At 35.2% G+C, this 57,671-nt stretch carries 53 protein-coding genes and 1 riboswitch (1 of these 54 running past the window's edge); of the genes, 51 read left to right on the top strand and 2 right to left on the bottom strand.

The window, feature by feature from the left end:
- The 5 genes from ACECE_RS0210760 to ACECE_RS0210745 form a co-directional block, all read left to right on the top strand.
- Positions 1-1,865 carry the 3' portion of a stalk domain-containing protein gene (locus ACECE_RS0210760; protein ID WP_010681222.1) on the top strand. 613 nt of this gene lie to the left of the window's left edge, so only the last 1,865 of its 2,478 coding nucleotides appear in the window; its start codon lies beyond the left edge, outside the window; its stop codon occupies positions 1,863-1,865.
- Positions 1,866-2,213: 348 nt separating this feature from the next.
- Positions 2,214-3,284, top strand: coding sequence for a DUF4178 domain-containing protein (locus ACECE_RS0210755; protein ID WP_010681221.1), 1,071 nt, complete (start codon positions 2,214-2,216; stop codon positions 3,282-3,284).
- A 17-nt stretch (positions 3,285-3,301) separates the two neighbouring features.
- Complete coding sequence (locus ACECE_RS29295) at positions 3,302-3,499, top strand: DUF350 domain-containing protein (protein ID WP_010681220.1); 198 nt, start codon at positions 3,302-3,304, stop codon at positions 3,497-3,499.
- A gap of 13 nt (positions 3,500-3,512) precedes the next feature.
- Positions 3,513-3,716 carry a DUF350 domain-containing protein gene (locus ACECE_RS29290; protein ID WP_010681219.1) on the top strand — a complete coding sequence of 68 codons (204 nt, stop codon included), beginning with the start codon at positions 3,513-3,515 and terminating at the stop codon, positions 3,714-3,716.
- Position 3,717: 1 nt separating this feature from the next.
- Positions 3,718-5,241 (top strand): polyamine aminopropyltransferase, encoded by a 1,524-nt coding sequence (locus ACECE_RS0210745; protein WP_010681218.1) that lies wholly within the window; start codon positions 3,718-3,720, stop codon positions 5,239-5,241.
- A gap of 25 nt (positions 5,242-5,266) precedes the next feature.
- Here ACECE_RS0210745 and ACECE_RS0210740 read toward each other — a convergent pair whose 3' ends face one another.
- Positions 5,267-5,947 (bottom strand): hypothetical protein, encoded by a 681-nt coding sequence (locus tag ACECE_RS0210740; RefSeq protein ID WP_010681217.1) that lies wholly within the window; start codon positions 5,945-5,947, stop codon positions 5,267-5,269.
- A 294-nt stretch (positions 5,948-6,241) separates the two neighbouring features.
- Between ACECE_RS0210740 and ACECE_RS29285 the strand changes: the two genes are divergently transcribed.
- Positions 6,242-7,405 carry a copper amine oxidase domain-containing protein gene (locus ACECE_RS29285; protein WP_010681216.1) on the top strand — a complete coding sequence of 388 codons (1,164 nt, stop codon included), beginning with the start codon at positions 6,242-6,244 and terminating at the stop codon, positions 7,403-7,405.
- A 143-nt stretch (positions 7,406-7,548) separates the two neighbouring features.
- On the opposite strand, the gene ACECE_RS0210730 is transcribed toward ACECE_RS29285, so the two are convergent.
- Entirely contained in the window at positions 7,549-8,580 is a 1,032-nt protein-coding gene (locus tag ACECE_RS0210730) for an AI-2E family transporter (RefSeq protein ID WP_456049001.1), read from the bottom strand.
- Positions 8,581-8,882: 302 nt separating this feature from the next.
- On the opposite strand from ACECE_RS0210730, the gene pheA reads away from it, so the two are divergent.
- From pheA to ACECE_RS0210505, 45 genes are all read left to right on the top strand, one after another.
- The gene (pheA, locus tag ACECE_RS0210725; RefSeq protein WP_010681214.1) at positions 8,883-9,716 is read left to right on the top strand and encodes a prephenate dehydratase; all 834 of its coding nucleotides are present in this window, start codon (positions 8,883-8,885) and stop codon (positions 9,714-9,716) included.
- A gap of 131 nt (positions 9,717-9,847) precedes the next feature.
- Positions 9,848-10,186: a MazG-like family protein gene (locus ACECE_RS0210720; RefSeq protein WP_010681213.1), complete on the top strand. Its 339-nt coding sequence runs from the start codon at positions 9,848-9,850 to the stop codon at positions 10,184-10,186.
- A 97-nt stretch (positions 10,187-10,283) separates the two neighbouring features.
- Positions 10,284-12,293 (top strand): DHH family phosphoesterase, encoded by a 2,010-nt coding sequence (locus ACECE_RS0210715; protein WP_010681212.1) that lies wholly within the window; start codon positions 10,284-10,286, stop codon positions 12,291-12,293.
- Between the two features lie 50 nt (positions 12,294-12,343).
- Positions 12,344-12,790, top strand: a complete 447-nt coding sequence (gene rplI, locus ACECE_RS0210710; RefSeq protein ID WP_010681211.1) for a 50S ribosomal protein L9 — start codon at positions 12,344-12,346, stop codon at positions 12,788-12,790.
- Positions 12,791-12,804: 14 nt separating this feature from the next.
- Positions 12,805-14,148, top strand: coding sequence for a replicative DNA helicase (gene dnaB, locus ACECE_RS0210705; protein WP_010681210.1), 1,344 nt, complete (start codon positions 12,805-12,807; stop codon positions 14,146-14,148).
- A 53-nt stretch (positions 14,149-14,201) separates the two neighbouring features.
- Positions 14,202-15,599, top strand: coding sequence for a tRNA lysidine(34) synthetase TilS (gene tilS / locus ACECE_RS0210700; protein WP_010681209.1), 1,398 nt, complete (start codon positions 14,202-14,204; stop codon positions 15,597-15,599).
- A gap of 38 nt (positions 15,600-15,637) precedes the next feature.
- Positions 15,638-16,189: a hypoxanthine phosphoribosyltransferase gene (gene hpt, locus ACECE_RS0210695; protein WP_010681208.1), complete on the top strand. Its 552-nt coding sequence runs from the start codon at positions 15,638-15,640 to the stop codon at positions 16,187-16,189.
- A gap of 144 nt (positions 16,190-16,333) precedes the next feature.
- The gene (gene ftsH / locus ACECE_RS0210690; RefSeq protein WP_010681207.1) at positions 16,334-18,148 is read left to right on the top strand and encodes an ATP-dependent zinc metalloprotease FtsH; all 1,815 of its coding nucleotides are present in this window, start codon (positions 16,334-16,336) and stop codon (positions 18,146-18,148) included.
- A 200-nt stretch (positions 18,149-18,348) separates the two neighbouring features.
- On the top strand, positions 18,349-18,750 hold the full coding sequence (locus tag ACECE_RS0210685) for a thioesterase family protein (protein ID WP_010681206.1): 402 nt from the start codon (positions 18,349-18,351) through the stop codon (positions 18,748-18,750).
- Between the two features lie 110 nt (positions 18,751-18,860).
- A complete protein-coding gene (locus ACECE_RS0210680) occupies positions 18,861-19,049 on the top strand; it encodes a hypothetical protein (RefSeq protein WP_010681205.1) in 189 nt (62 codons plus the stop codon).
- A gap of 77 nt (positions 19,050-19,126) precedes the next feature.
- Positions 19,127-19,231, top strand: a riboswitch (SAM riboswitch).
- A 120-nt stretch (positions 19,232-19,351) separates the two neighbouring features.
- The gene (gene metK / locus ACECE_RS0210675; protein ID WP_010681204.1) at positions 19,352-20,545 is read left to right on the top strand and encodes a methionine adenosyltransferase; all 1,194 of its coding nucleotides are present in this window, start codon (positions 19,352-19,354) and stop codon (positions 20,543-20,545) included.
- 257 nt (positions 20,546-20,802) lie between these two features.
- Positions 20,803-21,201 carry a hypothetical protein gene (locus ACECE_RS0210670; protein ID WP_010681203.1) on the top strand — a complete coding sequence of 133 codons (399 nt, stop codon included), beginning with the start codon at positions 20,803-20,805 and terminating at the stop codon, positions 21,199-21,201.
- Positions 21,202-21,310: 109 nt separating this feature from the next.
- Positions 21,311-23,521, top strand: coding sequence for an SF1B family DNA helicase RecD2 (gene recD2, locus ACECE_RS0210665; RefSeq protein WP_010681202.1), 2,211 nt, complete (start codon positions 21,311-21,313; stop codon positions 23,519-23,521).
- Between the two features lie 353 nt (positions 23,522-23,874).
- On the top strand, positions 23,875-24,423 hold the full coding sequence (locus ACECE_RS0210660) for a ComF family protein (protein WP_235715933.1): 549 nt from the start codon (positions 23,875-23,877) through the stop codon (positions 24,421-24,423).
- A 23-nt stretch (positions 24,424-24,446) separates the two neighbouring features.
- Positions 24,447-24,872: a MerR family transcriptional regulator gene (locus ACECE_RS0210655; protein ID WP_010681200.1), complete on the top strand. Its 426-nt coding sequence runs from the start codon at positions 24,447-24,449 to the stop codon at positions 24,870-24,872.
- Positions 24,873-25,167: 295 nt separating this feature from the next.
- Positions 25,168-25,455 carry a flagellar biosynthesis anti-sigma factor FlgM gene (gene flgM / locus ACECE_RS0210650; RefSeq protein ID WP_010681199.1) on the top strand — a complete coding sequence of 96 codons (288 nt, stop codon included), beginning with the start codon at positions 25,168-25,170 and terminating at the stop codon, positions 25,453-25,455.
- Between the two features lie 80 nt (positions 25,456-25,535).
- The gene (locus tag ACECE_RS0210645; RefSeq protein WP_010681198.1) at positions 25,536-26,036 is read left to right on the top strand and encodes a flagellar protein FlgN; all 501 of its coding nucleotides are present in this window, start codon (positions 25,536-25,538) and stop codon (positions 26,034-26,036) included.
- Positions 26,037-26,085: 49 nt separating this feature from the next.
- Entirely contained in the window at positions 26,086-28,155 is a 2,070-nt protein-coding gene (flgK, locus tag ACECE_RS0210640; RefSeq protein WP_010681197.1) for a flagellar hook-associated protein FlgK, read from the top strand.
- A gap of 6 nt (positions 28,156-28,161) precedes the next feature.
- A complete protein-coding gene (gene flgK, locus ACECE_RS0210635) occupies positions 28,162-29,769 on the top strand; it encodes a flagellar hook-associated protein FlgK (protein WP_010681196.1) in 1,608 nt (535 codons plus the stop codon).
- Between the two features lie 141 nt (positions 29,770-29,910).
- Positions 29,911-30,819: a flagellar hook-associated protein FlgL gene (gene flgL, locus ACECE_RS0210630; protein ID WP_010681195.1), complete on the top strand. Its 909-nt coding sequence runs from the start codon at positions 29,911-29,913 to the stop codon at positions 30,817-30,819.
- 31 nt (positions 30,820-30,850) lie between these two features.
- The gene (locus ACECE_RS0210625; protein WP_010681194.1) at positions 30,851-31,429 is read left to right on the top strand and encodes a DUF6470 family protein; all 579 of its coding nucleotides are present in this window, start codon (positions 30,851-30,853) and stop codon (positions 31,427-31,429) included.
- A 26-nt stretch (positions 31,430-31,455) separates the two neighbouring features.
- Complete coding sequence (gene fliW / locus ACECE_RS0210620) at positions 31,456-31,935, top strand: flagellar assembly protein FliW (RefSeq protein WP_010681193.1); 480 nt, start codon at positions 31,456-31,458, stop codon at positions 31,933-31,935.
- Positions 31,907-32,122, top strand: a complete 216-nt coding sequence (gene csrA / locus ACECE_RS0210615; protein ID WP_010681192.1) for a carbon storage regulator CsrA — start codon at positions 31,907-31,909, stop codon at positions 32,120-32,122. The genes fliW and csrA overlap by 29 nt, the downstream gene beginning before the upstream one ends.
- 315 nt (positions 32,123-32,437) lie before the next feature.
- Positions 32,438-33,256: a flagellin N-terminal helical domain-containing protein gene (locus ACECE_RS0210610; protein ID WP_010681191.1), complete on the top strand. Its 819-nt coding sequence runs from the start codon at positions 32,438-32,440 to the stop codon at positions 33,254-33,256.
- Positions 33,257-33,334: 78 nt separating this feature from the next.
- The gene (locus tag ACECE_RS0210605; RefSeq protein ID WP_010681190.1) at positions 33,335-34,150 is read left to right on the top strand and encodes a flagellin N-terminal helical domain-containing protein; all 816 of its coding nucleotides are present in this window, start codon (positions 33,335-33,337) and stop codon (positions 34,148-34,150) included.
- An 80-nt stretch (positions 34,151-34,230) separates the two neighbouring features.
- Positions 34,231-35,046, top strand: coding sequence for a flagellin N-terminal helical domain-containing protein (locus ACECE_RS0210600; protein ID WP_010681189.1), 816 nt, complete (start codon positions 34,231-34,233; stop codon positions 35,044-35,046).
- Positions 35,047-35,264: 218 nt separating this feature from the next.
- Positions 35,265-37,157 (top strand): motility associated factor glycosyltransferase family protein, encoded by a 1,893-nt coding sequence (locus ACECE_RS0210595; RefSeq protein ID WP_010681188.1) that lies wholly within the window; start codon positions 35,265-35,267, stop codon positions 37,155-37,157.
- Positions 37,147-37,512: a hypothetical protein gene (locus ACECE_RS0210590; RefSeq protein ID WP_010681187.1), complete on the top strand. Its 366-nt coding sequence runs from the start codon at positions 37,147-37,149 to the stop codon at positions 37,510-37,512. Before ACECE_RS0210595 ends, ACECE_RS0210590 begins: the two co-directional genes overlap by 11 nt.
- Positions 37,493-38,434, top strand: a complete 942-nt coding sequence (locus ACECE_RS0210585) for a radical SAM protein (protein WP_010681186.1) — start codon at positions 37,493-37,495, stop codon at positions 38,432-38,434. The genes ACECE_RS0210590 and ACECE_RS0210585 overlap by 20 nt, the downstream gene beginning before the upstream one ends.
- Before the next feature lie 135 nt (positions 38,435-38,569).
- Positions 38,570-39,280: an acylneuraminate cytidylyltransferase family protein gene (locus ACECE_RS0210580; protein ID WP_026073792.1), complete on the top strand. Its 711-nt coding sequence runs from the start codon at positions 38,570-38,572 to the stop codon at positions 39,278-39,280.
- A 114-nt stretch (positions 39,281-39,394) separates the two neighbouring features.
- Positions 39,395-40,471 carry a nucleotidyltransferase family protein gene (locus ACECE_RS0210575; RefSeq protein ID WP_010681184.1) on the top strand — a complete coding sequence of 359 codons (1,077 nt, stop codon included), beginning with the start codon at positions 39,395-39,397 and terminating at the stop codon, positions 40,469-40,471.
- The gene (locus ACECE_RS0210570) at positions 40,461-41,453 is read left to right on the top strand and encodes an NAD-dependent 4,6-dehydratase LegB (RefSeq protein WP_010681183.1); all 993 of its coding nucleotides are present in this window, start codon (positions 40,461-40,463) and stop codon (positions 41,451-41,453) included. The genes ACECE_RS0210575 and ACECE_RS0210570 overlap by 11 nt, the downstream gene beginning before the upstream one ends.
- A gap of 36 nt (positions 41,454-41,489) precedes the next feature.
- Positions 41,490-42,587 carry an aminotransferase class I/II-fold pyridoxal phosphate-dependent enzyme gene (locus ACECE_RS0210565; RefSeq protein ID WP_010681182.1) on the top strand — a complete coding sequence of 366 codons (1,098 nt, stop codon included), beginning with the start codon at positions 41,490-41,492 and terminating at the stop codon, positions 42,585-42,587.
- Positions 42,588-42,589: 2 nt separating this feature from the next.
- Entirely contained in the window at positions 42,590-44,152 is a 1,563-nt protein-coding gene (locus tag ACECE_RS0210560) for a PfkB family carbohydrate kinase (RefSeq protein WP_010681181.1), read from the top strand.
- Positions 44,153-44,165: 13 nt separating this feature from the next.
- On the top strand, positions 44,166-45,230 hold the full coding sequence (locus tag ACECE_RS0210555) for a radical SAM protein (protein WP_010681180.1): 1,065 nt from the start codon (positions 44,166-44,168) through the stop codon (positions 45,228-45,230).
- Between the two features lie 12 nt (positions 45,231-45,242).
- Positions 45,243-46,316: a radical SAM protein gene (locus tag ACECE_RS0210550; protein ID WP_010681179.1), complete on the top strand. Its 1,074-nt coding sequence runs from the start codon at positions 45,243-45,245 to the stop codon at positions 46,314-46,316.
- An 11-nt stretch (positions 46,317-46,327) separates the two neighbouring features.
- The gene (locus ACECE_RS0210545; RefSeq protein WP_235715932.1) at positions 46,328-47,173 is read left to right on the top strand and encodes a transketolase; all 846 of its coding nucleotides are present in this window, start codon (positions 46,328-46,330) and stop codon (positions 47,171-47,173) included.
- Positions 47,170-48,108: a transketolase family protein gene (locus ACECE_RS0210540; protein WP_010681177.1), complete on the top strand. Its 939-nt coding sequence runs from the start codon at positions 47,170-47,172 to the stop codon at positions 48,106-48,108. Before ACECE_RS0210545 ends, ACECE_RS0210540 begins: the two co-directional genes overlap by 4 nt.
- 25 nt (positions 48,109-48,133) lie before the next feature.
- A complete protein-coding gene (locus ACECE_RS0210535; protein ID WP_010681176.1) occupies positions 48,134-48,796 on the top strand; it encodes a class I SAM-dependent methyltransferase in 663 nt (220 codons plus the stop codon).
- Between the two features lie 13 nt (positions 48,797-48,809).
- Entirely contained in the window at positions 48,810-49,664 is an 855-nt protein-coding gene (locus tag ACECE_RS0210530; RefSeq protein ID WP_010681175.1) for an NAD-dependent epimerase/dehydratase family protein, read from the top strand.
- 183 nt (positions 49,665-49,847) lie between these two features.
- Positions 49,848-51,071, top strand: a complete 1,224-nt coding sequence (locus ACECE_RS0210525; protein WP_010681174.1) for a class I SAM-dependent methyltransferase — start codon at positions 49,848-49,850, stop codon at positions 51,069-51,071.
- A gap of 61 nt (positions 51,072-51,132) precedes the next feature.
- On the top strand, positions 51,133-53,328 hold the full coding sequence (locus ACECE_RS0210520) for a glycosyltransferase family protein (protein ID WP_010681173.1): 2,196 nt from the start codon (positions 51,133-51,135) through the stop codon (positions 53,326-53,328).
- Positions 53,329-53,343: 15 nt separating this feature from the next.
- A complete protein-coding gene (locus ACECE_RS0210515; protein ID WP_010681172.1) occupies positions 53,344-54,195 on the top strand; it encodes an SDR family oxidoreductase in 852 nt (283 codons plus the stop codon).
- A gap of 11 nt (positions 54,196-54,206) precedes the next feature.
- Positions 54,207-55,286: a radical SAM/SPASM domain-containing protein gene (locus tag ACECE_RS0210510; protein ID WP_010681171.1), complete on the top strand. Its 1,080-nt coding sequence runs from the start codon at positions 54,207-54,209 to the stop codon at positions 55,284-55,286.
- Positions 55,287-55,344: 58 nt separating this feature from the next.
- On the top strand, positions 55,345-57,456 hold the full coding sequence (locus ACECE_RS0210505) for a glycosyltransferase family protein (protein ID WP_010681170.1): 2,112 nt from the start codon (positions 55,345-55,347) through the stop codon (positions 57,454-57,456).
- Positions 57,457-57,671: the final 215 nt, after the last annotated feature.

The following is a 57,671-nucleotide window of genomic DNA, read 5'->3' as shown; positions in this document are numbered from 1 at the left end:
TAAAGGAAGATGGAACTGTCTGGGCATGGGGTGATTATGGGGACAGAAATATCCCTATCCCTGAAAGAGTGCCAAATTTGGATGACGTTATTGATGTATCTGCAGGAAGCAAATATACGTTGGCATTAAAAAGTGATGGAATAGTATGGTGCTGGGGTGAAATCAACTCCGGGTCGGGCGATAAAAGGTATATCAATACACCAGTTAAAATGGAAAAGTTAACTGGTGTTAAGAAGATTTCAGCTGCTTATGATGGGCATTGCCTGGCAATGAAGAGTGATGGAACGGTATGGACATGGGGAATTGATTTATCTTTGGAAATAGGGCCGGAACCAGTTCTTGTGGATGGTTTATCCAATATAGTGGATATTGCTGCAGAAAGCTATTATTCTTTCGCCCTTGATAAGGACGGAGCAGTTTGGACCTGGGGAGAAAATAAAAGTGAATTGCCGGAAAAAGTAAAAGGTATTAGTGGTGTTATAGATGTTTCTGCAGGTCAAAGTCATGTCCTTGCTTTAAAAAATGATGGGACTGTTTGGGTATGGAAATATGATGATCAGGCTCTGGTTTATAGTGGGCAGCAAGAAGGAGCAGACTTATCCGTGCCTATTCAGGTTAAAGAGCTGAGTGGGATTGTTGCAATTTCAGCCCGTGGAGGAGGTCACTCAATAGCTTTAAAAGATGATGGTAGTGTCTATATATGGGGATCCAATTGGTATAAAGATGAATCAAATTATCTGACACCTGTTATGATTTCTGAGTTGAGCGGTGTCAGGGAGATAGCCTCTGGAAATGGACATTTGCTGGCACTCAAAAATGATGGTTCACTTTGGGCATTTGGGGGTAATGGAAATGGTCAGATCGGTGATGGTTCTTTTATCACTAGAAAAAAGCCCGCAATAACTTTATTTAATAGAAATCCTTTAAAAACAGAAGTGTTGGATGTTTCTGCAGAAAACAAGTTAGCATATGAGTTTGATAGTCAAACAGAAGAAGTATTAGATGGTCTGGCTGAAAAGATCATGTCTGAATATGGATACGACCATTATGAAAAGTTTGTCCAGCGTGACAAGATGGAAGTTGTTATTGTTGATAATGCGAAGGAATTCATTAATTCAATTCAACCAAATTGTGAGATAATTTTAAAGACCGGAGAAGTCTACAATTTAGCAGAGGCTGTAAATGAAGTTGCAAATAGTAAATATGTACATGTTGATGGCTCTGAGTTAATTATAAAAGGTATTGAGAATCTAATAATAAGATCAGAATCAGCTGATCCGGTAAAGTTGGAGAATAAGGGTTTTGCAAACATATTAAATTTCGAAGATTCAATGAATATAATAATTGATGGAATATATGCAGTACATGAACTTAAAAGTGGTAGTCTTTCATCTGATGTATTATCATTTTCAAATTGCCAAAAGGTCTGTGTAAATAACTCGATTTTATCTGGGGGTAGTAATGGAGCAGCACTTTCAAAAGTTAATGGTTTTGTCTTTGATAATTCAGTAATTCGAGATTGTAAAGGCGGAATTATGAATATACTGGATTCAAGCAATATAATATTTAACAATTCCAAATTCAAAAATACTGTAGTTTCTTCTGACCTTATTAATATTATGAGTAGTAAGAATGTGTTATTTACGTCCTGTGAGATAAGTAATAACGTGGTTGTTCATAGTGGGGAGGATTCTAAGTACCAATTATTCAATGGGTACTTTGTTGAACCCATACTTCTTGTCAGAGATACGGTTATACAAAATAATGAAGCAGATTATATGCGGGTTTATGAAGATGACATTTATTTTAAGAATACAGCTTTTGATAATAATAGTTTTGCAAAAGGTGTGTATGAATTTGATTAAGAACAGCAAGTTAAAGACCAATTTTTAGATAAAGTATTTGGGGAATAGCTTTCTTTAAAGGTTATTTATACTAAAGGTGAAAATAGGTAAACAAACTGCCTTTCTTTATGCGTTGACCGGATTACACATATATGGCTGGCAAAGGCTGGTAATGGCTTGTTATTGTATTAATGATGAAAATATAGTACAATTATAAAAGCATATCCTTATTATTTTATAAAGGCTTAATATAAAGGTGTTCAGATTATTTTCTGTTAAGCAAAATCAATATTTTGAAATATTAATGAAATCTAAAATTATGGTTTGCAGTTTGATTTTGTGTCTTCAAGGAAGGAATGGTTGAAGAAAATGAAAGATTATTTAAAAATGGGGCAAGTAGTTGTTGTCAAAGGAATTGAGTACAGTGTTTATGGGATGATTAAATTTAAAGAGGATATGTGGGAATGGCAGGAATATAAAATTGTTGATAACCAAAATAATGTTAAATGGCTTAATATTGAAGAAGATGGAGGACGATTGATTTACTCTATCTACGAAGAGAATTACGCAATAAGTAACTTGAGTGCAAGCCATGTTAATGTATATGGTGAAGAATATACTTCGTACGATCAAGGAATAGCTTATGTATGTGATTATTGGGGTAAAGTTGATGTTGACAGAAATGAAAGGTGCAATTATAGAGAATTTATAAATAGAGCTAACACAAAAATAGTTGCTATTGAAGATTGGAATGGCGAAATAGAAAAAAGTTTAGGTGTTTTATTGCAAGAAAAAGATATCTTGATAACAGATAACTTTAATAAAGCTGCTGGCCTTAATTTGAATTCTTCGCTATTTTCGTCATCATCACCTTCTTCAGGCTTACCAATGAAGAAAATAGTGACTATTATGGTATCGGTAATTATAGTTATTCTATTTGGAACAATTGTATCCACGGGATCCATTGGAGGTGCTCCAATAGATAAGTTTTTGAAGAACAGTTCCAAATTTGAATATGTTACCTCTACAACCAACAGTGATAAAAAAATAGCACGTGTATATAAAACTACATTAACTGTTGATGAAGCTGTCAAAGCAATAATAGATGGAGTGCCGAACGGTATAACCAAGGTTGCAGATGTAGCTGATACTACCGATGATGATAAAAACGACGCTGGAATAGGATTGTTTTCAAAAAAAGAATATGCTTTTGTGTATACCGCAGAAGAAAATGTGACGTATGTTCAGGTTTCGAATAAAGATTATGTGAATTCTTCTTCGAGAGCTTATCATTCAAGGCATTCACACTTATCACATTATTATAGAACATATACTTCAAACTCTACAAGTACCACATATTCGAACTATTTATCATCTGCAAGGCAATCTAGTGTCAGGTCTAGATCATCTTCAGGTGGAGGAACCAGTTCAGGAAAATAAAAAAAGGAGGCAGCAAGATGGGATATGAAATTTTAGAAACACTTATTTATGGATTGTTTGGGATCATTTGCATGTTTGCGGCTACATTTTTAATTGATTTAGTAGTTCCGTATGATTTCCCAAAGGAAATTAAAGAAAAAAACCCGGCAGCAGGATTTATGCTGGCAGGTATATACATTTCGGTTGCAATAATTATAAGAACAGTAATAATGTAAAGGAGAAAACAATATGCAGGATATTATGATTAAGATATTTGAAATATTGGTATATGTGGCTATAGGGGTATTATTCTGTATAGGAGGATACTTTATTTTAGCCAAGAATAAACATTATAATTTGAATGAAGAAATTGACAACCATAACAAGGCAGCAGGAATTATGGTAGCCGGATATTTTATTGCAATAGCAATTATAATGAGCGGAGTATTATAAAATGCAAGATACAAATGAAAAAAAATTTGATGGCAGACTATTATTAGTTGCGACCCTATTGATATCTATCTGCTCAATCATATATGAACTTATGATAAGCAGCATAAGTACTTATCTAAATGGAGACAGCATAAAGCAATTTTCTGTTACAATTGGCTTGTATATGAGTGCTATGGGAATAGGCTCATATATTTCGAAATTTGTAAAAGAAAACTTGTTTAACAAATTTATTTTTATAGAGTTGTCAACAGGGTTATTAGGTGGATTCTCCACCTTTATCCTTTTTATGTCGAATATCTATACTAAAATTTACTATTTGGTTATGTACTTAATAATAATAGCAATAGGAATTTTGGTTGGACTTGAGATACCTTTACTTACGCGTATAATTGAAGAAAATAACAGTAACATAAGAATAAATCTTGCCAATATTTTTACCTTTGACTATATTGGTGGATTGCTAGGCTCTCTTGCTTTTCCATTGATTTTGTTTCCTCAATTAGGTTTTATCACAACATCCTTTCTTGTTGGCTGCATAAATATATTTGTATCTTTCTTAATTTTATACAAATATAGGATGTTTATAAAATCTTATAAAAAGATACGGATTATTATAATAGTGGCTTTTTTGATAATAACGGGGTTTTTATTGAATGGAGGCATTATTGCAACTAAGATTGAAGATGGGCTATACAGGGATGATATAATCTACTCAAAGCAAACTATGTATCAAAAAATTGTTATGACTAAACACAAAGATGATTTGAGATTGTTTTTAGATGGAAATATACAATTTAGTTCAGTTGATGAATATAGGTATCATGAGGCCCTAGTCCATATCCCCTTTATGTTTGCAAAAAACCACCAAAGAATTTTGATATTAGGTGGAGGCGATGGGCTAGCGGCAAGGGAGATGTTAAAGTATAAAGATGTCAAAGAAATTGTTTTAGTAGATATTGATGCAGAAATGACCGAATTGTGCAAAAACAATAAACAAATAGCAGGACTAAATGAAGCATCTTTATCTGACAAGAAAGTTACAATTTTAAATGAAGATGCTTATTTATATGTGTCTAAGAATGAAAACAAGTTTGATGTTATAGTTATTGATTTGCCGGACCCGAATACTGAAGTTTTAAATAAATTATATACCAACGTTTTTTATAATTATGTTAAGGCCAATTTGAATAAAGATGGAGTTGCTGTTGTACAATCTACAAGTCCGTATTATGCAAAAAAGTCTTTTTGGTGTATTAATAAAACCTTGTCAACTCAATTTAAAAACGTAATTCCATATCATATACAGGTGCCGGCATTTGGAGAATGGGGATTTAACCTTGTATATGATGGAGAGGTTAGCACTGGAAATTTGGAAATACAAACGAAATATCTTACAGATGAAAACATAAAGAGCCTGTTTGTTTTTGGAAAAGATGAAAAGGTTGATTTAGATACTATAAAGATAAATGATATGTTTAAACCGGCATTAATTGAATATTATAACAATGACGTTGAGAATTGGTAATGACCGTCTAGTGATAGTCGTCTGATTATTTTGCTTTATATTCCTCAAAAATTGCTTTATTGTCATTTAGGTCAAAATAACCTTTTTTATTGTCACCATAACTAAATGTCACTATATTATACTTACTACAAATAGATTCAAATGTTACTTTACCTCTACCAGCATACCTCAATTTATCATACTTAACACTAAATGAATCTTTGCAATATACTTTGTTAATTATTATGCCTGTTGTACTATCTAATTCACAACCGGCTAGCAATATATTATATTCAGTACCTGCAACAGTGGTAAAATCCATATCGCGTATAAGGTCTTCGCCGAACACTGTTGCCATTTTGCTTTCTTCAGGGTTTGTAGTAATTTTTATACTGTCAGCTGGTCGAGCATCATTCCCTTGTTTTATATTGGCCTTGTTATAATTTGGCGCAGAATTTCTGTTTTTTTCTAAATCAGCTACTTGCTTTTCACACTTTTCATGTTGTTCTTTCAACTTTTTACTAAATTCAGTTTCTAATTCAACTTTTTTCTCTATATTATCAGGTACTTCTTTGCCTTTACTTATGTATTCTTGCCTTACTGCTATTAACTCATCCAATTCTGGGTTTATAGATTTTTCATCAGCATGTGAAACTATATATGTTTCAGAGAAGGCAACAAGCGAAGCTAATGCAATCGAACTAATGATCCATATTCTTTTATTCATAATAATTTACCATTCCTCCGTAATTTCTTTGATTGTCAAAGTACTTTCTTTATATAGCTTCTTTGCTAATTGTAACATTTATCCAGTGTTAGTCAAGAAGAAAAAATATGAAAACTCTTGCATAAGGAAATTTTCATTTCTTATATCAAGTTGATGCTAAATAAATGTACTCAGATATTGGAAATTAGACCATTTTATATTATAATGCATTCAACCGATATTATAATGCATGAACTTTTTTAAAAAGATTTACGTCTAAAAAAATAAAAGCTTTGAAGTGAAAGGAGAATGTCTATGAAAGAGCGTAAGAAGATTATGATTTTTACCTTAATTGCAGCTATTGCGGCATGCCCGTTATGTGCTTTTGCAGTAGGAGAAAACAGCACATCAACACCTGCGGCAAAGGAATCCAACCAGCTAAACATTACGGGTGTTGTAACCTATAAAAGACTTGAAACAGGTTATTATGAGGTGAATGGCTATAGGCTTGAGGGAGGGTATGATTTCAGTAAATATGAAGGCAAGAGGGTAGTTGTAAACGGAGAACTCAGCAATTCCATGAGCATTTTTATGAATAAGGCAATTAAAGTTTCTTCAATAACCGAGGTGAATGCTGATGGTTTGCCGGCAGGGGAGGAACAATTGGTCTTAGAGGGCACAATTTTGTTAAACACCTTAGAAGGTGGTTTTTACGAATTGAAAGGATTCAGGCTTACAGGAGAATATAATTTCAGCGAGTATGCAGGTAAAGTTGTAATTATATCCGGAGTAGAGGATACCAGTCCGAGTGCTTATATGACCAAAGCCATAAAGGTAAGCAGTATAAAACTGAGTGACGAGGATAAGTACTATACAGAAATTGAAACAGAGCTTGAAGAGACTATAAACCAACTGGAAAATGTTAAAGCTAATATGCCGGACTATATTAAGCAGTATGGTGAAGGTTCAACTAAAGTAAATCAATATATGGAAGATATAAGAGCCCTTAAGGATAATGCTGTGGGAATTTTAGAAGAGCTTGTAAGGGTGGATGGCAAGAGTGTAGACATTGCTAAGTATGAAAAACTCGGTAAAGTGCTTGGCAGTAGTGAAGAACAAGTTATTAGCTTATATATCAATGGTATTAAGACAGGGTTTGAGCAGGGTGAACATCCCTTTATTGAAAGCGGAAGAACTCTTGTGGCATTCAGAGCTATTGCAGAAGGCTTAGGAGCAGAAGTGTCATGGGATGAGGATACTAAAAAGGTTACTGTCAAAAAAGATGGTATAGTTATAGAATTGACAATCGGAAACACAACAGCGTATGTTAACGGAAGTCCTTTAAAACTCGATGTACCTGCAAAGATAGTAAATGGAAGGACGGTAGTACCACTCAGATTTATCGGTGAATCTCTTAATACAAGCGTGGATTGGGTATCGGAAGGTCAAATCGTTGTAATTGGAGAAAAGCTGAAGTGAGCAAATTAGTTATTATCTGAGAAATAATAATCGCAGGCAGCATGAAGACGAATTTCAATGTTGCCTGCCGTTTTTTTGTCATTAAATAATTTGCCAGAGAAATTAAAGTGAATTGGCAAATGTGTATAAATAATAAAAAGTGGTTAGGTCAAATCAGTAGGTTTTAATTTACTATGATTTAATTTTTCTACCTTATATATTCTGTAGACATTTTTAATGGTAACTGATAAAGCTGCATATACAGGTACTACTATCAGTAGCCCGACAAAACCATATAAAGCAGATCCTATCATAAGAAGAAGGATTACAGTGACAGGATGTACGTTAAGCTTTTGTCTCATGATCTGTGGCGCTATAAAATTTCCGTCAATTTGTTGTACTATTGTCTCGAGAAGGAAAACTTTAACGGCCATTAGTGGATTCATAGTCAGACCAACGAATATAGCAGGGATAATACCAATGTATGGCCCAAAGAAGGGAATAATAGCTGTAATTACTACAAAAATCGATAAAATCAAAGGGTATTTTATGCCGATTATTAAATAACCAATGAACATAAGTATTCCATCGGCCATAGCAACAGTCATCTGCCCTACAAGGTAGGAAGAAAGAGCTTTGTCGATGTCATACAATATTTTTTCCACATTTGCAACATGCTTTTTTGGAAGATGCTCAATAAGGTTTTTACTAAATTCTTCATCGTCTTTTAGAAAGTAAAAGAGTATGAATGGAATCATTAGAATTATGGTGCTTATATTTGTAACTGTTGACAGAATGCCCATAAAGAAGTTTTTTGAATTGTTCATAAGGCTGTCAAGTATTTCCATGCCTTTTTGTTCGAGTTTATCTATGGGTAAATACTCAAAGATTTTATTATTCATAAAAGCATCTCTTGAAAAGTATGAAATGTCAAAATTGGTATATAGTTCGGACATAAGATCATCAAACTGTTCAACCACAATTACGCCAATATTTGTACCTATTGCTATAATGAGAATAATTGCAACTATAAAAGTAATTACTATTGAAGCGGTTTTTGGAATTCGGAATTTTTGAAATAATCTTACTAGAGGTCTTAGAATATAATAAAGTATAAGTGAGGCAAGGATTGGTGCAAATATTGCTGCTACCAGTTTCCTGAACGGTAAAAGAAAAAAGTCTATTTTCCCAAACATAAATATTATTAGTAAAGTAAGTAAAGTACCTACTCCATATTTGAAAAATTTATGATTGAACCACATTTTTCATTACCTCCGATTACGATAAAATATTAAAAGCATCAAGATAAATAATAACATATTTTGACCAAATCACAATATGTATATATGAATGCTGAAAATATAAATTCGGCCATGAGAAAATCTGAAGTAATTTTCAATTGTTCCTTATAATCAATGTTGAGATGACATATTTAAAACTTTACTAAATAGTGTTATTATATAAATAATGTTTGCGATACTGAAAAAAGGGGATTTATATGTTGAAAATCGGATTTTTAGGACCTAAAGGTACTTTTTCACAGGAAGCTTTGCTTGAATATAAAAAAGGAAATAATGATTTTATTGAGTGTGCCTATAATACTTTTGCTGAAATAATTTATGCAGTAAATAGAGATGAAATTGATGAGGGAATAGTGCCAATTGAGAATTCATTGGAAGGTGCAGTAAGTGCAACATTAGATACTCTTGCAACCGATGTTGATCTTAAAATAAAAGCTGAGATTGCCATCGAAGTGAAGCAAAATCTTTTGATCAGGAAAGGTACAGAGCTCGATGGAATTAAACACATTCTTTCGCACCCGCAGCCAATCGGCCAGTGTAGAAATTACCTGGAATCTAATTTTCCTAATGCTGAAATAAGATTTATATATAGTACTGCAGAGGCTGCAAGGGAAGTTGCTGAGGCTAATTTTAATATGGCAGCTATAGGCTCGAGTACCGCAGCAAAAGTATATGGTCTAGATATCATAGCTGAAGGCATTCAAGACAGTAAGAATAACTTTACCAGGTTTGTGGTAGTATCAAAAGAAGCTGCTCAAAAAGCTGCAAAGAACAAGACTTCGATAGTGTTTTCCACAGAAGACAGGCCGGGAAGCCTCTATAGAGTATTGGATATTTTCAGTCTGTGGGATATAAATATGACCAGGATTGAGTCAAGACCTGCAAAGAATAAACTTGGAAAATATATATTTTTTATAGATTTGAAAGGCCATATTGAGGATGATGATATAAGAGATGCTTTGACCATGGTTCAAAGAAAAGCTTCATTTTATAAGTTCCTGGGTTCTTATCCTGAATTTGATAGGGAATAGATGAAAAATTACTCATGTATCATAAATTTAACTTAATGTTTTTTTGGGAAATTACACACTTGAAAAATTATTAATGTTATAATATATGGCACATGTTGTTTGTAATTATTAAATTCTAGTGGAGTGGTTTTATGGCTTTGTTCGACAAGGAAATTGACATAACCAGGAATATCAAAATAATTGAATGGCTTAAAAGTGAACTTCTAACGGATATTGCAAATTTGTTCAAGGTTTTGGTAAACGGGGTTAAGGAAGAAGTGCATGAATCTGTTTCCGATACTTTGTCAAATATAATATTGATATGCTATTTGTTAGGCAGGCGTTTAGGTATAAGCTATAACTCAATTGAATTAAAAATTGAGAATAAAGTTAAACTTGGCCTGATTGAAAACCATGATGTAGAAAAACATTATGGAGATTTGTCTGAACTGTCAAGACATTTAAATAGTTCAAGGATAAAGAAACAATAGAGAAAAGCGTATCAAAATCTGTTTTAAATGTTTATTGATGCAAGGATCATTTATTTTGTATTTTTAAATAGTGATACCTTTAACAGGAGATATATTTATGGACAGTAAAAAGCATACAGGGATTTTTATTCCAAAGGCGGGCTTTTATCTTTGGTCAATATTTATTCTATTGGCAGTAATTGCTTATTTGGATTACAAAATTGCGCTGCCTGGCTTTGTAATATTCATTTTTTTAGTGTATTATAATTACAGATCCAATTATATAAGGCACAAAGAGATTACCAAATACATTGAAAACTTAACATTAAATATTGATACAGCTACAAAGGATACCTTGCTGAATTTTCCAATGCCCCTTGTAGTAATAGAGGTAGATGGAACTATAATATGGTACAATTCATCTTCTAAAGAGATTTTTGGTGGAGTGGATCTGCTTGAGAAAACAATACACTCTTTTGTTAAGGAATTGGACGCTGATAATATTGGGAACGAGCAGATGAATTTCTCAAAAGAAATTGTTGTGAACGATAGGAATTACAATGTTTTGGGTAACTTTGTAAAAGTTGATAGCAAAATTGATGAGGATGGTTTTATACTACTTCTATATTTTATTGATAATACTGAGCTTGTGAAAATGAAAAAACAGTATTATGATGAAAAGGTAACTATAGGACTTATTGTTGTAGACAACTACGACGACCTGATGCAGAGCACGGAAGACTCAAAGCGTCCTCAAATGCTGGCAGAGATTGATGCAAAGATAAATCAGTGGGTCAGCAATACCGGCAGTATTATTAAGAAATTTGAAAGAGACAGATACCTGTTTGTTTTTGAATATAGGTATATGAAGGAATTTGAAGAAAAGAGATTTGAGATTTTAGACAATGTGAAAGAAATAAATCTTGGAAATAAAATTCCGGTAACCCTTAGTATGGGGATTGGATTGAATGGAGAGTCTTTTTGGGAGAATTTCAAGTATGCTAGCGCTTCGATAGATATTGCATTGGGAAGAGGCGGCGATCAGGTAGTTATAAAGGATAGTAAGGATTTCATCTTTTATGGCGGCAAGTCCAGGGAGCTTGAAAAGAGGACAAGAGTAAAAGCAAGGGTTATTGCATATGCGTTAAGAGAGCTCATTGATCAGGCTTCAAATGTAATGATAATGGGACACTACAATTGTGATATTGACTGTTTGGGTGCTGCAGTAGGAATTTACAGGGTGGCTAAGAATCGTAATAAGGAAGTTTATATTGTACTCAACAGCTCGAACCCAACAATTGATAAGTTTGTTTCCAAAGTGGAGAAAAGCAACGAATATGAGAATATATTTATTGCGACCAATGATGCCTTAGATAAGATAGGAAAAAAGACTTTATTGATTATTGTGGATACCCACAGACCTAAATATACAGAGGCTCCTGAATTGATCAGATATACGGACCAGATTGTCGTAATCGATCATCACAGAAGAGGCGCTGATTATTTGCAGGAGGCAGTTCTTACCTACCACGAAACATATGCATCCTCGACTTGTGAGCTTGTTACCGAGATTTTGCAATATGTAGAGGAAAAGGTAAAATTGAAACCGATAGAGTCTGAAGCCTTGTATGCAGGAATTGTGGTTGATACCAAAAACTTTACCTTTAAGACCGGAGTGAGAACTTTTGAGGCTGCAGCGTTTTTAAGAAGGCAAGGAGTTGATACTGTAGCGGTTAAGCAGTTGTTTCAGAATGATATCGATACGTATATCAATATTTCCAACACTGTTAAGGATGCAGAGATCTTAATGGATAATATTGCAGTTTCTGTTTGTTCTCCAATTATAAGGAATTCCGCTTTGATTGCTGCACAGGCGGCAGACCAACTTGTGAGCCTGGCAGGTGTGAATGCAGCTTTTGTTATGAGCTCAATAAATGGCAGCATTTCTATAAGCGGTAGATCCCTAGGAGATGTAAATGTTCAGATGATATTGGAAAAGCTGGGCGGAGGGGGACATATGACAGTAGCAGGAGCGCAGCTTCAAGGAGTGTCAATTGAGGAAGCAAAGGAAAAGTTGAAGAATGCCATTTTGGAGTATATGGAGAATATTAAAAAAGAGGAAACTTAAGGTTTGTTAGAGTATTATAGATTAATCAATTGTTTAAGGAGAGATATAAAATGAAACTAATATTAAAAGCTGATGTTAAGGGATTGGGCAAAAAGGAAAGCATGGTAGAGGTAAGTGATGGTTATGCAAGAAATTTTCTGCTTCCAAAGGGGCTTGCGGTAGAGGCAAGTTCAGCAAATATAAATGTTATGAATACTAAAAAAGAAGCCGAAAAGAATAAAAAGGCCAAAGAGTTGCAGCAGGCAAAGGATTTGGCGGAGAAATTAAAATCTATAACTGTTGTATTTAAAACAAAGGCAGGAGAAAGCGGAAAGCTGTTTGGATCTATTACAACAAAAGATGTTGCGGACAAGCTCTTAAAGGACCACAAACTTGACATAGACAAGAAGAAAATCAACATGAGTGATGCGTTAAAGGCGTTAGGTACATATGAAGCGGAAGTAAAGCTTTATCCTGGGGTGTCAGGAAAGCTGTCAATAAAGGTTGAACAGGAGTAAGAAGAGGTAAAGATATGGATATAGGTTCATTAGGTAGAATACCACCTCAAAATCTAGAGGCAGAGCAGTCTGTCCTTGGTTCAATACTTCTTGATAAGGAAGTACTTACAAATGTAACTGAAATAATTAAAAGCCAGGATTTCTACAGGGAAGACCATAAGGAAATATTCGAAGCGATCATAGATCTTTACGAAAAAGCAGAACCTATAGACCTAATTACTGTAGCGGAAAGACTCAAAATAAGGGGTACTTTGGATAGTGTTGGGGGACTTGAATATCTTACCAACCTTGCAAATGTTGTCCCCACTACTGCAAACGCCAAACACTATGCTAAGATAGTTGAGGAAAAGGCGATTTTGAGGAACCTGATCAAGGTGTCATCCAGTATAGTTAACATGGGCTATGAGGCTTCGGAAGAGGTCTCTTATGTATTGGATAAGGCTGAAAAAGGCATTTTTGATCTTCTGCAAAACAGGAATACTCAAGGATTTGTTCCTATAAAGGATGTTTTAGTAGATACCTTTAACAGACTTGAAGAATTGTATAACAGTAAGGGTAATATTACCGGTATTCCTACTGGATTTGCAGATCTGGACTATAAAACAGCGGGCCTTCATAATTCAGACCTGATTCTGATTGCGGCAAGACCTGCTATGGGTAAGACAGCCTTTGTGCTGAATATTGCCCAGTATGCAGCAATACATTCAAGAGTTCCTGTAGCCATATTCAGTCTGGAAATGTCAAGGGAACAGCTGGTTAATAGAATGTTGGCCTCAGAGGCCATGGTTGACAGCCAGAGGATGAGGACCGGTAAACTTGAAGACAGTGACTGGCAAAAGGTTGCAAGAGCTTTAGGACCGTTGTCTGAGGCGCCAATCTATATAGATGATACGCCTGGGACAAGTATAATGGAGATCAGAGCCAAGTGCAGAAGGCTTAAAATTGAAAAGGACCTTGGGCTTGTGGTTATAGATTATCTTCAGCTTATGCAGGGTAAGAGTGGAGGCAAATCCGATAATCGTCAACAGGAGATATCAGAGATTTCCAGATCTCTTAAAATTCTGGCAAAGGAAATAAATGTACCTGTAATTACATTATCACAGCTTAGCCGTGCTCCTGAACAGAGGCAGGATCACAGACCGATACTGAGTGACCTTAGAGAGTCTGGAGCAATTGAGCAAGATGCCGATATAGTTATGTTTCTTTACAGGGATGATTATTATAATCCTGATACAGATAAAAAGAATGTAGCAGAAGCTATTATTGCTAAACATAGAGCCGGTTCTACAGGTACTGTTGAGCTTGCATGGCTCGGGCAATATACCAAGTTTGCTAATTTGGAGAAATTCAGGGAATAATATTATATAAGTGTTACTACTTATAATATTGTTTCATATATAGGTATATAATTATGATAACGAGGATTTTAGATACAATTAAAAAGAATGGCATAATTAAAAAAGGAGACAGGGTAGTAGTTGGAGTATCCGGAGGCCCTGACTCGGTTTGCTTGCTCCATGTCCTTTGGAGGCTCAGAAAAGATTTTGATTTATATATTGTGGCAGTTCATATAAACCATATGTTAAGGGGCAGCGAATCTTGCAGAGATGAGAATTATGTAAAAAGCCTTTGCAGTGAATTGGAAATTGAATTGCAGTCTATATGTGTTGATATAAAGAAGGTTTCCAAAGAAAAGAACATGTCTTTAGAGGAGGCCGGAAGAGAAGAAAGATACAGGCATTTCGAAATAGTTGCAGACAGTGTAGGGGCAAGCAGAATCGCTGTTGCTCATAACAAAAATGACCAGGCTGAAACTGTTTTAATGAATATAATCAGAGGATCAGGGCTTGATGGGCTAAAAGGAATGGATTATATCAGAGGAAGGATTATAAGGCCGCTTCTAGACATTGAAAGAAATGAAATAGAGGCTTATTGCAGAGAAAACAGTTTAAACCCAATAACTGACAGTTCAAATTTGGAGGATATCTATTCAAGAAACAAGATTAGATTAAATGTTATCCCATATATTGACACGCTTTTTGGCTGTAACTTTGTAAAGAGCGTTGACAGGTTGAACAGGCTTGTAAAGGATGATATCGACTTTATTGACGGTAAAATAAAAAAATCGTATTACGCTGCAGTTCTAAGAAAAGAAAATGAAGAAGTTGAACTTCTATTGGGTAAAATAAAAAAGATGCATATTGCGGTAAAAAGAAGAATTATTAGAAAGGCAATTAATGAAGTAAAAGGCAATGTTAAGGGAATTGAAAGCTTACATATAGAAAGAGTTTTAAATATGATAGATAATGGAAGGGTTGGCTCGAGGCTGGATCTTCCAGGAATAAAGGTAGGAAAATCATATGAGAGCATAAAGTTTTACAAGGATGAGAAACCCGCCGATAAATTTGATTTTGTTGCCAGTTTATGCATACCTGGGATTACTAAAAGCAGAGATAATAGGCATTTGATAGAGGCTTCCGTTATAAATGATTACAATACCGTTGACAATAAAGGAATAAAAGGCAGTTCTCTAATACAATATTTTGATTACGATAAACTAAGTGAGGAAATAAGTGTAAGAAAGAGAAAAGAGGGAGATTGCTTTAAACCTATAAATTCCAATGGTACAAAAAAATTAAAGGAATATTTTATTGATAATAAAATACCAAGAGAAATGAGAGATACTATTCCTTTAATTGCCATGGAAAGTGAAATTATCTGGGTCATTGGTTACAAAATAAGTGATAAATTTAAAGTAACTGAAAATACTAAAAGAGTATTAAAGTTAATTTATAAAGCCAACTTTTAAAGTGCAGGAAATAAAATTTTACTATTGGGAGGAACCTTATGTATGGGGATATTCAAGAAATTTTGGTCACCAAAGAATCATTGCAGGAAAAAGTAAAAGAACTTGGCAAAAGGATATCTGGTGATTATGAGGGGAAAGAACTTGTATTAATTGGGGTGCTAAAGGGAGGAGTTGTTTTTTTTGCTGACCTCATAAGGTATATAACCATTCCAATTGAAATGGATTTTATATCGGTATCAAGTTATGGCAGTTCAACAAAATCTTCAGGTGTTGTAAGAATAATTAAGGATATAGATATAGATATAAGCCATAAACATGTACTTATAGTAGAGGATCTTGTGGACACAGGTCTTACGCTGAGATACCTGAAAGATTTATTTGAAGACAGGGGACCTGAGGATGTAAAGGTATGCACCGCTTTAGATAAGCCATCAAGGCGTAAAGTAGAAGTGCCGCTAGCATATAACGGCATAACTATTCCTGATAAGTTTGTAGTAGGATATGGTCTCGATTTTGACGGGAAATACAGAAATTTGCCGGATGTGTGTGTACTAAAACCCAGTGTCTATGCTAGTGACGATGATAAATAAGTAAAATTTTATTGTTAATTTTAAAGGTTTATTGTGTTTTAACTTTTGTTATGTTAATATAATGTAAATATATATAATGGCAGATATACACTGCTATTTATAGATATTAGCTTGTATAGTTTGGCGAAATAAGGAGGGAGCTATTTGAAGTATTTCAAAAATATAAGCATATATATAGTATTGTTTGTAATAATTCTGATATTTGTTGCTGTTGCTACAAATAACGGAGGCCCGACGGTAGAAAAGTATTCTTTTCTCTTAGATCAAATTCAAATAGGTAATGTTAAGGAAATAAAACTAGAAGGAAGCACGGCCAATGTGACGCTTAGTAAAGGCGAACAAGGTAAGGATAAGTATATTGTATATATACCTGATGTATCGTCATTTATGGACGAAGTTAGGGAACCAATTAAAGCAAAAGCAATTAAGGATTTTGAGGTTATAATACCACCAACTGCTCCATGGTGGGTTGCAATAATTCCGACTTTAGGGATAATAATTATATTTGTCCTCTTTTGGGTATTTTTCCTTCAGCAGTCACAGGGTGGCGGCGGTGGAAACAGGGTAATGTCCTTTGGTAAAAGTAGAGCTAAGATGACAATTGATGACAAAAAGAAAATAACCTTTAATGATGTAGCTGGAGCGGATGAAGAAAAGGAAGAACTTAAGGAAATTGTTGAGTTCTTAAAACAGCCTAAGAAATTTGTTGAATTGGGAGCAAGAATTCCTAAAGGGGTTCTGCTTGTGGGACCTCCGGGTACAGGTAAAACTTTACTTGCAAAGGCAGTATCAGGGGAAGCAGGCGTACCTTTCTTTACAATTAGCGGATCAGACTTCGTTGAAATGTTTGTTGGAGTTGGTGCTTCAAGGGTAAGAGACCTTTTTGATCAGGCTAAAAAGAATTCACCATGTATCGTATTCATAGATGAAATCGATGCTGTTGGAAGACATAGAGGAGCAGGTCTTGGAGGCGGGCATGATGAGCGTGAACAGACTTTAAATCAGCTTCTTGTTGAAATGGATGGATTTGGTGTAAATGAAGGTGTAATAATCCTTGCAGCTACAAATAGACCTGATATATTGGATCCGGCGCTTTTAAGGCCCGGAAGATTTGATAGAAGAGTTGTTGTTGGTTTGCCTGATATAAAGGGTAGAGAAGAGATATTGAAGGTACATGCCAGAGGTAAGCCTTTAGCAGAAGATGTAAAGCTTGATGATCTTGCTAAAAGTACACCAGGTTTTACTGGCGCGGATCTTGAAAACCTCTTGAATGAAGCAGCTTTGCTTGCAGCAAGAAATAACAGGACAAATATAACTATGGCAGAGATAAAAGAGGCAGTATTTAAAGTTGTTATGGGACCTGAAAAGAAAAGCAGGGTAATGAGTGAAACTGAGAAAAAACTCACTGCGTACCATGAAGCCGGTCATGCTGTGGCGGTCAAGTTAGTGTCAACTACAGACAAGGTAGATAGGATATCTATTATACCAGCTGGAATGGCAGGTGGATACACCGCATATAAGCCTGAAGAGGATAAGTCATACAGTACAAAGGCTAATTTGCTTGAAAGAATTGTAATAGCATTAGGCGGAAGGGCTGCAGAAGAAATTGTTCTTGGAGAAATCAGTACTGGTGCATATGGAGACCTCAAAACAGCAAACGGTGTTGCAAGAGGTATGATTACAAAATACGGTATGAGTGAAAAACTGGGTAACCTTATATTTGGGAATGAGAATGAAGAAGTGTTTATAGGCAGAGATTTTGCTCAGGCAAGAAATTACAGCGAGGAAATAGCAGCTGAAATTGATAGGGAAGTTAAGAGCATAATTGATAGTTGCTATGAAAAGACATTGAATATGCTAAAAGACAATATCAGTAAGCTTCATGCAGTAGCAAATGCCTTGATCGAGAAGGAAAAACTTGAAGGTCAGGAATTTGAAGAACTTTTTGCAGGTGCATAAGTCGATATAAAAAAACATAAAACTATTAGGAGATAGTATAATAACTATACTATCTCTTTTTAAATGGGAAATACTCTAAAACGGGGTAAGGTTAATGCGCTTTGAGATTATTATTCTTAAAATAACTCTTTATTGCAGAATTCTTTTTTGTTATAATTATAAAGTTGTATGTGAATAATTATATGAGGTATAAAAAAGGTATGGAAAATATAAATTTGCAAGTAGGTCTTTCGGCGTCAATTGAGATGGAAGTTTTTAATAAGAGCTCTGCCGTGGAAATGGGCAGCGGAGACCTTGACGTGTATGCAACACCTGCTATGATAAGCCTTATGGAGCGTTCTGCGCTATCTGCGGTATCTCTGCACTTGCCGAAGGGTTATACTACTGTTGGCACAGCTGTTAATATAAAGCACATGGCTGCAACCCCTATTGGAATGAAAGTCAGGGCAGTAGCAGAACTTGTGGGTGTAGAAGGAAGAAAACTAACATTTAAGATAGAGGCTTTTGATGCTGTTGAAAAAATTGGAGAAGGTCAGCATGAAAGGTATATTGTTGAATCAAGTAAATTTAGAGGCAAGGTTTATAGTAAATTGAATTCATAGAAGTGCAAAGAAATATTACTACAAATTGCTTATTTTAGTCATTCCTAAGTTTTCTTAAGATATAAATATAAAGCTGTATTTGTGAAATAAAAAGGAGAGTATTAAGTTTGATGGGGAAGTATTCAGGATATAAAGATGTTAATGATAGAGAAATTTATACAGGTATGCTGTGTGAAGATACTGTAAGCTTTAGCACAGTTGTTATTAAAGAAATTGAAGGACGTTTCTTTGCGGTAACAAATGGTTTTAAGCCGGAACCTTTAGAAGAAATATCCGGGGGTTTGCGAATTATAAAATAATTTGAAAAAATTTTGTATTTTATTGACAAAACAGAATGTATATGATAAATTATACAATAACAAAATAATTAGTAATTGCCTTATCAAGAGAGGTGGAGGGAAGGGCCCTATGAAACCCGGCAACCGGCTTAAATGTATCGGTGCCAATTCCTACAGGATTTTTATGTCCTGACAGATGAGGAGAGTAAAAAATACCCTCTTCTTATCGAACGAGGTTTTTTTATTTTGGAGAAATGTTCACTTTCAATAAAATAAAAAAACGGACTTTGTATATAATAATATTTATTAAGGAGGACTTTTAAATGGCAAAAAAATTATTTACTTCAGAATCAGTTACTGAAGGACATCCAGATAAAATTTGTGATCAGATTTCTGATGCTGTTTTAGATGCGATATACTCAGAAGATCCTATGGCAAGAGTTGCATGTGAAACATCAGTTACTACCGGACTTGTTCTGGTAGCAGGTGAGATAACTACTCAATGTTATATTGACATACCTAAAATTGTTAGAAGTACTATCAGAGAGATTGGATATAATAGAGCAAAATATGGCTTTGACTCAGAAACTTGTGCAGTTTTAACTTCAATTGATGAACAGTCTCCTGATATAGCTATGGGTGTTGACAAAGCACTTGAAGCTAAACAGGGTGAAATGACAGATGCCCAGATAGAGGCAATTGGAGCAGGAGATCAGGGTATGATGTTTGGGTATGCGTGTGATGAGACTGAGGAATTAATGCCTATGCCTATTTCACTTGCACACAGACTTACAAAGAAGCTGACTGAAGTTAGGAAAAACGGAACTTTGGAATACTTAAGACCTGACGGAAAATCACAGGTTACTGTAGAATACGATGGGGACAAGCCTGTTAGAATTGAAACAGTAGTTATTTCTACCCAGCACGGACCTGAGGTTGATCATGAAACTATAGAAAAAGATATAATTGAACATGTTATCAAGCCTGTTATTCCTGCAAACCTACTTGACAGTAAGACCAAATATTTTATCAACCCTACAGGCAGATTTGTTGTTGGAGGGCCTCAGGGAGATTCAGGGCTTACAGGTAGGAAAATAATTGTTGATACTTATGGAGGATACGCAAGACACGGCGGTGGAGCCTTCTCCGGTAAGGATCCAACAAAGGTTGACCGTTCAGCAGCTTATGCAGCAAGATATGTAGCTAAGAATGTTGTTGCAGCAGGACTTGCAAATAAATGTGAGGTACAGCTTGCCTATGCAATAGGTGTTGCAAGGCCGGTATCAGTGAGAGTTGATACTTTTGGAACAGGTGCAATATCTGAAGAAAAGATCGAGAAGCTTGTAGAAAAGCATTTTGATCTAAGACCTGCAGGAATTATCAAGAGCCTTAATTTAAGAAGGCCAATATACAAGCAGACAGCAGCTTATGGACATTTTGGAAGAACAGATCTTGATCTGCCATGGGAAAAGACTGATAAGGCAGAAATTTTGAAAAGAGAAGCAAAAGAAATATAATTTAATTTAAGAAACAGGGAAGCAGCTTAGCTGCTTCCTTTTTTGGTGTTAAATGATAATATTTCTGATATAAAATGTAATAAGGCTTTCAAGTAGTTTATGTCTTAAATAAAAAGTTGCTAGGTACAATAAAACATTTTTTGGCTATCAAATTATCAATCTACTCATATATATTAATAGAGTGAATTGCCTCAAATTAGTAATAACAGTAACAGTATAGTAGAGCATTTCATAGACTGAAATTAGGGGTGATTGATATGCCAAGAGCAATTTTTGAGATTGTTATGTGTATATTTGCAGCTTATGGCTTCGTTATGTTGGTGCATGGGTTAATGATGTCGATAAAACACAAAATGAAATATAAAAATTCTATGGTAAAACTGGTTTTGATAGTAAAAAATCAGGGGGATGTAATTGAAGGGGTATTGAGGAATATCCTTCCGCGTGACTTTATACGAAAACTAATGCCAGGAGGTAGACTTATTGTACTTGACATGGGATCAAAGGATGATACTATGGATATCTTAAGGAAATTAGAAAAAGATTATGAATGTCTTCAGGTTCTTAAGAAATCTGAGAAAGAAACTCTTTTTAAATATTTTGAGGAGACTGAAGAGCGGGAAACAGGAGTCGATCACCTGGGAAGAAAGGTGTAAAATTTGGCATACATAATATATAATTCCTTATTCTTTTCTAAATTAAATATATAAGATATACTTATGTAATAAAATACTTAATCAATCTACAAAGAATAAGGTGTGTATTGTGATCACTTTTGAAGGAATTATTGAAGATATAATATTTACAAATGAAATAAACGGCTATACTGTATGTGAGCTTAAAGGTGATGATGAAAGCATAACTGCAGTCGGGTTTATGCCCTTTGTAAATGTAGGAGAGATGCTTAAGGTGTCGGGTAATTGGGTAACACATCCTGACTACGGCGAACAACTTAAGGTTGAGCTCTACAAGAAGGTGCTTCCTAAAACGGTTGAAGCAATGGAAAGATATCTTGCCTCAGGGCTTATAAAAGGTGTAGGTCCGGCAAGTGCAAAAAAGATTGTTAAAAAGTTTGGGGAAGATACTATTAACATCATAGAGTTCCATCCTGAAAAATTATCGGAAATAAAGGGCATAAATCACGAGAAGGCTTTGAGAATTGGACAAGCTTTTTATGAACAGAAAGAACTTCGTAATGTAGTTATGTTTTTTCAGGAATATGGGATTAGCCCGACCTATTGTGCAAAAATATACCAGCTTTTTGGTGAGGGTACAATTAATGAGATAAGAAATAACCCTTACAAGCTTACAGATGAAAAGATTGGTATTAATTTTAAAACTTCCGATAGGATTGCCAGGGGACTGGGAATAGACCCTAAATCAAAGTTCCGAATTTGCAGTGGAATTAAATACGTTTTATCCCATATTGCAATGGATGGACATACATTTGTTGAAGATGCCAGATTGAAGGAGCACACATCGCAGCTATTGGACGTTGAAATAGACAACATTAATGATGCTTTAATCAGCTTATTGATGGATAAATCCATATATATAGAAAGAGATAATGCCTCCAGCAGAGTTTATTTAAACTCTCTGTATAATTCAGAAGTAGGTGCTGCAAGAAAACTTGCAGAGCTTTCAAGTATGAAGTTTAAAGGTGATATAAGAGATTTTGACGAGAAGATATTGGAAGTACAAAAGAGAGAGGGGATTGTGCTTGCACAAAACCAGAAAGACGCTGTAAAAGAGGCATTGGTTAGTGGTGTGCTGATTATTACGGGAGGGCCGGGAACAGGAAAGACAACTATAATTAAAAGTATCATAAACCTGTTGACGAGTGAGGGGTATGAAGTTTTGCTGGCAGCACCTACCGGAAGAGCAGCAAAGAGAATGACTGAGGCTACAGGTTTTGAAGCAAAGACTATTCACAGGCTTTTGGAGATTGGTTATACCAGTAAGGAAGATGACCTTGTATTTGCTAAGAACGAGGCTAATCCAATAGATGGAGACGTTGTCATTATTGACGAGATGTCAATGGTAGACATACTGCTGATGAATCACCTTCTTAAGGCTATTGAGCCTGGTACTAGACTAATACTGGTGGGTGATGTGGATCAACTTCCTTCAGTTGGGCCAGGGAAGGTCCTGCAGGACTTAATAAAAAGTGAAATGATTAAAACTGTGAAACTCAAGGAAATATTTAGGCAGGCTGAACAAAGCCTTATAATTGTCAATGCGCATAAAATAAATAATGGTGAAAAGCCTGTTCTAAACTATAAAGAAAAGGATTTTTTCTTTGTGACAAGAAATTCTGCAGAGGATATTGTAAAAACTATTGTTGACCTTTGTGTCAGGAGAATACCGATCACTTATGGCTTTGAACCTATGAGAGAGATACAGGTGCTGACCCCTGTAAGGAAAGGGGTGGTAGGGGTGGGAAATCTAAATACTGAGCTGCAGGCAGTACTCAATCCGAAGGACAAGAACAAGAAGGAAAAGCTTTTTAGGGATTTTCTATTCCGTGAAGGTGACAGAGTAATGCAAATAAAGAATAATTACAACTTGCGGTGGAAGAAGCAGGATGCTGAAGGCTCAGAAGGTACTGGTGTTTTCAATGGGGATACCGGAATAATTCTGGAAATAGATGATGAGGAACAAAAAATAGTAGTATCATTCGATGATGATAAGACAGCAGATTATGATTTCAGTATATTAGATGAGTTGGAACCTGCTTTTGCAGTGACTATACACAAAAGCCAAGGTTCAGAATTTCCTGTTGTAATAGTTCCAATTTTTCCTGGACCTCAGGTGCTTATGACAAGAAACCTCCTATATACAGCAGTTACCAGGGCAAGGAATCTTGTAATACTAGTAGGCAACAAAGATTACCTGGATGTAATGATAAATAACGAAAGAGAAACAAATAGAAATTCGGGATTGGCAGACAAGCTAAGAAAGTGCTTTATGTTGTAATTAAATATAATTTGTCTTTGGATTGTTAGAAATAGTGGACTTTTGACCTGTTTTAAATTTGACATTATTTATCCAAAGATGTATAATTAAAGATGCATTAATTTGGTTATTTTACATTTCCTTTAGTTATGTTGAGGCATACACAACATAATTCATTTAAGATAGGCTTCAAGGTCTAATTTTTCAAAAAGGTTTTATACAAAATTTTTTATTGTACTCTCCAGGGGTGAAGTTTAGTGTTTGAGCGGATTCTTAATCTGATATTTCCTCCTAAATGCATATTTTGCAATAGGATATTGAGTAGTGGCGCTAAAATGTACATCTGTGAGAATTGTTGTCCCAAGATTCCTTACATGAAAAATGGCAATTTAAAGATTGTTAATTCAAGTAACTATTTTGACGATATTATATGTATATGTGAATATTCAGGCGTTATAAAAGAAGCTCTGATAAGGTATAAGTTCTTTAATAAGCCTTCTTACCACAGGACTTTTGCGCAGATGTTGTATAACAAAATAAGCGAAATGGCAGAATGGGAAAAAGTTGATATAATAATAAGTGTACCACTTCACTGTAAGAAGGAGCATAAAAGGGGATATAATCAGTCACATCTAATATCAAAACAGTTAGGTAAATTACTCGGGATTGAAGTAAGCAAAAGCTTACTTGTCAGGACAAAAAATACTGACAGCCAGAGTCTTCTAAACCGATCCGAAAGATTGCAAAATGTAAAAGATGCTTTTCGAGTAACTAATGTGAACGCAGTAGATGGCAAATCTATACTTATATTAGATGATATTCTGACAACTGGAACAACGTTGAATGAGTGCTGTAAGGTTTTGAAAAATGCCGGAGCCAGTAAAATTACAGCAGCTGTTGTAGCTACAGGAAGAAAGTTTTAATATTAAGGCCAGGAGGTATTTTTATGCCGGATGTAAGAAATTGTAAAAGGTGCAATAAAATATTCAATTATATTGGTGGCGCTCCAATATGTCAGGATTGCAAGCAGCTGGATGAGGTAAACTTTAAAAAGGTAAAGGAGTACCTGTACGATCATCCGAGATCGTCACTGTTTGATGTGTCAAAAGAGCTGGAGATTAGCGTCCAGCAAATAAAAGTGTATCTTAAGGAAGGACGTTTGGAGATAGTTGGTAGTGAAGGTAATATGATTTTAGAGTGCGAGAGATGTGGTAAGTCCATAACTACAGGACGGTTTTGTAATGAGTGCTCAAAAGAGGTTACCAATGATATAAAATCAACAGCAGATCAAATGAATAAATCTATGCCCAAGACTGAAGAAGTGGCATCAAAAAGGACAAATGGGATGAGATACCTTAACAAAAATGACTAGTAGTGGGCTGCTGTATTACATTTTGGGAAATATATTTAATTGTGTTGCATAAAGTCTAAACAACGTTATAAGATATCTATGACGCAACGTCATAGATATTTTTATTGGGGAATTTGAGAAAAAAATATCCTATTTTCAAATATGGTAAATATATCTAAGATTTTATTTAAAAAAATGTTAATTAATTTTTAGGGATGACGATATTATTAATGAGAGTAAGAATTGGAAAAACTAATGATAAAGTTAATACTGCAAGTGTTAATATATAAAAATTTTTTGAAAGTGAGTGGTAGGTATGAAGATTTGGGGGGAAATCCCAAAAGTCTCTGGGGTTTACAACAAACAAAAGAGCGCAGGAAAAGTTGACAAAACAAGTAATGTAGCCTCGAAAAAAGATATTGTCTCAATATCAAATGTAGCTAAAGATTACCAAACGGTAATGAAAGCACTAAAGGACACACCAGACATAAGAAATGATAAAGTAGACAGCTTGAAAGACAAATACGAAGCAGGCCAGTACGAGGTTAAAGAAACAGACATAGCTGATAAGATTCTGAAGTCTGTTACGGAAAAGAAGGTTTAGGCGTTGATTATTTGCGGGTTGACATGGTTTTATCCCATGTTTTCCCGCAAAAAATTTATTAGAGCCGGGGTGGAAATTTTATGAACAGCCAGAAAATAAATGAGTTGATGGATATACTTGACTATGAAGCTGGAATTTATGAGGATCTTTTGAAGATATCCCAAAATAAAACTGATGTTATTATAAAGGGCAAGGTAAATGAACTTGACAATATTACGAAACTTGAGCAATCACTTATTCTAAATATGGGTAAACTCGAGGCTTCGAGGGAAAAACTTGTAAATGATCTATCTGCTGAGGTAAACGTAAATCCCTCGAAAATAACAATTACAGAACTGCTTAAACATCTAGATGCTAATCAGGCTCGCAGGCTTGAATCCTATAAAACCAACCTGCTAAACACGATAAAGGAAATTAAGGAGAACAATGAGTTAAACTCAAAGCTTATTAAAAATTCAATCGAATATATAAATTTTTCAATAAATATTATATCAAGTGCACCAGCAGCAGATAACAATTATGGCAATACAGGGATGTCTAATGAAGCTAAGAAAAGAAGTTATTTTGACGTAAAACTATAAATTTGACACGTGCGCAGTATTCTAGTTTTCCTTATCTGGAGGCGGTAATATGTCAGTAGGCTTTGCCAGTTTTGAAATAGCAAGATCGGGGATGACTGTAAACGAACGTGCTCTGAGTGTAACAGGGCACAATATTGCCAATGTCAATACAGCGGGTTATGTGAGACAGCAGGCAATTATATCTTCAGGACCTATGCAGAATGAAAATACATACCAGCTTGGTCTGGGTGCTGACATTGAACAAATAAGGCAAATAAGGCACCAATTTCTGGACAGTATTTACAGGAGGGAAAGTACAACTTTAGGTTATTGGAAAACAAGGGATAAGACCTTTCAGGATATACAATCCATTCTTGGTGATCCCATGGATTCAGGACTTCAAGAAGTTATGAACCAATTTTGGGATTCGTGGCAGGAACTGTCAAAAGAGCCTGATAGCTTGACTGTAAGAGCACTGGTAGCCCAAAGAGGAGAGGCTCTTGTAGAACAGGTAAACCATGTAGGGTCTCAGCTGGATAAGCTGCAGGAGGATCTTAACTCTGAATTTAGTGTCAGGATAGATGAAGTAAATAGTATTACCGGCCAAATAGCAAAATTAAACCTTGAGATATTAAAAGTTGAAATATCTGAGGATACAGCAAATGATTACCGGGATCAGAGAAATTCCCTTGTAGACAGGTTATCTGAGCTCGCAAATGTTGATGTTACTGAGATGCAGGACGGACAGCTTGATATAACACTTGGAGGATACTTTCTGGTCTCAAAAGGAGTTCAGACAAATCTGGTTGCGGAAGAAAATGAGAACTCGGGCTTATTTTTTGTACCAAAGCTCGCTGGAAAGGATATTGAGGTGCCTATAAGAAGCGGAATATTAAAGGGCTTAATGGAGTCAAGAGGCCAAGTTTTTGGTGCTGTTGGAAGTGAAGAAAACGGTTGTCCCAATACTAAGGCGGATATAAGCTTTGTAGTGGATGTATCGGATTCAAGTGCAACAAACCTTACGAATGTTCAGAGTTCAATCGCTCAATACATAGAGGATTTAAAGAGAAGAGGTATAGACTATAATCTTCGCCTAATAACCTATGGAAGCAATGTAAATTCCAATGTAAACTATGGCGGTAATACCACAGCATTCCAAGCAGCTGTGGCATCATTAACATCTACAGCTGATACTGGAAATAATTTTGGAGATGTTGTAGCAGAGTTGGATGGGATAACTGATTTCAGATCAGGAGCTAACAAATATGCTGTTGTTTTCTCGGGGGAAAGCATTGATGGAGATTCCGGAGCAGGGTCAGTTATAACAACATCAAGTGCCGATGCCTATGCAACTACATTGAAGAATAAGGGCATAACAACATCTGTCGTTACAGACACAAGTTATTATTCAACTGGTGCAGCAGGGGAGACAATAGGCTGGAACGTAATTTCTGATGGTACTTTGGGAAAACTGTATGATATAAATTCGGCAGACTATGAAGAACTGATGACAAATATAAACGATAATATAAATAGTGACGTTAATGAGGGTATAAGTGTTGTAAAGGATTCATTGAATATCATGCCGGATTTAAGAAAAAGAATGAATGCACTTATTAACATTTTGGCAAGGGAAGTAAATTATCTGCATTCAAGTGGTAAAACTCTTGGGAATCCACCAACCAATGGGGAGGACTTCTTTGTAGCAATTAATTCGGCTTATCCTATAGGTATGGGAAATATTAAGCTAAATGATAATCTTTCGAGCTTAAACAATATAGTTGCTTCTGAAAGTGGAGCAAGCGGAGATAATACTATTGCGCTTGCAATTGCAAATATAAGAGGGACTGACTGCTTGCAGGATTTAAAAGGTATATTGAGTACTGATGACTATTACCAGTCTATAATTCTTAGTGTTGGAAACGGCGGATCTGAGGCAGAGGGCATAACTGAGAGTCAGCAGAAACTGGTGGATTCAGCTAACTCCCAAAGGCAGTCTATAATGGGTGTATCTATGGATGAAGAAATGTCAAATATGATGAAGTATAAGTTTGCATATAGTGCCTCATCAAGGGCTATTAGTATAGTGGATGAAATGCTGGATACAATAATTTCGAGAATGGGATTAGCGGGTAGGTGATAAACTGTGAGAGAGAGCTTTTTTGGATTTAATGTTGCAGTTAGAGGACTTTATACAGCCCAGAGAAATCTTGACGTTATAAATAACAATATTAATAACGTAAATACTCCAGGGTATTCCAGGCAGCAAGCAGTGCAGACTGCGGCAAAACCTATGGCGATATATGACGGAACAGGTATGGTTGGAACAGGTTCTGATGTTAAAGCTATTGAGAGGGTTAGAGATGAATACCTTGACTTTAAGTACTGGAGTGAAAATGTATCCTACGGAGAGTGGAATGCAAAAGAGGCTATGTTAGCCGATATGGAGGTTACGTTTAATGAGCCTTCAGACAGCGGGTTTAATACGATATTGGATGAATTTTTTAGTTCACTTCAGGAACTTGCCAAGGATCCATCTAGTGAGGCAGTTAGAACCCTTGTAAGTGAACGTGGGGTTACTGTAGCCAAGTATTTTAATAGTTTGGCAACACATTTTGAAGAATTGCAAATAGATGTAAACGATAGAATTGAAACAGCAGTAACTGAAATTAACTCCATTGGTACCCAGATTCAGCAGTTGAACAGGCAGATATACAGTGCCGAGCTGGATGGAAATACTGCTAATGATCTAAGGGATCAAAGGACTGTACTTGTAGATAAGCTTTCAAAACTAGTAAATATCGAAGCAAATGAAGTGGTAGCAGGAAAACTTCCGAGCGGCAAGGACGATAAAAGACTTGTAATAACGATAAGCGGAAAAGCGTTTATTGACCACTTTGACCTCAGTAAATTGGCTGTTAAGCAAAGAGGTACAAAATTAAACCCTGAAGAGGATGTTCCGAACCTTTACGATGTTGGCTGGGAAGATGGAAACAACCTCGCAATAAGGGGCGGAGAACTAAAAGGGTATATAGACATAAGAGATGGAAATGACGGAGATAACGGAAGCCCGATGTATAGTGGAATACCTACTTATATAAAAAAGTTGAATGAATTTGTACAAACCTTTGCAATGGCATTTAATGAAGGATATATTGACAACGACACTAGTGGAACAATAGAAGCGGGAGAAGATGGGTTAGGACATGCAGACGGATATGGTCTTGGCTCTGCATCATCCCTGGGTACAAGGTTCTTTACCATGCTTGGAGAAGGTAAAAATGCTCTAAGCAGTACCGATTTTATTAATGGAAAGACAACAATTTCAGGTGTAGTAGACAGGTACAAAAATATAACCGCTAAAAACTTTGCGGTTAGCAGGGATATATTAGAGGATTCCAATAAAATAGCTACTTCTGATAATCTTGACGAAGAAGGCAATATAGTAAACATAAATAAACTTATAGAAATGAGAACTAATTCGCATATGTTTTCAGAAGGAGCTCCTGAGGATTTCATGAAATCTATAGTAACTACATTGGGAATAGACTCACAGCAGGCTATAAGAATTGCCTCAAATCAGGAAGCTATTGTTGAACAGATTGAAAACCGTAGATCGTCTGACTCCGGAGTATCTATTGATGAAGAAATGTCCAATCTCGTTAAACAACAGCAAGCATATAGCGCAGCTGCACAAATGGTTAATACAATGGCAGAAATATACGATATACTTATTAACAGGGTAGGAATGTAGTAAGGAATAGCTGAAATATTACTTCGGATTTTTCACGTGGCCTATTTGGGTCAAATAAGGCCTGAAGTGAAATTATAGCCGAAGTTATATTGTCAGCATTCCTAAGGAATAGGCTTACTGTACAATGTATGGAGGGGTAATATGAGGATCACCAACAATATGCTAGTAAATAACATGATTAACAATATAGGAAGCAATCTGACTAGAATGGACAAGTATCAGGAGAAGCTGGCAACGGGTAAGAAGATAACAGTACCATCTGATGATCCAGTTGTAGCAGCAAGAGCGTTAAAGCTTCGTACTGATGTATCACAGATAAAACAACACAAAACGAACGTGAATGATGCTATGTCCTGGTTGGAAATAACTGAATCGGCGCTTACAAATGTAGGTGATATACTTCAAAGGGCGAGAGAATTGGCTGTACAGGGTAGCAGTAGTTCTGCAACTAAAGATGATACCCAGAAAATAGAGCAGGAAGTAGCACAGCTTAGAAATCAGCTAATCCAGGTAGGAAACTCAACTTATGCAGGAAGGTATGTGTTTTCAGGCTTTAAAACAGATACCAAACTAATAAATGATGATGGAACTTTTGCGATTGATGTTGACAATACTGAGTCCATAATCTATGAGATTGGTGTCAGTGACAATATAAATATAAATGTAACGGGTGGCGACCTTTTTAATGCCGGAGGAGTTGCAACTACAGGTTCAACAGGTCAGTTGGTTCAGACTTTTGATAAATATATTTCATCGCTTAACTCAGGAAATCATGAGTTGATAGGTAATTCAATAACAGACCTTGATAATAATATTAATAACCTGCTCAGGATTAGAGCGGGTGTTGGTGCTAGATATAACAGGCTTGAACTGACCAGTAACAGGCTGGATAATGATGAGATTAACTTTACAAAGCTTATGAGTGAAAATGAGGATGTAGACCAAGCTGAAAACATTATGCTTCTAAAAAGTGAAGAAAATGTATACAAAGCATCATTGTCAGGAGGCGCCAAAATTATACAAACTTCGCTGGTTGACTTCCTAAAGTAAGTAAAAAATAGGTTTTGGGTAGGTGACCAAAATGGCCCTTATTATAACTCAAACTTATGCTAAAATTGGTGTGGACAGAAGCCAGTCCAACCTCCAAATTGAAGCTCGAAATGCACGGTTGGAGCTTAGGCAAAAACAGGCAAAAGTAAATATGGATATAGAAATGCCGCAGGTTGAAATTGACCAATATGAGTCTTTTGCAAGTGCTGGGTTGAAGAATGACAGAGATATTATAAAAGAAGCAGCACAAAAAGGCAACCAGAAGGCTCTTGCATACATAGGCAAACTAGTGTCCGATGGAAATGCTCTTGCTTCTATTGAAAATGGGGCTAATATGATTGCAGAGCTTTCGAAAAGGGACTTTTATACAATTCATGAATACAATATTGACTTTATCCCTAAAGTTGGACCGAAAATTACTGTTAAGGGGGATGTTAATTTTGATCCTGAAAAGAATTCAGAAGGTGTTAATAATGGTGTAGATGGTACTTATACACCCCCAGAAATTAATATTAACTATTCTCCCAGCCAGGTAAAAGTATTTTTATCCCAATATGCATCAATTAAATTCGACTATAATAATGAGAATAAAATCAACACTTATGTATAAATTGTAAATATAATGGAGGAGATCAAATGCTTCTTAATACTAAGCACTTTGGAGAAATAGAAATTGATGAGAAAAAAATAATAAACTTTAAAGAAGGAATACCAGGGTTTGAGGATACTAAGCGTTATATAGTATTGTACAACGGAGACGAGACATCACCTTTCAAATGGCTCCAAAGTGTTGATAATGGACAGCTTGCTTTTGCCGTCGTTAATCCTTTCGAGGTTGTAAGAGATTATGATATTGAGATTCCTGATGAGGCAATTAGCAACCTTAATATTGAAAGTGCCGAAGAAGTAATGGTACTTTCAATTGTTGTTGTACCGGAAGAACTATCTAAAATGACTATGAATTTAAAGGCTCCTGTAGTTATAAATACAAAAAATAATTATGGTATGCAGGTTGTCCTTGACACAGATATGTATAGTGTGAGACACTATATTATAGAAGAACTCCGCAGACAGGAGGTAAATATAGGTGCTGGTTCTGACAAGAAAGAGAAATGAGACTATAGTATTGAATGACAATATTGAGATTACCATTGTTGATGTTCAAGGGGATCAAGTGCGTATTGGTATTAACGCACCTAAGAGTGTTTCTATTTACAGAAAAGAAATATTCTTGGAAATTCAGGCTGAGAACAAAAAGGCTGCGGATGTAAAGTCGATAGATTTGAAGGACTTGCTTAAATAGCTGGAACAGGCAGATTTTTAGTATATTTAGAAAAAGTGGTTATTATGATCACTTTTTTTGTTATGCGAAATTTACTTTTTTAATAATTTTTTTCTTTCTTTTATCATCATATCATTTATAAAAACACTAAAGTTTTCATCCTTATTTATCGATATATAAAATGAAGGAGATTATTACCTTATTCTTTTAAACAATACAAAGGCAATGTATTGTGAGCTTTATTAGAAAGGAGGTGTAGTCATCTTTCAATAAGCGGCCTCATAGTAAAAACGATCTGGGAATGGAATCCCTAAAAAAATCAAGGAGGAGAACTATATGAGAATTAATAACAACATGATGGCGTATAACGCCCACAGGCAGTTAAAAACGAATTCAGCGGCACAGGAAAAATCACTTGAAAAATTGTCTTCAGGCTACAGGATAAACAGGGCTGGAGACGATGCAGCAGGTCTGTCGATTTCTGAAAAGATGAGAGGTCAGATTAGAGGTTTGCAGCAGTCATCAAGAAATGCTCAGGATGGTATTTCTCTGATACAGACAGCTGAAGGTGCACTTGCTGAAACGCACTCAATACTTCAAAGAATGAGAGAACTATCAGTACAAGCTTCAAATGATACCAATGTTGCAAACGACAGAACTGCAATAAAGACAGAGCTTGATGACTTGATAAGTGAAATAGACAGAATAGCTTCAAAGACACAGTTCAATACGCAGAACCTTTTAAGTGGTGGCTTTGAGAATAAAACTATACAGATAGGTGCCAATGCCAGTGAAGTTCTGACGTTTTCTATTGCCGCTATGGCTACTTCAGCGCTAACAGTAAGCACAGGAGCCATTTCTGTTGGTACTACTGCTGATGCACAAGCCTCAATATCTTTAATAAACTCAGCTATCAACGTAGTGTCGGATCAGAGGGCAAAACTAGGAGCTAAACAGAACAGGCTTGAGCATACCATTAACAACCTGGATACAGCAGCTGAAAATTTGCAGGCATCAGAATCCAGAATTAGAGACGTAGACATGGCACAGGAAATGATGAGCTATACAAAGAATAACATATTAAACCAGGCAGCAACCGCTATGTTAGCTCAGGCAAACCAGGCACCACAAGGTGTACTGCAGTTGTTACAATAATAGGGTTAACGTTAAGTAAACTAACTTTAATAGGTAGTTTAATTCACGGATGGATTACAAATCAAGGAGGAGAATTATATGAGAATTAATAACAATATGATGGCGTATAACGCCCACAGGCAGTTAAAAACCAATTCAGCTGCACAGGAAAAATCACTTGAAAAATTGTCATCAGGTTACAGGATAAACAGAGCTGGAGACGATGCAGCAGGGTTATCAATTTCTGAAAAGATGAGAGGACAGATAAGAGGTTTGCAGCAGTCATCAAGAAATGCCCAGGACGGTATTTCTCTGATACAGACAGCTGAAGGTGCTCTTTCGGAAACCCATTCAATACTTCAAAGAATGAGAGAACTTGCGGTACAGGCATCAAATGATACCAATGTAACTAATGACAGAACTGCAATTGAAACAGAATTAGATGATCTTGCGGAAGAAGTTACGAGGATAGCGGACAAGACACAGTTTAACACACAGAAGCTGATCGATGGTTCTTTTAGTGGAGTTATCCAGATAGGAGCCAATGCCGGAGAAAATTTGAACTTCTCAATTGCATCAATGACTGCATCAGCTCTTGGTGTACTTGATGCAGATATCGCAGTAGATACAACTGCAAATGCACAATCATCAATATCTGTAATAAACTCGGCTATAAACACAGTATCGACACAGAGAGCAAAACTGGGAGCCAAACAGAACAGGCTTGAGCATACCATCAACAACCTGGATACAGCAGCTGAAAACTTGCAGGCATCAGAATCCAGAATTAGAGACGTAGACATGGCGCAGGAAATGATGTCCTATACAAAGAATAACATATTAAATCAGGCAGCAACCGCAATGTTAGCTCAGGCAAACCAGGCGCCACAAGGGGTACTCCAGTTGTTACAATAATAATCTTAACTCTTAATAAATTAATTTCAACAAGAGTTTAGTTTCATGGATGGGTTATTGGAATCAAGGAGGAGAAATATATGAGAATTAATAACAATATGATGGCGTATAACGCCCACAGACAGTTAAAAACGAATTCTGCCGCACAGGAAAAATCACTTGAAAAGTTATCATCAGGTTATAGGATAAACAAAGCTGGAGACGATGCAGCAGGTCTGTCAATTTCTGAAAAGATGAGAGGACAGATAAGAGGTTTGCAGCAGGCATCAAGAAATGCTCAGGACGGTATTTCTCTGATACAGACAGCTGAAGGTGCACTTTCCGAAACACACTCAATACTTCAAAGAATGAGAGAACTTTCAGTACAGGCTTCAAATGATACAAATGTTACCGCTGATAGAGATGCAATAGAAACAGAACTTGATGATCTTTCAGGAGAAATTACAAGAATAGCACAAAAGACTCAGTTTAATACTCAGACTCTTTTGGATGGAACATTTAGTGGAGTTGTCCAGATAGGTGCCAATGCTGGGGAAAACTTGAGCTTCTCTATCGGGTCAATGGATGCAGATGCACTGTCAGTTGTAGATGCTGCCATTGCTGTTGATACTACAGCAGCTGCACAATCTTCAGTCTCTATTATTAACACAGCAATAAATACAGTATCGACACAGAGAGCAAAACTAGGGGCCAAACAAAACAGGCTTGAGCATACAATCAACAACTTGGATACAGCAGCCGAAAACTTGCAGGCATCAGAATCCAGAATAAGAGACGTAGATATGGCACAGGAAATGATGTCATATACAAAGAATAACATATTAAATCAGGCAGCAACCGCTATGTTGGCACAGGCAAATCAGGCACCACAAGGGGTATTGCAGCTATTACAATAAAATATATTACATTGAAAAGCCAGTGGCTCGATGCTGCTGGCTTTTTTATTTTGGAATTTTGTGAAGAAAACCCCTTAAAATCGAGTATGCTTAAATAATCCAGAGAATTTTTATTGCTATGTTTTCCATATATGAAGAATTTAAGTCTATTAAGTATTTTAATTTTTATCCGAAATAGTAATTGATTACATTAATTTATTAAGAAGAAGGGGATTAATATGAACTCCATATTTCAAAATAATATAGATGCGATAAGAAAAAAATGGCCGGATCTAGCAGGAAACTTGGAACAATACAACTCAAATGAAAAAATGTCATACGAACATATTGAATTAGAAAAAACCAGGAATGGGATGCTGAACTTCAGGGTTAGCCGTAACTCAAGAAAAGTCTATTTACATAGCAATTATGACCCCTTCAAGGAAGCTGACAGATGGATAAAGACCCTGAATGTGAAGGTTGCAGACACTATAATTATTCTTGGTGCAGGAGTAGGATATCATCTGGATAGAATTGTAAAGGAGTACCCGCACAAGAACAAAATAATTATAGAGCCTGACCCATCTATATTTTTGTTATTGCTTCGCAACAGGGATATAGTAAATATCATAGAGAGCCAAAATATTTTATTTGTAATAGGAGATGAAATAGAGAATATTGTAAAACTTGTTATGGGACTTAGGTCCTCTGGGCAGGTAGATTGTATTGAGTTTGCAGAGCTTGTTTCCTATGACAGCCTTTATGGTGATTGGTGGATAGAGTTTAAAAAGCAGTATATAAAGTATTTAAAGATTTTCAATATTAATGTCAATACACTTTTTGTATTCAAAAAAGAGTGGTATGAGAATTTTTGTGAAAATATTAGGGAAATTCCTGAGAGTGTTTTTTATGATAAATATAAGGACAATTTCAAAGGTATACCGGCAATTATCGTTTCTGCTGGACCTTCTCTAAAGAAAAATATTGAATTGCTGAAGGGAGTCTATGATAAAGCTTTGATTATTTCCTGTGGTTCTGCGATAAATATTCTTGAAAGTAGGGGTATTAAGCCCCATATAATGGCAGGGGTGGATCCTGGGGAAGATCAATATAAAATATTTGGAAGTGTAAAGTCAAAAGATATATACTTCTTGTATACTGTGCCAATGTATTATAAGGCAGTCAAGAGCTATAAAGGGCCGAAGCTTTATTATAGAACTGCATCTTCAACATATGTAAAATGGTTTGAAGAAAAGGTTGGTATTAATTCTCTAGGAACGTGTTCGGGAGCATCGGTTTCAAATTCTGCACTTGATATAGCAAGGATATGGGGGTGCAGTCCAATTATTTTGATAGGACAAGATCTTGGCTTTACTGGCATGGAGGTATACGCTGATGGGGCAGTATTAAAAGATAAATGGGATAAAACAATACGCGACAGGGCTACAAATTCTAAGAAAAGTGACAATATATTAATGAAAGATATTAATGGTAATGATATCTATACAGATCAACCCATGCTCTCTATCAAAATATATTTTGAGGACTATTTAAAAACGACTGAGAATGTGGAGGTTATTAATTGCACTGAAGGTGGAATACCTATTGATGGAGTTCCGAATATGAATTTGTCAGATGCTATAGATAAGTACTGTAAGAATGAATATGACATAGAAGGACTCCTTGGAGGGGTTTATGAAAATGAAAAAGGCAGAGCTTTAGAATTTGCACCAAAGGTTGACAGTTTTATGCTGAAGCTTTCAGAGGAAATAAAAGCAATGAGAAAATTGGGAATACTTAGGCTTAAAATTATGAACGAAATGGTAAATAAAAAGATGTTTGACGTTAAGAAATGGAAAAAGGTCGAAAGTATTACAAAAAGACTGGAAAGATATGATTGTTTCATAAACCTTCTTACACCAATAGCCAGACTGTTTCTTATTTCTCTAAAAAACGCAAATGAAAGACTTGCAGAAGTAGAGGAGGACAAAGAGAAAAAGAGGTGGATACTTATGGATGGACTTCAAAAACAATATGGGTTTATTCTCGATAATATCAATTATATCTATAGTATTCTTGAAAGGCAAAAAGCAGAAGATCAAGTAAAGGTGGGAAATCAAAATGCACAATGAAGCTCGTTCCAAAGAGAAACTTGAAAATTTAGCAGAGCATATTAATAAGTTGATTTTTATGTCTGATGAAATTGTAAATAATATATATGAAAGAAATTATAATTCTGTCAATTCCTCAATAGGTGCGTACTTAGATAATCTTCAGTATATTATCCAAGAGCTTGAGATCCAAAAGCAGAATCATAATGTACAGATTACAGATGTTTTTCCTTATATCAGTTCTATGATGGATGCTTTTGAAAATGTAGATTATATTTTTGTAGCGGATACACTGGAATATGAAATGATAAAGGTTCTAGACGGATGGAAAACAATTTTAGAAAGGGATGCCGGATATGAAAAAACAACTGGTTAACGAATTTGCAAAAATATATAGAAGCGAAAAGTATTCTAATGCCAACAAGCTGCCGTTAAGTGAATTCCCATTTATGGTAGATGTGGAGCCAACCAATCACTGCAACCTTATGTGTAAAATGTGTTCGAGGAATGTAATGAAAAGAGAATGTGGTAATATGAGTCTCGAAGTGTACAAAAATGTTGTGGATGAGTGCGCTAAATATGGGAGTGCTATAAGATTGATAAGGTGGGGGGAACACTTTCTCCACCCACAAATATTTGACTTTATTTCATATACAAAAGAAAAGGGTGTACTTCTGCATATGACAACGAATGGACTTCTCTTAAACAGTGAACGGGCCGAAAAACTTGTAAACCTCGGCATTGACAGCTTGATAATATCCATGCAGGGTGCAGATAAAGAAGGGTATGAAGATATGAGAAACAACAATAAATATGATTTATTGGTAAATAATATTAAAAACTTGATGGAAATAAGAAGATTACATGGAAAAGAAATACCTTTCGTTCATATTTCTTCAACGGTTACTGATGAGCCAGATGAGAAAGTTAACGAGTTTGTAGAATTTTGGGAAGCAATTGTTGATTCTGTTGGAGTTGGAAAAACTTATTTTGCTATGGTTGATAAGGATGACTATCATGATAAAATTGCACAATATCTTCCAAGGGAGACTGTAAAAAAGATATATTCACCATGTACAGAAGTATATCAAAAGATATCGGTAAATTGGAACGGTGATATTACGGCCTGCTGTGCAGATCATGATAACTATATGATTCTGGGTAATGTTAAGAGTATGAGCCTAAGGGAAGCATGGCATTGTGATAAAATGAACAACTATCGTAAGATGCTTGATGAAATGGGTATGGAAAAACTTCCTTTATGCAGGGATTGTTACCACACTTATGACGGAATATGATTTGGTTTGTGGCAGTTTGTTACTTCTAAGGCAATAAATACTTGTGAAAAAATTCTTTATACATGATAGAATTTATGTAAATTTAATTTTCTGATATACAACTTTTTATAAAAAGTATAGAATCAAGGTGATAATTTGAATGCTAATCAGGTTTTATCGATAATACCAGCACGTGGGGGTTCGAAAGGCTTGCCGGGTAAAAACATTAGAATAATTAGCGGAAAGCACCTTATAAGCTGGACAATTGAAGAAAGTCTTAAATCCAGGTATATTACACGGACTGTTGTATCGACTGAGGATGATCAAATTGGGGATATAACTTTAAAATCTGGAGCTGAACTTATAAAAAGACCTATGGACCTTGCGCAGGATAATTCTACAACAGCAGATGTAATATTTCATGTTTTAAATAGTCTGGAAAAAGACTCAGGTTACAAACCAGATTATATAGTATTATTGCAGTGCACATCACCATTGAGAAGCGTTGCGCATATTGATGAGGCATTTGAAATTTTTCTTAAAAATGAAAGTAAAGCAGATTCTCTTATTTCTGTATGTAAAGAAGAACATCCTCCTTTTTGGCTAAAAACGACAGATTCAAACAACTTTCTTAAGGATTTTTTAGATTATGATAAAGAAAAGTTTAAAAAAAGGCAGGATTTTCCCCAAATGTATAGAATAAATGGAGGTATCTACATATCAAGTTTGAATAGATTCATTGAAAATAAAGGGTTTCAATCTCCATGTTCAGTACCATATTTAATGGATAGAACAAGTTCAATAGATATTGATGATGAAACTGATTTTCTGTTTGCGGAATTCCTAATGAATAGAAGAAATATATAAAGAATATTTTTCAGTTATATAATTACATAAGATGCATAAATGCAATTTACCATTATAAAGTTTTAAGTATATAAGCACTAGATATCTAATAAATAGAGTTAGGTGTTGATGTCTATGAATATTATGAAGGTAAATAATATACTTGTTGGAATGGATGAAACGATCAAGAATGCAATGCAGGTAATGGATGCAGGTGCTATGGGAATTGTTTTGGTTGTTGATGAGAACAAAATGCTCCGAGGTACCGTAACCGATGGAGATATTAGACGTGCAATTCTTTCAGGGAAAGACCTTGACCTACAAATACACAACATTATGCAGGCAGGATTTACTTATGTAACTGAAAAACAGTTAAATAGACAACAAATTTTAGGTATATTTGATTCAAAAAAAATAAAACAGCTGCCAGTACTTAATCAAAAGAAGCAACCTACAGGTATCTATCTTATGGAAGACCTGTTTTCGCACCCTACGAAAAACAACCCTGTACTTATTATGGCGGGTGGTTTGGGAACCAGATTGCGTCCACTTACTGATGATATACCAAAGCCAATGCTTAAAGTTGGGGAAAAGCCGATACTTGAGACAATAATTGGCCAATTTAGGAAACAAGGTTTTACACATATCTATATATCGGTAAATTATCATTCTAGCATAATAGAGAATTATTTCCAGGATGGCTCTGAATTTGGAGTCAATATAGAATATATAAAGGAAAAGGAGCATTATGGAACAGCAGGTTCAATCAGTTTGATGAAAAAGTATGTAGACAGCCCTTTATTTGTAATTAATGGGGATATCCTTACCAATTTAAGCTTTTGCAGCTTTCTGACCTATCATAATGAATGTTCTAACGATATTACGGTAGCGACACGCAATTATGTGTTCCAGGTACCTTTTGGAGTATTAAACTGTGAAAGTGAAAAAATAAGTTCAATAGAAGAAAAACCTGAGTTTTCTTTTTCAATAAATGCTGGTATTTATATATTAAACCCGGATATGGTTGACTATATTCCGGACAATACCTATTTTGCAATGACAGATCTTATTAATATGGCAATAAAAAATGATAAAAATGTAGGAAACTATCCGATACGTGAATACTGGATGGATATTGGACGTACACAGGATTATTATAAGGCGAATGAAGAAATCAATAAATATTTCGGGAGTGAAAAAAATGGAGCTTAAGGGCAAAAAAGTCTTTGTAACCGGCGCTGAAGGTTTTATTGGAAGTCACCTGACAGAAGCTTTGGTAGGTAAAGGTTGCAATGTTACTGCATTGGTTCAGTATAATTCTTTTGGAAACTGGGGATGGATTGATACCTTTCCGGAAACAGTTAAAAAGGAGATCAATGTAGTTTCTGGTGATATTAGAGATTATTTCGGCCTCAAATCAGCATTGTTAGGAAATGAGGTTGTCATGCACTTAGCTGCCCTTATTGCCATACCCTATTCATATTCAGCACCTGATGCATATGCTAAAACCAATGTTCTGGGTACTCTCAATGTAATGCAGGCATGCAGGGAATGTGATGTGTTGAAGGTAGTACATACCTCTACAAGTGAGGTTTATGGAACAGCAAAATATGTACCTATAGATGAAAACCACCCCGTGCAGGGACAATCCCCGTATTCGGCAAGTAAAATCGGTGCAGACAAAATAGTTGAAAGTTACTTTTATTCATACAACGTACCTGCTGCTACAATAAGACCTTTTAATACTTATGGACCAAGACAGTCAGCTAGGGCTATTATTCCAACAGTAATAACCCAGATACTAAGTGGAAAAAAGGAGATAAAAGTTGGGAATTTGAAACCTACTCGGGATTTAAACTATGTTTCGGATACAATAAGGGGCTTTATGCTGACAGCAGAAAGAGACGACTCAATAGGGCAGGTAATAAATATAGGATCCGGAAGGGAAATTTCAATAGGTGATCTTGTTAATAAAATAGCTAATATAATGGGAAAGGAAATAGACATCATAAGCGAAGAGCAGCGAATGAGACCGGAAAAAAGTGAAGTGTTCAGACTTTTAGGCAGTATTGAAAAGGCATCAAAAATATTGGGCTACGAACCGCAAGTAAGTCTTGATGAAGGCTTGGAGAAAACTATTAAATGGCTGAGTGAAAACGTGGAAAGATATAAAACCGATATATACAATGTATAAAATTTGTCAATAAAATACTTTTAAGCGGGTGACAGGATGATACCACTATCAGTACCTTACCTTTCAGGAAATGAGTGGAAGTATATAAAGGATTGCCTAGATACTAATTGGGTTTCGAGTGTTGGAAGTTATGTTAATCTTTTTGAAGAAAAATTTTCAGATTTTATAAAATGCAGACATTCTATTGTAACAGTCAATGGGACGTCTGCCATACATCTTGCTCTTATGAGTTTGGGAATAAAACCGGGGGATGAGGTCATAGTGCCTTCACTTACTTTTATCTCTCCTGTCAATGCAATAAGATATGTTGGTGCAACTCCTGTTTTTTGTGACGCTTTAAGAGATACTTATGTTATGGATACCAGACTTATCGAAGAATTAATAACTGAGAAAACCAGGGCAATTTTGCCTGTTCACATATATGGACATCCTGTTGATATGGACATGGTAATGGAAATTGCAGATAAATATGGGCTTTATGTAATAGAAGATGCTACCGAATCCTTGGGTTCCCTCTATAAAGGAAAACACACGGGAACTATCGGACATATAGGATGCTTTAGCTTTAACGGAAATAAACTGATAACTACTGGTGCAGGCGGGATGCTGGTTACAAACGATCAAAGATTGGGTGAATATGCAAAATACCTGTCGAACCAAACGAAGACAGTATTGCCCAATGGTGGTTTTTACCATGAGGAAATCGGATTTAACTATAGGATGCCGAACATAGTTGCAGCAATGGGAGTAGCTCAGCTTGAAAATATTGAGTTTCACATCGATGCCAAAATCAGAAATGCATTATTTTATAACGAGTTATTAAGTGAGGTACAAGGGATTTCAATCCCCGTAGAGAAACCGGGTATAAGAAATATTAACTGGCTTTATTCGGTTGTTGTGGAGGATAGTTATGGTGAAAGCAGAGATGAGCTTATTAAGAGGCTAAAGGAGAATAACATAGAAAGTAGGCCGTTTTTTATGCCGGTTCATTCAATGCCTTCATATAAGGAATTTAGATGCAGTAAGCTTGATACAACAAATGAATTAGGGCTAAAAGGGTTAAACCTGCCAAGCTCTGTTAGTTTGACAAAAGAAGAGATCAAAAAAATATGTCAAGTCATAAAGAGGGGATAAAAATGGGAGGAAGAAGTACAAGTGCTATTGAAGAAAAGATTGTTTCAACTGAAACATTCAGTAAACTTCGGGAAAAGCTGAGGGCAGAGGGGAAAAAAGTTGTCCAATGCCACGGTGTTTTTGACTTGCTTCACCCTGGCCATATAGGTCACCTTGAAGAAGCAAAAGCTCAGGGAGATACATTAGTTGTATCTGTAACTTCAGCTCCATACGTCAATAAAGGTCCGGGGAGACCATATTTCACAGATGAGCAGAGAATGAAATCATTGGCTGCTCTTTCCTGCGTTGATTATGTATTGCTTTCTAAGGCTGTTACGGTAATTGATATTATGGAATGTATAAAGCCTGATCTATATGTGAAAGGTTCGGAATATGAGAATGCAGACAATGATGTTACTGGAAATATTGATAAGGAGGTCGAAAGGGTTCGTTTATTTGGCGGAGATGTCTTCTATACAAATGGTGAAGTATTCAGCTCTACAAAACTCTTGAATAATGCATTTCCTGTGATGCCACCCAATGTGGCCGAATTTGCCAGAGAATTTTCACAAAGGAGCAGCTTTAAAAAAGTTAAGGAAACAGTTGACCTGATGAAAGATATAAAGGTACTTGTAATAGGAGATATAATTATTGATGACTATATATTCTGCGTTGTTCAAGGCCTAATGTCAAAGGACAGAGCTTTTTCAGCCAAGTACTTCAATGAGGAAAGATACCTTGGAGGCTCTCTCGCTATTGCAAGACATCTTGCAAACTTTTCAAAGAATGTAACTGTCTGTGGAGTGGTTGGGGACGAGCCACATATTCACAGTCGTATACTGAATGATTTAGGAAAAGATATGCTGCTTGATTTACAGTTCGATCCCAATTTCCATACTATAATTAAACGTAGATTTATTGAGCGCCATGGTATTCGAAATGAATACGAAAAGCTCTTCTCAATTAACTATCTTAATGATTATGAAGAAAATATCAGGGCAGATAAAACAGCCTTTTATGAAAAGTTAGAAAATATTGTTCCAAATTTTGATATGGTTGTAGTTACTGATTTTGGACATGGACTTATAGATGAGACAGTTATGGAAATAGTTCAGAGCAAAGCTGCGTTTTTAGCGGTTAATTGTCAGACTAACTCATCGAACTATGGAACAAACCTTATTACAAAGTATAAACGTGCAGATACGTTTACTTTAGATGAGAGGGAATTAAGGCTTGCCTACAGTAACAGGTCGGAAAACCCGGAAAAGCTTTTGACAAGGCTGGTAAAGCATATGAACGCAAAAGCGGGTTGGGTTACATTAGGCTCGTTAGGTGCTATTGGTGCAGATGATAAACATAAAGCTGCCAAGATTCCGGCATTGACTCTGACAGTGCAGGATACTGTGGGCGCGGGAGATGCGTATTTTTCTCTGGCAAGCCTTTGTGCTTATTTCGATGTACCGTTTGAAGTAGGATCGTTTCTAGGAAGTATAGCGGGAGCACTGGCAGCAAATGTTCTTGGTAATTCAAAGGCTGTGAGCAAGGTGGATGTTCTTAAGTTTGCATCTACACTACTAAAGTTTTGATGAGGTGATTGGTTTGGCTGAGGACTTTAGAATAGATTCGCATAAACTGTTATTCCATCCGCAAAGGGTTGCAGATTGGCTTGGCGGTAAAAATATATACCCGTTAAGTATGGAGATTGCTCCTTCGGGTACTTGTAATCACCGTTGTACTTTTTGTGCGCTGGATTATATGGAGTACAAGCCTGTGCTTCTTGATAAGGATTTAATTTTGAAGAATTTAAGGGATATGTATGACAGAGGTCTAAAAAGTATTGTTTTGGCGGGTGAGGGAGAACCTTTGGTAAACAAAGATACTCCGGAAATTATAAATGGCAGTAAGGAAATTGGTCTTGACATAGCAATGTCTACCAATGGAGTATTGTTTACAAGTGAAGTATCAAAAGATTGCCTGCACAATCTTACTTGGGTGCGTTTTAGTGTTAGTGCTGCAACCAGTGGTACTTATGATAAAATCCATAGAGGAAAACAAGGGGATTTTGAGAGGGCAATAACCAATATCAGTGAGGCAGTAAAAATTAAGAAAAGGGACAAATTGAGAACCACAATAGGGGTGCAGCTTCTTCTTATACCTGAGAATACCCAAGAGGTGTTGGAATTAGGGAGAATGTTGAAAGAAATAGGGGTTGATTATTATACGGTCAAGCCTTTCTCACAGCATCCCAAAAGTATATGTACTGTGGATACGGGATTTGATTATAATTTATACCTTGATATGGAACGCCAGCTAAATGAAATGGTAACTGATTCATATAAGATTTATTTCAGGGCAAAATCCATGAAGAAGAAAAGTCACTGTAAGAGCTATGATAAATGCTTTGGACTGCCATTCTTCACATATGTAGATGCAAATGCACAAGTTTGGCCATGTATAGCTTTTCTGGGTGATATGGAGCTTTGCTATGGCAGTATGAAGGAAAAAAGCTTTGTGGAGATTTGGGAAGGTGAACAAAGGGCAAAGGTTATGGATAGGATGATGAAAATGGATATTTCAAGCTGCAGGGAGCTTTGCAGGCTAGATGAAATAAATAGATATTTGTATGAACTGAAGAATCCGGGAGAGCATGTTAACTTTGTATAGGAGGTATGTAGCATGGATATTAAGGCAACACCCTATAGTAATTTAAAGTTGTTTGCACATTCAGATAAGTTGGATGCTATAAAAAAGGGGATCTGGACTGCACCAATATATATACGCATAAAACCAACCAATGCTTGCAACCATCACTGCAATTATTGCCATTATGGGAATGGGCAATATCTGAATCTTGATGGGCAGGACGAAAGAAATCATATTCCATGGGAAAAAATGCAGGAAATAGTAGAGGATATTGGAGATATGGGTGTTAAAGCCATTACTTTCAGTGGAGGCGGGGAACCCCTTGTTTACCCATATATTATACAAACAATGAAGGCTATGTTGAACAGAAATATTGAATTATCTATTATTACAAATGGACATAAACTTAATGGGGAAATAGCAGAGATATTGACTAATGCCAAATGGGTGAGAATATCTCTGGATTCGGCTAATGCGGAGACTTACTCGAAAATTAGGAATATTTCTTTGGATTCTTTTGGACAGGTTTGTAAGAACATAAATATGTTTGCCAAAGCTAAACCTGATAATTGTGAACTTGGAATCAATTTTGTGATAAACAGAGATAACTATGATCAGGTATATGAGGCTGGAAAGCTTATGTTTAATCTAGGTGTGAATCATATAAAATATGCGGCACGAATTACAACAGATGTCAATTCATATCATGCACCAATCAGGGATAAAGTAATAGAGCAAATTAATAGAGTTAAGGACGAGTTTGAGAACCCTAAGTTTAAAGTAATCAATTTGTACGAAGACGATTTTCACTTTAGTTCAGTGTTTCAAAGGTCTTATACAAAGTGCATAGTAACAAAAGCTGTTACTGTTATTGCTGCCGACAGCAAAGTATATTTCTGCCATGATAAAGCATATTTGGAGAATGGTATTATCGGGGATTTAAAGAACAGATCTTTTAAGGAATTGTGGTTTTCACCTGAAACACAGGAAAAGTATAAAAACTTTGATGCAAGTAAGGAATGCAAACACCATTGCGTGTATGACAGCAGAAATATTCTGTTAAATACGTTTTTATCGCTTGACGAAAACCATATTAACTTTATATAAGGTGGTGCAGCATGATGCAGGAGGATAGCAATCTAAACGAAATTGCGAAAGATATCAGGATAAAAATATTTAAAATGATTTACCGTGCTGGCGGAGGGCATATTGCTCCTGCCTTTTCGATAGTTGAAATTCTTACAGCCCTTTATTTTGGGGGAATTATGAAACATGATCCTTTAAATCCCAATATGCCTGACCGGGATAGGGTAATACTAAGTAAAGGTCATGCTGGGACGGCTTTATATGCTGTATTAGCTAAGACTGGTTATTTTCATGAAGATATTTTAAGCACATATTGCAAAGCGGGTTCAATTCTTGGAGGACATCCTAATATGCTTGAAGTACCAGGAGTTGAAGCGTCAACAGGTGCTTTGGGGCATGGATTTTTATACTCCACAGGTATAGCACTTGCCGGTAAGATAAATTCAATGGATTATAAAGTTTATGCCATTTTAGGAGATGGTGAATGTCAGGAAGGTTCGATATGGGAGGCAGCACTTTTTGCATCACATCATAGATTGGGTAAGCTGACAGCTATAGTGGACCATAATAAATTGCAGGCGATGGATGAGCTAAACAATATTATCGGTATGCAACCTTTAGCAGAAAAGTGGAAAGCTTTTGGATGGGATATTATTGAAGTTGATGGACACGATGTTTATAAACTTGTAGAAGTTTTAGGCGAGGAAAGAGAAAGGGATGCGTTGCCAAAGCTGGTTATTGCGCATACTGTTAAAGGCAAGGGGATTTCTTTTATGGAGAATGTACCCATATGGCATAACAGACTCCCGAATAAAGACGAAATGAACATAGTTTACAAGGAATTGGACTTTTCAGAAGAGGAGTTGAATTTGATATGAGGACAGCTTATCTTAATGCACTTTATCAACTTACCGGTGAAAATCCTGATATCCTTGCTCTTATCTCTGATAACGGTGCAATTGTTTATGATAAATACAGGGCGGATTTTCCAAAAAATTATTTCAACTTTGGCATATCTGAAGCCAATATGGTAGCAGCAGCAGCTGGACTTGCAAGCTGTGGTAAGATACCCTTTGCATATACCATATCCGGTTTTCTGACAATGAGGGCATTTGAATTTGTGAGAAATGATGTTTGCCTACAAAACCAAAATGTAAAACTTGTTGGTACAGGTGCAGGATTTGCATACAGTACCTTAGGCCCAACACATCATGCAACAGAAGATATAGCTTTAATGAGAGTTCTTCCAAACATGACTATTTTTTCTCCAGCAAGCCCTAAAGAGGTTGAAAAAGTTACTTATGCTGCAGCTAAAATTATGGGACCTGTTTATATAAGGTTAGGTACTAATAAGGAGCCTGAGATATATGAAAGGGATTACAATTTTGTAGCAGGTGAGGGAGTTAACTTACTTGATGGTAAGGAAGTAACTTTAATTGCGACAGGCTCTATTGTGCACGATGTTTTGGAGTGTGCGAAGGAGCTTCATGAAGAAGGAATTTCAGTTCAGGTTGTTAATATCCATACAATTAAGCCAATTGATAATAAGATTATATTAGAAGCAGCAGAGAAGACCAGAGCAATAATCACTATTGAGGAACATAGCATCATCGGGGGTTTGGGAAGTGCAGTTGCAGAAGTACTGATGGAGAATTGCTTTGGAAATGTTATGTTTAAAAGAATGGGACTAAATAATACATTTTGCAAGGGTTACGGCTCTCATAGCGACCTAAAAAGCATGAACGGACTTTCTAAAGAATGTATAAAGCAAAGAGTGAGAGAAGCTTGCATGGAAAAGAAAGGCAGAATTTAGTAAAATAACTGATTAAGGTGATAATATGACATATGTGGATTTCATATCAAAACTTCATAAAAAGACCCATAGAAATTATATTGAAAGAGTCGTAAGCGATAGTAAAGCCGATTGTGCTGTTGTAGCAAAGCAGTTTGGTAAGGATTATTGGGATGGTGACAGGAAATACGGCTATGGGGGATATGCCTATGACGGACGCTGGCGTGTTGTAGCAGAAGAAATGGCTGAGTACTACAAGTTAAAACCTGGGCAAAAGGTATTAGATGTGGGGTGTGGGAAAGGATTCCTTCTATATGAACTTACTCAAGTTGTACCAGGTTTAATTGTTGAAGGAATTGATATATCACAATATGCTATAGACAATTCAAAAGAAGAAGTCAGGCAATATTTGAGATATGGCCTTGCACAGGATTTGCTCTATGAGGATAAATCTTTTGATTTGGTATACTCTATAGGTGCTTTGCACAATTTGTATATTTTTGATCTTAAAAGGGCAGTTGAGCATATTCAAAGGGTTTCAAAGGGTAATTCTTATATTATGGTGGAATCATACAGAAATGAGCAGGAGAAGGCAAATTTACTGTATTGGCAGCTGACTTGTGAGAGCTTTTTCAGCACTGAGGAGTGGCAATGGCTATATAAGGAATGGGGTTATACTGGAGATTATTCGTATATATTTTTCGAATAGCAGGTGAAAAATTGTGAGAATTTTAATAACTGGTGTTAGTGGCTTTATTGGAAATTATCTGGCAAAAAAGTGGCAGAATTCAAATTATGAAATTGTTGGAGTAGTGAGAAGCAGAAAACCTGATAACATTACTATACCAGTTTTCATTTCGGACTTGTCCAAAGGGTTTAGCTATGATGAGCCTGTGGATGTTATAGTACATGCAGCAGCATTGTCACCTTCTCCCAGAGGTAGCTTTATTGAGTATTTTGAAAACAATGTTATTGCAACAAGAAACCTTATTAGGTATGCAGAGGACAAAGGTGTAAAGAAGGTTATATTTTTATCAAGCGTATCTGTATATGGAAACTGTGAAGTTCCCATAGTTGATGAGGATACACCCATTATCAACCCTGATGGGTATGGACTTACCAAATATATAGCAGAAAAACTATTTGAGGGTGCCAGAGGCTTTTCTACAATAATTATCCGGTTGCCGGGAGTCCTTGGAAAAGACGCTACCGTACCATGGCTGGTAAAAACAGCACAGAGACTAATAAAAAATGAAACTATTGAAATATATAATCCTGAATCTTTTTTTAATAATATGGTATATGTTGGTGATGTAGAAAAGTTTATAAGGCATATTGTTGATAGTAATTGTGGAAAAATTGAAAGAGTATTATTAGGAAGTGGAGAACCATTAAAAGTAAAAAGCATTATTAATTGGCTAAAAAGATTTTTTGGCTCAACTTCAGAGGTTAAAAGTATTATAAGTGATAAGAAATCATTTATAATCTCGATTGAAAAAGCAAAAAGAATGGGCTATGTTCCTTTATCAACAGAAGAGGTTTTGGATACATTTTGCAGAGATATAGTAGGTCAATAGATTTTGTTAAAAACTGTATATAATAACATACAAAGTTGGCTAGGATAAAAACTAATAGAACCAGTGCCTGTAAAGTGGTTCCTTATTATATGAGTAGTACAAACATATAAATTGCATATAAAATTTATTAAAGATTAAAAAGTTAATATGTACTATATAAAAATACTTAGGTGGAGGCAAATTATGCTAGTAAATAACTGTAGTGATAAGTTTTGTAGGGTTTGCTTAAGTAGTAACATATCTGAACTTATCAGTTTTGGTGAACAACCTGATTCATCACATTTGCTTGTAGCTAAAAGTTCAAAATTTTATGCACACGATTTGAGTTTAAAATATTGTAAAGATTGTGGGTTTGTTTTTATAAGAGACTATGTTTGTCCAGATATGTTATATAATGAGTATAAATGGGTAACTTCAGTTTACCCTGCTTCTCACGTAAGTGACCTTTGCCAAGAACTAATAAAAGAATTTTCAGATTCTGAAGATTTTATTTTAGATATTGGGAGTAATGATGGGTATATATTGAAATTATTTCAAGATAAGGGCTTTAATAATGTTCTAGGAATCGAGCCAGCTGTAGACTGTTATAATAAAGCTTTAGCTAATAAAGTACCTACCATCAACAATTACTTTAGTTTTGGTTTAAGTAATGAGCTAAAGATTAAATATGGTATACCAAAACTTATAATATGTAGGCATGTTTTAGAACATATATCTGAGTTAGAGGATTTTTTAAGAGGCCTTGATTATCTAATGGATAGCTCTACTTTGTTGGTTGTAGAATTTCCGGATTTTGAAGCAATATCAGAAAAAGGAGATATTAGTTCAATATGGGAGCAACATGTTAATTATTTTACTGAATATACTTTTTCATGCATATTAAAAAGGTTTAACTTGTCTATAATAAAAAAGCAAAGTGTTCCTTATGGCGGAGGCTCGATAATATTATACATTAGGAAGAACAATAATATAAAACAGAATAACAATATAATAGCTTTAGCCGACAGGCCAAAAATCTTTACAGATAATTCAATAAAAAATATAGAATATATTTCTCGTTTTTTCGAAAATTTAAAACTATCAGGCAATAGAATTGTTGCTTATGGTTGTGGGGCTAGAGGAAGATGCCTAATTAATATAACTGAAATATTTAAATATCTAGATTACGTAATAGATGACGATCCATTAAAAGCAGGATCATACATGCCAGGTTCTCTTCTACCTGTATTTACTCCAGAAAAACTGTATGAAGATATGCCTGACTATTGTTTTATAACTCCTCTAAACTCAAAAGATACTGAAATGAAAATAATTAAATCACATTCTAAATTTATAGAATGTGGAGGAAAGTTTATTGAAATGTATCCTAACTCGTCAAAAAAACTTATAGAGATTTCCAATACGTAGATACGTTTATGGATATGGCTAATGTTAAAACTACTAAATTTAAATATCTTGAGGGTTGCTTATGCTAAAAGAAGAATGGGAAAGTTATGTTAACCTTGCGCAGGAAGAAGATAAAAAAGGTAACTTTACTAACGCTTTAAATTTGCTTAATAAAGCGTTAGTAATAAGTGGAGATGAATGTGGGGATATACTATATAAAATTGTTCAATTAATGCTTAAGTATAATTATTCGAGTGAAGCATTAAGTTTTTTTATTAAGTGCTATAAACTTGACTATCTAAAGGAAGCTACAAAGAGAAAAATACTTAATGAGTTTTATTTATTAACTTGCCAAAAAAACAAGGATACTTATTTAAATAACATAGAAAAGCTTAAAAATTACGAATATAAAGTACAGAGAGAATTTCCAGAATTTGAGGATTTAAAATATTATTGCTTGTGTATGGATGACAATAGGTACATTGTTTTTGAAAAAGAGAATAGTAATATTGTAAAAGTAATAAATTTTAATAATTCAAAAAATGAAAATATGGAACAATTCAATGCTGGGGATATTGTATTAATTATTAATGAGTTTAATAATAAGCAAATTCTTGAATATGAAAGAAAAACCTATCAAAAAGAACCAATTCCTGGTATGAAAAAACCTTTATATCTATTTTATTCTGACTTTGAATTTTTTTTATGCTCCGCGCAATTGTTTGATCTAGCAGAAATATTTGACCTGAAAAGATTAGTGTTTTTATTTGGAATTAATGATGTTGAGGCTTGGTTTGCACACAGCCAAACACAAAATCCTTCGCTAATTCAAGGAAATAAACTTGATATTGAAATGAACAAAATGGTTTTAGAAAAAATGGGGGAATTACACAATAATAAACTAAACAATATTGTTAAACTTCAAACAGAAATAGATTATTACTATAGTAACCTTGATTTATTAAAATTATATGAAAGGTTAAAGAATTTGAGGCCACGTATTTTATTTATTACGAGCAGATTTACGACCTTTTTACAATATTGTATAAGAGATTGTGTATTAGCATGTACTAATTTAAATATACCATGTGATTTATTAATTGAAGAATCAGATATTTATAGGTTAAGTAGTCTATCTATTTTAGATAAAATAAACGAGTTCAAACCGGATCTTATTATTATGATTGACCATTTTGCATGGGAGTATCCAGTGGTTAATAACAAAATAATTTTTATAACATGGATACAGGATCCATTGCCTCAAATAATGGATGTTAACTCCCCTTCGAAGCTAGGTGACTTGAACTTTATAATTAGTCCGTATACAAGTTATAAGGAGTTTGATGAACTAGGTTATCCAGAAGGCAAAATAATCAAGTATACAATTCCTGTTAATCATAGAATATACAAATATTATAAATTAAATGATGAAGAAATTAATAAGTATTCAACTGATATAACCTATATAGCTAATGGGGGAAATGCTTATTACGGTTATGAAAGTTTAATTACTTTAGTGTCTTCTCGAGATCGGCAAGAAAATGACATTATAATTAAAAGGCTAAAGGATGCGTTCTCTATGCTGTATGATGTGTGCAGGCAGGGAAAATACGCCTACTCTAATCAAAAATATATGGAAATATTAAATAAGTGCTTAGGTGGGACATTGTTAAGTACATTAAGTGATAAAGAAATTGAATGGATGCTATATATATTCAGATTCGAAATTGAGTACAATATGCACATATCTGTTCCCTTAGAATGGCTTGATGAAAGTAAATATAAATTTAAACTCTGGGGAAAAAGCTGGAGTGACCATCCAATATTATCTAAATACTCTATGGGAAGTGCAAGCAATGGAGAAGAGGTATCAAAAATTTATAATTCTTCAAAAATAGGACTGGGATTAAGCCCGTATATATCAATGCACTATAGGTATTTTGAAGTGATTTTGAGCAATTGTATGTATATAGGCCGATCCATACCAGGGGATATTGATACTTCAAAAATAAAAAGCTTTTTTATAGAAAACAAGGAGATGTTATTATTTGACGGCAAAGATGACATGTTTAATAAGATAGATTACTGTTTGAATAATTCACCAAAAAGAAGTGAGATTATTGAATTAGGTACGGCAAGTGTTTTAGAAAAATACACCTATGAGGGTTTTATCAGAAATATACTAGAAATGTTAGTGGATAGACTTAGAAATATTTATAAATTTGATATAGAAGAGAGTGCCGATCAAAAGAGCTTTTATAATTTACATGAGCAGTAACAGAGGAGATAAAATATGAAGTCAATATTACTATTGGGTGAAAGAGGAAAGGTGGGAACAGCTTTAAACTCTGAGCTAGCCAAAAGTTATAATATAATAGGCAAGAATAGCGAAAACTTTAATGTAGCTGACTTTGAAGGAGTTACTTCTCTCATAGATAATTACAAGCCTGATATTGTCATCAATACTGTTGCAGCACAGGGAATAGATGATTGCGAGAGAAACCCCGAAAGAAGTCTTAGGATTAATTCTCTATATCCAAAGCTTTTAGCTGAACTATCAAATAAGTTTGAATTTTTGCTGGTGAATTTCAGTACAGAGTGTGTATTTAAAGATAATGAACCTGGAAACTTTTTTATAGAAGCTGATAGACCTTGCCCATTAAATGTATATGGTCTTACAAAATATGGTGGGGACTGTTTTGTAAGCAATATTGCTCATAGACATTACATCTTCAGGCTACCAATATTATTTGGACCTTCTAATAAAAATAACCAATTTGTTGAAAGAATGCTGGATAAAGCACTAAATCAGGGAGAGAAGCTAAAGGTATCCTGTGATGTAATAACTTCACCCTCCTATAGTATCGATATAGCAAAAGCAGTAAAAGAAATAATAGAAAATGAAATGCCCTATGGGTTATACCACCTGTCAAACCAAGGCGCAGCTTCGATTTATGACTTAATGAAAGAAATATTTAGTAATCTGGAAGTGGAAGTTGAATTAGAGAAGGTTTCACATAAGAGTTTTCAAAGCATAGGAATAAAGAATACGAATACCCCTCTAAAATCAAGCAAAATAAAGAGTTTAAGACCATGGCAGGAAGCGGTAGCGGACTATTGCAAGTATATTAAAGATAACTTTTAGGAGGGCTTGATATGGATAAATACTTGATGGGCAGCAATAAAATGCTATGGCATCTAGATAGAGTGAATGATTGGGTACAGGGTAAAAGAATTGCACCGATTCATATTGATGTAGGTTTAAGCAAGGGCTGTAATATACATTGTGAATATTGTTTTGGAAGCCTTCAAGGAAACCATTATAAAGGCGGAAAAGATAGCTATTTCCAGAAAGAAGCTCTATTAAGATATGTAAAGGATGCAGGTGAGATAGGTGTCCGTTCAATGGCTTTTATAGGTGAAGGTGAACCGCTTTTAAATCCTCATGTTTACGAGGCTATTGTGCTGGGGAAAAAGTCAGGGGTAGATATATCTTTGGGAACGAATGGTATTTTATATGATACTGGAGAGGCTGGAGTGGAAGCATTAAAGCACCTGACTTGGATAAGGTTTAATATAAGTGCCGCATCTTTCGAGGCATATAAAAGGATACACAGAAGTAGTGATTTTGAAAAAGTTATCGAAAAAATAAAGTTCTGTGTAGGTGTTAAGAGAAAATACCAGTTACAAACAACTGTAGGCTTGCAAATGGTATTGACACCTTCAAACGTTGACCAGGTTGTTCCATTGGCTAAACTTGGAGAAGAGCTAGGAGTTGACTATTTGGTTGTTAAGCAATGTAGTGATACAAAAGAATCAAATTTGGGTATATACGAAAAACTTTCTTCATATAAAAATTTTGAGAGCATTCTGAGAGAAGCTGAAAGTATTAGCAGTGAAAAATATGATGTTATAATTAAATGGCAGCATATTACAAACGAAGGTCAGCGATGCTATGAAACGTGTCTTGGTACGCCGTTTTTACTTTATTCCAGTGGAGATGGTAAGTTATACCCATGTGGTATGTTTTTTGAATATAAGGAAAATGAATACTGTATGGGGGATCTTACGAAAAACTCATTTAAGGAGATAATTGAAAGTGAGAAGTATTGGGATGTAGTTGAAAAAATAAAACAGATTGATGTAAAGGGTTGCTACTCAAATTGTAAAACACATTCGATAAATGAATTTCTCTGGAAAGTGTCACATCCACCTAAACACGTTAATTTTGTCTAGATTTATATATCTTATGTTATTGAGTATTCACTTATGAGGATAGGAGAAACCTTGAGGTATGGAACTTAATATAAACGAAATGCTTTTAGAAGCTATTAACAAAATTGAGAATAGAGATTCTAAAGGATATGACATATTGAAAGACATTTTACTAACAAGTGGCTGTGAAAATGGAGCTATAATATTTGAAATAGCTCTATTTTTGCTTTCACAAAATATGTATTCATTATCATTATATGCTTTCAAAAAGTGTCATCAGTTAAATTTCAACAAAGATGAAGTGGCTAAAATAGTATTGGAGTCGTTCTATTCTCCTAATGTCAGTGAGTTTAGAGAAATGTATAAAAAGAATGTTACAGCACTAGCTAACTATAAATACTTTAAGCCAAGGGAATTTCCTGACTTTTCAGAACTTAGCTATAGATTTCTGCCTTATGATGATCATGTTTTTTTCATATATGACCAAGAAGAAGATAGATTTGTTTCATATCTTGATCAAAATCATATGATAAAAGATGTTAATATGTTACAGCCCAAAAAAGTTATTATTTTCAGAAATGAGTATAAAGAGAAACAGATGATTGCTTGCATGGAAAAGACGGAAGATCCCTATCCGGTTCTTACAGCTAAAATACCTATATATTTTTATTACGATAGCTTTAATGAGTTTGTTAATTATCTTCAAGTTGTAGATTTTACAAAGATATTGGAGGATGAAAGGTCAGTTTTTCTAATGGGAAGGGACGAAGCAGATGAATGGTTTTCTGACTCACAGGTTCATTTGCCTGATCTAGTATTAAATATTACTGGTCAAGATGAATTTTACAAATATATAGAAGGAAAATTAAAGAGGAATATAAACAAAATTAATGATCTGCATGAGTTGGTATACGAATATTATAACAAGTTGGAAAAAGGAATTTTAGTTGAAAGGTTTAGACAGCATAAACTAAAAATTGTATTTGTTACCTCAAGGTTTACAACAGCTTTAAAGTATTATATAAGAGATTGTGCCAAGGCTTGTGACAAGCTAGGTATTGAGAACAAGGTTTTAATAGAAAAATCGGATATACATAAAATAACACGCTCGGATTACCTGGAGTTACTTAATGAGTTTAAGCCAGATTTAATGTTTTCTATTGATCATTTCAGATGGGAATATGGAGCTATTTTTCATGATAATATAGCATATATAAGTTGGGTACAAGATCCAATGCCACATATCATGTCGTCTGAGTCTGCTAAAAAAATCAAAAATATGGATTTTATTATGAATGCTTTTTTCTCATGTAGGGAATTCTTAAGTTTAGGATACCCAAATGAACAGCTTATAACAGCACCTATGGCAGTAAATGCAGATATTTATAAGTTTTATGAATTAACAGAGGATGAGAGACAAAAATATAGTACTGATATATGTGTTTTCTCCAATGCTGGCAACCCTTTGCTAGGTCTTCAAAGTTTTCTGGATAGGTGCTCTGGAGGAGATGGATTTGAAATACTGAAAAAAGCAGTGGTATCAGCTTATGAAGAAGTGTATTCAAGGGTTATGGAAGGTGAGTTTTTGCAAGGGATAGAGCCTAACAGAGAAATAGTTTTGCGTTGGCTTGCTAGCTTTGGTATAACCATGGATAAATTAAATTTTGATTATTTTATGACTATGTTTATGGAGGAGGTAGTAAGGCGAATACTCAGGTCTGTGCCTTTGGAGTGGTTGCATCAAAAAGGTTATAATATGAAATTGTGGGGAAATGAGTGGGTAAACCATCCCGTTCTAAAGAAATATGCATGTGGAATTGCAGAAAATGGAGAGGTTTTGTCTAGAATTATTAATGCATCCAAAATAGTGATTGGTACAAATCAGCATATTTCAACACACCCAAGAGTGTTTGAGACAATTCTAAGTAATAGTTTTTACTTGGGCCCCTATATACCAGAGGAATATGATTCGGCTAATATACGTATGCTTTTAGATGAGGGAAATGAAATTATATTGTATTACAATAAAGAAGATTTATATGAAAAAGTTGACTATTATCTTGCAAATCCAGAAAAGAGGCAGGAAATTATAGATAATGGGAAGAAAAAAATATTTCAAAATCTAACTTATGAGGCTTTATTAAGTAGGGTAATTAGCGAAGTTGCCGACAAGATTGAGAAGCAGATGTAGCGTGTTTAAGCATAGTATAGGTTAAGCACAGAGCTATATCAATTATTTTGATAGTAAATTATTTTAAGCTTCCATTAAAAAGGGGCTTTTTTTTATCTAAAATAATATCTCATTTTCGACAGTTGAAAAGAAATAAAGAGGCAATAAACCCCTTTAGTTGTGCGGGTTTCAGCCTCTTTTTAATGTTCGTATAATGTTGTATGTAAATAGCTATG

The organism is Acetivibrio cellulolyticus CD2, assembly GCF_000179595.2.
Taxonomy (GTDB): domain Bacteria; phylum Bacillota; class Clostridia; order Acetivibrionales; family Acetivibrionaceae; genus Acetivibrio; species Acetivibrio cellulolyticus.
This window is presented reverse-complemented; position numbering and strand designations above follow the sequence as displayed.

Bases quoted from the DNA above. Each gene is read 5' to 3' on its own strand.
- flgM (WP_010681199.1), top strand. From the start codon at position 25,168: ATGAAGATTTGGGGGGAAATCCCAAAAGTCTCTGGGGTTTACAACAAA.
- tilS (WP_010681209.1), top strand. From the start codon at position 14,202: ATGATAACGAGGATTTTAGATACAATTAAAAAGAATGGCATAATTAAA.
- ACECE_RS0210745 (WP_010681218.1), top strand. From the start codon at position 3,718: ATGCAAGATACAAATGAAAAAAAATTTGATGGCAGACTATTATTAGTT.
- flgK (WP_010681197.1), top strand. From the start codon at position 26,086: ATGTCAGTAGGCTTTGCCAGTTTTGAAATAGCAAGATCGGGGATGACT.
- ACECE_RS0210715 (WP_010681212.1), top strand. From the start codon at position 10,284: ATGGACAGTAAAAAGCATACAGGGATTTTTATTCCAAAGGCGGGCTTT.
- fliW (WP_010681193.1), top strand. From the start codon at position 31,456: ATGCTTCTTAATACTAAGCACTTTGGAGAAATAGAAATTGATGAGAAA.
- ACECE_RS0210720 (WP_010681213.1), top strand. From the start codon at position 9,848: ATGGCTTTGTTCGACAAGGAAATTGACATAACCAGGAATATCAAAATA.
- ACECE_RS0210585 (WP_010681186.1), top strand. From the start codon at position 37,493: ATGAAAAAACAACTGGTTAACGAATTTGCAAAAATATATAGAAGCGAA.
- ACECE_RS0210520 (WP_010681173.1), top strand. From the start codon at position 51,133: ATGCTAAAAGAAGAATGGGAAAGTTATGTTAACCTTGCGCAGGAAGAA.
- hpt (WP_010681208.1), top strand. From the start codon at position 15,638: ATGTATGGGGATATTCAAGAAATTTTGGTCACCAAAGAATCATTGCAG.
- ACECE_RS0210550 (WP_010681179.1), top strand. From the start codon at position 45,243: ATGGATATTAAGGCAACACCCTATAGTAATTTAAAGTTGTTTGCACAT.
- ACECE_RS0210525 (WP_010681174.1), top strand. From the start codon at position 49,848: ATGCTAGTAAATAACTGTAGTGATAAGTTTTGTAGGGTTTGCTTAAGT.
- ACECE_RS0210565 (WP_010681182.1), top strand. From the start codon at position 41,490: ATGATACCACTATCAGTACCTTACCTTTCAGGAAATGAGTGGAAGTAT.
- ACECE_RS0210510 (WP_010681171.1), top strand. From the start codon at position 54,207: ATGGATAAATACTTGATGGGCAGCAATAAAATGCTATGGCATCTAGAT.
- ACECE_RS0210535 (WP_010681176.1), top strand. From the start codon at position 48,134: ATGACATATGTGGATTTCATATCAAAACTTCATAAAAAGACCCATAGA.
- pheA (WP_010681214.1), top strand. From the start codon at position 8,883: ATGTTGAAAATCGGATTTTTAGGACCTAAAGGTACTTTTTCACAGGAA.
- flgL (WP_010681195.1), top strand. From the start codon at position 29,911: ATGAGGATCACCAACAATATGCTAGTAAATAACATGATTAACAATATA.
- ACECE_RS0210660 (WP_235715933.1), top strand. From the start codon at position 23,875: ATGAAAAATGGCAATTTAAAGATTGTTAATTCAAGTAACTATTTTGAC.
- ACECE_RS0210570 (WP_010681183.1), top strand. From the start codon at position 40,461: ATGGAGCTTAAGGGCAAAAAAGTCTTTGTAACCGGCGCTGAAGGTTTT.
- ACECE_RS0210595 (WP_010681188.1), top strand. From the start codon at position 35,265: ATGAACTCCATATTTCAAAATAATATAGATGCGATAAGAAAAAAATGG.
- ACECE_RS0210540 (WP_010681177.1), top strand. From the start codon at position 47,170: ATGAGGACAGCTTATCTTAATGCACTTTATCAACTTACCGGTGAAAAT.
- ACECE_RS0210680 (WP_010681205.1), top strand. From the start codon at position 18,861: ATGGGGAAGTATTCAGGATATAAAGATGTTAATGATAGAGAAATTTAT.
- dnaB (WP_010681210.1), top strand. From the start codon at position 12,805: ATGGATATAGGTTCATTAGGTAGAATACCACCTCAAAATCTAGAGGCA.
- metK (WP_010681204.1), top strand. From the start codon at position 19,352: ATGGCAAAAAAATTATTTACTTCAGAATCAGTTACTGAAGGACATCCA.
- ACECE_RS29290 (WP_010681219.1), top strand. From the start codon at position 3,513: ATGCAGGATATTATGATTAAGATATTTGAAATATTGGTATATGTGGCT.
- ACECE_RS0210560 (WP_010681181.1), top strand. From the start codon at position 42,590: ATGGGAGGAAGAAGTACAAGTGCTATTGAAGAAAAGATTGTTTCAACT.
- ACECE_RS0210685 (WP_010681206.1), top strand. From the start codon at position 18,349: ATGGAAAATATAAATTTGCAAGTAGGTCTTTCGGCGTCAATTGAGATG.
- ACECE_RS0210505 (WP_010681170.1), top strand. From the start codon at position 55,345: ATGGAACTTAATATAAACGAAATGCTTTTAGAAGCTATTAACAAAATT.
- ACECE_RS0210515 (WP_010681172.1), top strand. From the start codon at position 53,344: ATGAAGTCAATATTACTATTGGGTGAAAGAGGAAAGGTGGGAACAGCT.
- ACECE_RS0210755 (WP_010681221.1), top strand. From the start codon at position 2,214: ATGAAAGATTATTTAAAAATGGGGCAAGTAGTTGTTGTCAAAGGAATT.
- ACECE_RS0210730 (WP_456049001.1), bottom strand. From the start codon at position 8,580: ATGTTTGGGAAAATAGACTTTTTTCTTTTACCGTTCAGGAAACTGGTA.
- ACECE_RS29295 (WP_010681220.1), top strand. From the start codon at position 3,302: ATGGGATATGAAATTTTAGAAACACTTATTTATGGATTGTTTGGGATC.
- ACECE_RS29285 (WP_010681216.1), top strand. From the start codon at position 6,242: ATGAAAGAGCGTAAGAAGATTATGATTTTTACCTTAATTGCAGCTATT.
- ACECE_RS0210605 (WP_010681190.1), top strand. From the start codon at position 33,335: ATGAGAATTAATAACAATATGATGGCGTATAACGCCCACAGGCAGTTA.
- ACECE_RS0210590 (WP_010681187.1), top strand. From the start codon at position 37,147: ATGCACAATGAAGCTCGTTCCAAAGAGAAACTTGAAAATTTAGCAGAG.
- ACECE_RS0210645 (WP_010681198.1), top strand. From the start codon at position 25,536: ATGAACAGCCAGAAAATAAATGAGTTGATGGATATACTTGACTATGAA.
- rplI (WP_010681211.1), top strand. From the start codon at position 12,344: ATGAAACTAATATTAAAAGCTGATGTTAAGGGATTGGGCAAAAAGGAA.
- ACECE_RS0210545 (WP_235715932.1), top strand. From the start codon at position 46,328: ATGATGCAGGAGGATAGCAATCTAAACGAAATTGCGAAAGATATCAGG.
- ACECE_RS0210575 (WP_010681184.1), top strand. From the start codon at position 39,395: ATGAATATTATGAAGGTAAATAATATACTTGTTGGAATGGATGAAACG.
- ACECE_RS0210670 (WP_010681203.1), top strand. From the start codon at position 20,803: ATGCCAAGAGCAATTTTTGAGATTGTTATGTGTATATTTGCAGCTTAT.
- ACECE_RS0210625 (WP_010681194.1), top strand. From the start codon at position 30,851: ATGGCCCTTATTATAACTCAAACTTATGCTAAAATTGGTGTGGACAGA.
- ACECE_RS0210740 (WP_010681217.1), bottom strand. From the start codon at position 5,947: ATGAATAAAAGAATATGGATCATTAGTTCGATTGCATTAGCTTCGCTT.
- ACECE_RS0210655 (WP_010681200.1), top strand. From the start codon at position 24,447: ATGCCGGATGTAAGAAATTGTAAAAGGTGCAATAAAATATTCAATTAT.
- ACECE_RS0210610 (WP_010681191.1), top strand. From the start codon at position 32,438: ATGAGAATTAATAACAACATGATGGCGTATAACGCCCACAGGCAGTTA.
- ACECE_RS0210600 (WP_010681189.1), top strand. From the start codon at position 34,231: ATGAGAATTAATAACAATATGATGGCGTATAACGCCCACAGACAGTTA.